The sequence below is a fragment of the Amycolatopsis acidicola genome (assembly GCF_007713735.2).
GTDB classification, from domain to species: Bacteria; Actinomycetota; Actinomycetes; order Mycobacteriales; family Pseudonocardiaceae; genus Amycolatopsis_E; species Amycolatopsis_E acidicola.
In genome coordinates this window covers 54670-109358 of record NZ_VMNW02000018.1, presented here as the reverse complement: position 1 = coordinate 109358, position 54689 = coordinate 54670, and the positions used below count along the sequence as shown (strand labels likewise).

Genomic DNA, 54689 nt, shown 5'->3' with positions numbered 1-54689 from the left:
AAGTTCGGGCCCGCGAGGTACATGAACAGCGCGGGGTTCGCACCGAGGATCAGCTCGGAAGCGGCCCACTGCACGGTGGGCGGCAGGCCGAGGCCGCCGAGGTCGTTGGTCAGCCCGAGCCGCCACCACTCGCCGTCCCAGAGCTGCTGGTAGCTCTTCTTGAACGACTCGGGCAGCTTCGCCGAGAACGTCTTCGGGTCGTAGACCGGCGGGTTGCGGTCCGCGTCGGCGAAGGACTCCGCGAGCGGGCCGACGGCCAGGTTGTTCAGTTCGGACAGCGCGCCGCGCGCGGTCTCCTCGTCGGAGTCCGCGAGTACGCCCTTGCCGAGGCGGTTCTGGACGCCGAGCACCTCGAAGAGGTTGAACTCCAGGTCTCGGACATTGCTCTTGTAGTGGCCCATTCGTCGCTCCGTTGGGTATCGAGTCTTCCGGCTGGGCGCATGCTGGTCCCCTACTGGCCGGTAACATCAGGATATTACCTGCCGGTAACCACGGCAAGCGAAACCATCCGGATGTGACTCAAAGATCGCCCTGTTCAGCGGGCGCGGTACTCCGCCATGCCACTCGAAGTAGGCGCCGCACCGGAGGTCGGGGTGTTGTTCTCGGGGGTGTCGTCAGGCTGTGCGATCAGGATCCCGTTGCGGAACGCGATGGTGACCGCGTGTGTGCGGTCCCGGGCGGAAAGCTTGCGCAGGATGCTCTTCACGTGCGTGCGCACGGTCTCCACGGAGAGGTAGAGCAGTTTCGCGATCGCCGCGTTCTCCAACCCTTCCGCGACCAGCTGCAGCACCTGGTATTCGCGGCGGGACAGCGGCATCCGCGGGCGGCGCGCGGCGACCATCGAGTCGCCCGGCCGCAGGCCCTGGCGCTGCGGCCCGGCCAGCGGCGCCAGCACCGGATCGAGGTAGCGGCGGTCGAGCTGGGTGCGGCGGATCGCCTCGATCAGCCGGCGCGGCTCGGCCGAGCGCGGGAGCGCGCCGTGCGCCCCGGCCAGGAGGATGCCCTGCAAGAACGCCGGGGTGCGGTGCGAATCGCGCACCAGCATGATCACCAGTGCCGCCGGATCGCCGGTGACCAGCAGTTTCGCCAGATGACCGTGGGGGTCGATGCCCGAGTCCACCAGTATCACGTCGGGGTGCACCTGCTCGGCCAGCTGCAGCGCCGCGTGCGGATTTCCGGCGTGCCCTGCCCAGTGCAGCCCGGTGGTCCGGGTGACCATCGACGACAATCCCTCGCGATAGAACGGCAGTGGATCGACGACTGCGACTCCCAGGCTGCGGATCGGGGGCGAGCCCTGTGGTGCCCGAATGGGCTCGTTACTGCGCGTCATCACGAACTCCGTATCCGCATGGTCAATGCCTGGCTGCGCACCGCGCCCGGCCGGACCGCCCCCTCGACGGCCCGACCCGGCACAGCCGATACGCAACCCGATCCCCCCTGCTGGGACCGGCCAGGCATGACTACTCGTCCATTGTGGGAGTCGGCCGAACGGCGGGTGTGACGCGGGTTCACCCAGCCGAGTTGAGGACTACTCTGAGTAGAACCGCTCACGCAGTTCGGCGAACTCCGCGGCGAGGGTCGTGGGTGTCCAATGGGCGTTGAGCCCACTGGGATTGGGTAACACCCATACCGCTGTTTCGCCAATCGAAACGATCTGCCGACCGATGGTGGCTTTCGGTGAGGAGAACGCGATCCGGTAAGCGGTGATGCCGACGATCGCCAGGCAGCGCGGGCGGTGTTTCCGGACCTTCGCGGTCAGCTGTTCGCCGCCCTCGCGGAGTTCCGCCGCGGTGAGTTCATCCGCTCGGGCGGTCGCCCGCGGGGCGATGTTCGTGATGCCGAGCCCGTACTCGAGCAACTGCTCTTGTTCACTCGGGTGCAGCAGGCGCGGGGTGAAGCCGCCGGCGTACAGCGCGGGCCAGAACCTGTTGCCGGGACGGGCGAAGTGGTGGCCGGTCGCAGCGGAATAGAGCCCGGGGTTGATGCCGCAGAACAGCACCCGCAGCCCGGGCGCCAGCACGTCCGGGATGTGCCGGCCCGCCGCGGCGGCGAGCTGGTCCTTCGTGGGCCGGAAAGAGGTCATGAGCAGCGCGATCGTAGCCGCGCTGTGCCGCGGTCCGGCCGAAGGTGGCAAAACGCACACCAGGGGCGTACTGTGTGTGATCTGCCACACAAGGACGACGCCAAGGGAGGCGCGCGTGGAATTCGCGATCGTCCTCGGCCTGGTACTGCTGATCCTGATCGCGGCCACGGCCACGGTCATCTGGGAGGACCGGCGAACAGCCCGGCGACAGGCCGTGCAGAGAGCCGCTCGCCTATCGCGTCTCGGTGAGGTCGATCCGCTCGCCGCGGCTCGCCTTCGCGCCGACAGCTGAAGCGGGCGCCTTCGAAGCCCGCAGCGCCAGGAACAGGGCGCCGGCGATCCAGCCGAGCGCCGCGCCCGTCGTGTTGGTGATCAGGTCGTCCACGTCGAAGATCCGGTACTGGAACGGCGCGGTGCCCCAGTTCGCGGTCAGCTGCGTCAGCTCGATGGCCAGCGCGCAGACGAACCCGAGCAGCGTCGTGCCGATGAGGCCGCGGCGCCACAACAGCCGCGCGAAGAGGCCCAGCGGCACGAACAGCAGCACGTTCAAGGCCATCTGCTCGAACGCCGTCGTCGTCAGCGCGCTGAGCAGGCCGGAGCCGGTCATGTCGGTGCGCACGTCGGTGATCCACTGGAACGGCACCAGCTGGATGGTCTGGGCCAGCTGCCTCGTGCCGGGGCCGGGCACCGGCAGGAACACCATCGACAGCGCCAGGCACGCGTAGCCGAGCACCGCCGCTGTCGAGACGATGCGTCGCGGCACGAGCCTGCCGAACCGTGCCCACTGCACGATGAGCTGGGGGAAGAGCAGGGTGCCCCAGATCGCGATGAAGGCGAGTAGTCCGGTCCGCAGTGCCGTGACCTGCGCTGTCGTCATACCCCGAAGCTACGGCCGGGGCCCGCGTGCGCGGATCGGTCGAAGAGCCGGAGCGCATCGGCCGTGTGGCCGATCATCCGAGGTTCACCCAGCTTCCACCTTTCGGCGCTGGTGGCCCCCTCGCGCCGACGGCAAGATCCGAGGGCGGAATGCGCCCTATCGGAGGAAAAATGACGTTCTCAAGACGCGCGCTCGCGGTCACCGCCGCGGTACTCGCGGCTGTCGCGGCCGGGACGGCCCCGGCGTCCGCGCAGCGCAGTGACCCGACCACCGACGTCCGCCTGATCGCCTTCAACGACCTGCACGGCAACCTCGAACCGCCGGCCGGCTCGTCCGGTCGCGTCACGCTTCCCGACGGCAGCACGGTGAACGCCGGCGGGGCCGCGTACCTCGCGACGCATGTGAAGCAGCTCGAGTCGCAGGTGCGCAACTCGATCGTCCTTTCCGCCGGGGACAACGTGGGCGCTTCGCCGCTCAGCTCCGCGTTGTTCCACGACGAGCCGACCATGGACGTCCTCAACGAGATCGGCGTGCAGGCGTCCGTCGTCGGCAACCACGAGCTCGACGAGGGCTACCAGGAACTGCGGCGCATGCAGTTCGGCGGCTGCCACCCGACCGACGGCTGCCAGTTCGAAGATTCCTACCGCGGCGCGAACTTCCCGATCCTCGGCAGCAACGTCTCCTTCGACAACGGACTGCCCGCGCTGCTGCCGTTCACGGTCAAGATCTCCGGCGGGGTGCCGATCGGGATCATCGGCGCGACGCTCAAGGACCTGCCCACTGTCGTCACCCCGAGCGCGATCGAGGGGCTGAAGTTCGGCGACGAGGTCGAGGCGATCAACCGCACCTCCGGCTGGCTGGACAAGCTCGGCATCAAATCGCAGGTCGTCTTGCTGCACCAGGGTGACAGCACCGAAGGCGGCGGGCCCGACGACTGCAAGGTCACGCCCGGCCCGGCGACCGAGATCGCGAAGAAGGTCTCCGCCAGCGTGGACCTGATCTTCAGCGGGCACAGCCACCAGCAGTACAACTGCACGGTCGCCGACCCCGCGGGCAACCCGCGCACGCTGATCCAGGGCGCGTCCTTCGGCAGGCTGCTCTCGGTCGCCGACCTGAAGATCGACACCAGGACGCGCGACGTGGTGCGGTCGGCCTCGACCGCGCACAACGTAGTGGTGACCCGGGACGTCACGCCCGATCCGGCGGTGGCGAAGCTGGTCGACAAGGCCGTCACGGAATCGGCGCCGATCGCCGGCAAACAGGTCGGCACCATCACCGCGGACCTCAAGGCGGCCGGGGCGGTCTCCGGCGAGTCCGCGCTGGGCGACGTGATCGCCGACGCGCAGCTGGAGTCCACGACGTCGAACAACGCGCAGATCGCGATCACCAACCCCGGCGGTATCCGCGCGGACCTCACGTACGCGTCTTCGCCCGCCGGTGAGGGCGACGGTGTGGTGACCTACGGCGAGGCGTTCACCGTCCAGCCGTTCTCGAACATCATGCAGACCATCACGCTCACCGGGGCGAACCTGAAGAACGTGCTGGAACAGCAGTGGAGCGCGAGCGGGACGAAGATCCTGCAGATCTCCTCGACGCTGCACTACACCTATTCGGCGTCCGCGCCTGCCGGTTCGAAGGTCTCGGGCATCACCGTCAACGGCACCGCCGTCGACCCGAACGCGAGCTACCGGGTTTCGGTGAACAACTTCCTCGCCGCGGGCGGGGACGGGTTCACCGAGTTCACCAAGGGCACCGATCTTTCCGGCGGGCCGGTGGACCTCGACGCGCTGGTCGCTTATCTCGGCGCGCACCCCGGTATCGCGCCGCCGCCGGCGGACCGCATCACCGTGGTCGCGTAGTTCCCATTTCACCAAGCGGTTCTGCATGCGGCCCGCCGACAATGGGCCGCATGCAGACCTGGGAAGACGTGGTGGCCATCGGCACCGAACTGCCCGAAGTCGAGGAATCGACCTGGTATCGCACTCCGGGGCTGAAGGTGGCAGGCAAGGGTTTCGCCCGGCTGCGCACCGAAGCCGAAGGCGGGCTGGTGCTGATGTGCGACCAGAGCGAAAAGGCGGCGTTGCTCGCATCGGGCGACCCGGCGTTCTTCACCACCCCGCATTACGACGGATATGGCGCCATTCTGGTTGACCTGGCGCACATCGACCGCACCCGGTTGGCCGAACTGGTCACCGAATCCTGGCGCCGTAAAGCTCCGGTCAAGTTACGCGCGGCATTCGATTCCGGCCTTTCTTGATTTCTGTTCAATTACTTTTGGCGGTGCCCGGCTGTAGTCGCACTCGCCCGGCAACTTCCTTTTAGGACAACGGTTTCACCTGCAGAACTCGGCCGCGGTCAGTCGCGGCGGTCAGACGTTCGGGTCAGTGAGTGACAGAAACCTGGCCCGCGGCACACGTTTTCGACCACGCAGAGCTATCTGTCGTCGTCCGGTTGAGCGATATTCGTATTTGGTCGTACTCATCGCTCAAGCCACACGTCTTAGTAGACGACAAGAACTGGGTGACGGAGGTGGAGACCGTGTCGGCGAAGCAGGTCGTGCCCGAAGACGCCGCCGTGCACGAGTCCATGGCCGACGTGCTCGCTTCGCGTGGCGACTGGCGTGGAGCGTACGAACACCTGCGCGCGGCGATCGAGTTGCAGCGGGCGCAGCCGCCGCCCGTCCCGGACCAGTTCCGCCGTGAGGTCGACAGGCTGCGCCGTGAGCGCGCGAAGGCGCTGGAGGAGAGCCTGCTCGACGCTGTCACCACCGTGTACAACCGCCGATACCTGGACAGGCGGCTCGACGACCTGTGCGGCGCGGAACGGGGGTCTCTCGCCGTCGCGCTCGTGGATATCGACCTCTTCAAGAACGTCAACGACACGTTCGGTCACCTGGCCGGCGATCAGGTGCTCCGGCGGGTCGCGATGCTGCTCCGGGAAGGCCTCCCGCAGCTCGGATTCTGCGCACGCTACGGTGGCGAGGAGTTCATGCTGGTGTTACCGGCGGTTCAGCAGGCGGACGCGGTCCGAGTGGCCGAGCGGGCCCGCGCCCGAATCGCGGAACACCCCTGGTCAACACTGTGGCCGGGGCTTTCGGTAACCATCAGCGCCGGGCTCGCGTACGAGGCGGAAAGCGCTTTCGGGGATAGGCGGCAGGTCCTGGAAGCGGACCACCTCCTATACGCCGCGAAACGTGCCGGACGCAATCGCGTTGCCTATCGCGGCTGGCCGGACAGCAGCGTTATTGAGTACTGTCCGTAGTTTTTTCGCGGCATTGGCGCTGAATAGCGCCGTTCGCTTCACCCGGTTTGTCGCGCCCATGTCGACTTCTCGCACTCTGCGTGAAAAAAGTGCCGGGAGGGTGTCGTCAGGAACTGGAAGTATCCGTACGATAACGATGCTCGCCGCCCTGGCGATCAACACTGTGGCGGCGGGAACCCGCGGCCCTAGCGACTGAGAGGAGACCGGGTGCCAGACGATCCCAACGCCGGCCCCGGTTCCCGTGGCAGTAGCGGTTCACCGCGTGCTCGCCGCCGTCGCTCCATCGACACCCACGGTGGGATCAGCGTCTCCGACGTGCTCGCGCAGCACACCGGGATCCGCCCGAACTTCGAGGCCGGGAACGGTGCGCCGGGGCCGTCGTCGCACGAGCGCGGCCCGAAGGATCCGCATCCCTCGCTGCCCCCGGCAGGGAACAGACAGGCCCCGCCGCCCCGGGTGAAACCGGACCCGCCGGCGCGGCGGACGCCTCCGCCGCAGCCACCCGCCGGACGCCCGCCCGCGCGCCCGGTCCCGCCGCCCGCGCGGCCCCCGGTCTTCGATCCGCCGGAAGTGCGCCGCGGGCAGGAGCCGCCGTCCGCGCTCGGCTCCCCCCGGCACTCGGAGCCGATGAAGCCGTCGCCGGCCGAGCCGCGGCACGCATCCGAGCCGCCCCCGCAACCTCCGATGCAGCCGCCGGCTGAGCCGCGCCGGGCGCCGGAACCGCCGATGCCCCCGGAAGCGCGCCGTGCCCCGGCGCCCCCACCGGCCGCGCCGCGCCGCGCTCCCGAGCCACCGATGCCCCCCGAGGCGCGCCGCCCGGCTGAGCCGCCGCTTCCGCCGGAAGCGCGTCGCGCGCCTGAGCCGCCGGTCGAGTCACGCCGGGCTGAGCCGCCGGTGCCGCCGGAAGCGCGTCGCCCGGCTGAGCCGCCGCTGCCTCCCGAAGCGCGTCGCGCTCCCGAGCCCCCGCCAGAGCCGCGCCGCGCGACGGAACCGCCAGCGCCGTCCGACGTGCGCCGCACGCTTGAACCGCCCATGCCGCCCGAGGCGCGTCGCCCAGCCGAGCCGCCCAAGCCACCGGAAGCGCGTCGTCCGGCCGAGGCGCCGATGCCTCCCGAGGCGAACCGCGCTTCCGAGCCGCCCGCGGCCGAAGCGCCGTCCGCTCCCGAAGCGCCGCGAGCCGCCGCTCCCGGCCGACCCAGGCCGCGGCCGCGCCGTCCCGTCACGCCGGAAGACCGGCTGACGATGACCGACGAGTTCGAGCCGATCGACGACAGCACCAAGGTGCGCCGCAAGATCGACCACACGCTCGCCCGTTTCTCCGCCGCGCACGACGAATTCGCCGCGGAGGAAGCGAAACGCAAGCAGAAGCTGGAAAAACTCGCCGCGCGGCCGGTGGCGTTGTTCGAGCAGACGCGCACCGCGTTCTACCGCGCGATCAAGAGCGAGGCCGCCGAGCCGACCCGCACGGTCACCTCGCCCGACGAGCCCGCACCGCAGACTCGCTTGCAGGAAAAGAAAGAACGCCGCACGAGGCGTTCCATCCTCAGCTGGCGGATCGCCGCCGCGGTGCTCGCCGGACTGGTCTTCCTGACCACCGGCGCGGCCTGGGGCACGAAGACCTGGTTCAACAGCAAGTTCACCGAAATCGCCGCGCTGGACGAAAACTCCTCCGACATCCAGGACGCCACCGCGCAGACTGGCGACGAGAACTTCCTCATCGCGGGCTCCGACACCCGGGCGGGCTCGACGGCCGAGGAGAACGTCGGCAGCGCGGACGACGTCGAGGGCGCCCGCTCGGACACCGTGATGCTGGCGCACATCCCGGCCGACCGGCAGCGCGCGGTCGTCATCTCGTTCCCGCGTGACCTCGAGATCACGCGGCCCGACTGCAACCGCTTCGACTCCGCGGCCAACGACTACAGCGACGAGGTCGTCCCCGGCGCCAGCAAGGTCAAGCTCAACACCGCCTACGCGATCGGCGGCCCGCGCTGCCTCACGAAATGGGTGCAGCAGCTGACCGGGATGCGGATCAACCACTTCGTCGGCATCGACTTCAGCGGCTTCAAGGACATGGTGGACGCCGTCGGCGGCGTAACCGTGCACGTCGACTCCCCGATCAAGGACACCGTCCTGGGCATGGTGATCTCGCAGACCGGCGACGTGACGATCTCCGGCGACCAGGCGCTCAGCTACGTGCGCGCGCGCCACGTCGTCGGCGACGTCACCTCCGACTACGGCCGGATCAAACGCCAGCAGGAGTTCATCAGCTCGCTCATGACGAAGGTGATGTCCCACGGCGTGCTGACCAACCCCGGTCAGCTCTCCGGTTTCGTCACCGCGTTCGCGAAGGCCACCTTCGGCGACAACATCGGCGTGGACCAGATGCTCACGCTCGCGCAGTCGATGAAGGGCCTGGACCCGAGCAAGGTCAACTTCATGACCGTGCCCACCACCGGCGAGTCCAACAGCCGCGGCAACGAGGTGCTGCTGGACTCGAAGGCGAAGGCGGTCTTCCAGGCGCTCATCGACAACACCGCGTTACCGGGCAGTACCCCGGAGTCGACCACTCCTACGAACAGCGCCGACGGCGCTACGCCCAGCTCGGCAGGCAAGTCCGAGCAGTAGCATTCGTTAGCCCGGGTTCACTCGGGGTTCACTCCGCGATGCCGTGTTCGCCTGGCCGGGACCGTAAAGTGTGGCCATGCGCGAGCAATACCACGTCGAACTCGAAGAGCTGGCCGGCAACCTGGCGAACATGTCGGTCCAGGTCGCCAACGCGATGGAGAAGGCCACCAAGGCCTTGCTCAACGCCGACCTGTCCCTCGCGGAGCAGGTGATCGGTGGCGACGCGGTGATCGACGACGCGCGCGCCGAGTGCGAAGAGCAGGCTTATGCGTTGCTGGCGCTGCAGGCACCCGTCGCCACCGACCTGCGCACCGTGCTCGCCGTCATCCACGCCGCGGAAAGCCTGGAGCGCATGGGCGACCTCGCCCTGCACGTGGCGAAAGCGGCTCGCCGCAGGCACCCGGACAACGCGCTGCCGGTGCCGGTCCGGCCGTACTTCGCGGAGATGGGCGAGGCGGTCGTGCGGCTGGCGCTGCGCACCGAAGAGGTCATCAAGTCCAAGGACGTCGAGGCCGCCCGTTCGCTCGAGGCGGAGGACGACCAGGTCGACGAGATCCACCGCCACCTGTTCAGCGTGATCATGGCCAAGGACTGGGAGTTCGGTGTCCCGGCCGCGGTCGACGTGACCCTGCTGGGCCGGTTCTACGAGCGCTACGCCGACCACGCCGTCTCGGTCGCGAAGCGGATGGTCTTCGTGTCCACCGGCAAGATGCCGGGCTACGGCGCGGACGAGGACATCTGACTCCGGCGGTGTAGCGCCGTCATCCGGGTGTCGAGGTCGGCCGCCGTCGCCGCGGCCGCCCTCAGCTCGGTACCGAAGTCCGCGGGGGCTTCGCCGTCGTACTTGTAGAACAGCTTGTGCTCCACGGCGGCCCAGAAATCCATCGCGATCGTGCGCATCTGGATCTCCACCTTGACCTTCTCCACCCGGTCGGACAGGAACACCGGGATCCGCACGATCAGGTGCAGGCTGCGGTAGCCGTTGGGCTTGGGCTCGTCGATGTAGTCCTTGGTCTTGACGATCTCGACGTCGTCCTGGCGGCCCAGCATCCCGGCCACCATGTACACGTCCGGCACGAACGGGCAGACCACGCGGATGCCCGCCACGTCCTCGATCTCCTCGCGGACCGCTTCGATACTCGGCTCGATGCCCTTGCGCCGCAGCTTCTGCATGATCGCCTTCGGCTGCTTCACACGGCTGGTGATGTGCTCGATCGGATCGTGCTGGTGCGCGAAGTCGAACTCCTCGGACAGGATTCGCAGCTTCGTCAGCAGCTCCTCGACCGCGAACTTGTAGACCATCAGTTCACGGCCGAGATCCTGCAGGAGCGCCTGGGGCTGGTCGTCGAGCACCGTCACCCTGCCAGCCTATCGAAGCTGGTCAGGACTCCGGCCGCGCCGAGCGGGTGGCGCCGATGGAGGCGGCCACGACGCAGCACAACGCCAGCCACTGCATCGGGTGCAGCGACTCGTGCAGCACCACGAGCCCGGCCAGCGCACCGACCGCGGGCTCGAGGCTCATCAGCACCCCGAACACGCGCGGCGGGATCTTGCGCAGCGCCTCCAGCTCCAGCGAGTACGGGATGACCGAGGAGAGCAACGCCACAGCCAGCCCGATGATCAGGATCCACGGCGAGAGCAGCTGGGTGCCCGACTCGACGACCCCCACCGGCATCGCGACCATCGCCGCGACCGCCATCGCGACGGCGAGACCGCTGCCCTCCGACGTCCTGTCCCCCAGCGCGGCACCGAGCAGGATGTAGAGCCCCCAGCAGATTCCGGCGCCCAGCGCGAACAACATGCCCGCCACGGACAGATCGCCGCGGCTTTCGGTGAGCAGCACGACCCCGCCCGCGGCGAGTACCGCCCACAACGCGTCGAGCAGACGGCGCGAGCCGGCGAGCGCCACCGTCAGCGGCCCGAGGAACTCGATGGTGACCGCGATGCCCTGCGGGATCCGCGCGAGTGCTTGGTAGAACAGGAGATTCATGCCGCCGAGCACGATCCCGTAGCCCAGCACCACCGGCCACGCCCGGCGCCCGAGGCGCAGCGTGGGGCGCCAGACGAGCAGCAACACCACCGCGGCGAAGAACAGGCGCAGCGAAACCGTGCCCGCCGCGCCGGCGACCGCGAAGAGCTGTTTGGCCAGCGAAGCGCCGACCTGCACGCTGACGATCCCCACCAGCACCTGCAGCGGCGGTGGGATCGCCCCCAGCACACGCCCCGCCAGTGCCAGCGCCCGCGGCCGCGGCAGCCGCCCTCCGAACTCGTCGACGTTCACCGAAACCACATCCCGAAGGTAACGGGTGGTGCCGACAAGTTCCGACCGGTTTTCCGCCCCTCGAGCCGGAAGGCCGGCCCCCACCAGGGAGACCGGCCTTCCGTGGAGAGGAACGTCTCAGCCGAAGCGGCCCGAGATGTAGTCCTCGGTGGCCTTTTCGTTGGGGTTGGAGAAGATCTTCTCCGTGTCGTTCAGCTCGACGAGCCTGCCGGGCTGGCCGACGCCGGCGAGGTTGAAGAACGCCGTCTGGTCCGAAACCCGCGCCGCCTGCTGCATGTTGTGGGTGACGATGACGATCGTGTAGTCCTTCTTCAGCTCACCGATCAGGTCCTCGATCGCCAGCGTGGAGATCGGGTCCAGAGCCGAACAGGGCTCGTCCATCAGCAGCACGTCCGGGCGCACCGCGATGGCGCGCGCGATGCACAGCCGCTGCTGCTGCCCGCCGGAGAGGCCGCCGCCCGGCTTGTTCAGCCGGTCCTTGACCTCCGTCCAGAGGTTCGCCCCGCGCAGCGCCCGCTCGGCGATCTCGTCGAGCTGCTTCTTGTTCTTGCTGCCTGCCAGTTTCAGCCCCGCGACCACGTTGTCCTTGATGGACATCGTGGGGAACGGGTTGGGGCGCTGGAACACCATGCCGATGGTCCGGCGCACCTGCACCGGGTCCACATTGGACGCGTAGATGTTCTCCCCGTCCAGCAGGACGTCGCCGTCCACGCGGGCGCCAGGGATGACTTCGTGCATCCGGTTGAGCGTGCGCAGCACCGTGGACTTGCCGCAGCCGGACGGCCCGATGAACGCCGTGACGTTCCGCGGCGGCACCGACAACGTGACGCTGTCCACGGCGTGGAACTTGCCGTAGTAGATGTCGAGGTCCTTGACGTCGATTCGCTTAGCCATGCCAGCTCACTTCTTCTTCGGTGCGACCACGCGGGCGACGAGCGTGGCGAGGAGGTTGATCACTGCGATGATGAGGACCAGGGTCAGCGCCGCACCCCAGATGCGGTCGAAACCGACGCTACCGGGCTCCATCGTGTTCGTGGCGCGTTCGTTGTTCATCAGCAACGGCAGCGAGGCCTGTTCATTGTGGAAGACGTCCCAGTTGACGTAGGCCGAGTAACCCACCAGCACGAGCAGCGGGGCGGTCTCGCCCATCACGCGGGCCAGCGCCATCGTGACGCCGGAGATGATGCCGGAAAGCGCGGTCGGCAGCACCACCCGCATGATCGTCTTCCACTTCGGCACACCCAGCGCGTACGAGGCTTCGCGCAGGTCGTCCGGGACGATCTGCAGCATCTCCTCCGCCGAGCGGACCACGACCGGGATCATCAGCAGCACCAAGGCCAGCGACACCGCGAAACCGCTGCGCGGCAGGCCGAGCGTGGTGATCCAGAGCGCGTAGATGAACAGCGCGGCCACGATCGAGGGGACACCGGAAAGGATGTCCACCATGAACGTGGTGATCCTCGCGAGCCTGGCGCCGCGGCCGTACTCGACGAGGTAGATGGCCGTCAGCAGGCCGATCGGCACCGCGATGATCGCGCAGATCAGGCCCTGCTCCAGTGTGCCGATGATGGCGTGCAGCACGCCGCCGCCGACCTCGTCGGACAGCACCGAACCGAAGTCCTCGGACCACCAGTTGGTGAACGGGACGCGCTTGATGCCGTTCGCGATCACCGTGTACAGCACCCAGACCAGCGGGACGAGCGCGATCAGGAACGACAGCCAGACCAGCCCGGTCGCGACGGCGTTCTTGAGCTTGCGCTTGGCGCTGACCTTCTGGAAGGCCGGGGTGAGCGCGGGGCGGTCGGTGTCGGAAAGAGTGCTCGTCATGGCTCAGTCACCCTTCTTCTTGCCGATGACCGCGCGCGCCGCGAAGTTCACCAGGAACGTGAGCACGAACAGCACCAGGCCCGCCGCGATGTAGGCGCCGGCCGACGTGGGGTTGTTGAACTCGGAGTAGTTCGCCGCGATCTGCGAGGCGAACGTGGCGCCACCGTCGAAGATGGTCCAGTCGAAATGCCCGCCGCGCGGGATGAACAGGATCACCGCGATCGCGATGGTCTCACCCAGCGCCCGGCCGAGACCGAGCATGGACGCGCCGATGTAGCCCGCCTTGCCGAAGGGCAGCACCGTGGTGCGGATGACCTCCCAGCGCGTGGCGCCCAGCGCGAGCGCGCCCTCGACGTGGGTGGTCGGCGTGCGCTCGAAGACCTCGCGCGAGAGCGACGTGATGATCGGCAGCACCATCACCGCGACCACCACGCCCGCGGTGAAGATCGTGCCCGAGTAGTTCGGGAACACGTTGCCCTTGCCGAAGATCGGGATGAAGCCGAGCGTCTCGTTGATCCACTGCGCGACCGGCGCGAGCTGCGGCGCGAGCACGAGGATGCCCCACAGGCCGAAGATGATCGACGGCACGGCGGCGAGCAGATCGATGACGTAGGCGAACGGGCGGGCCAGCCGCCGCGGCGCGTACTGCGTCAGGAACAGCGCGATACCCAGGGAAATCGGCATCGCGATGATCAGCGCCACCAGGGAGATGTAGACCGTGACCAGGAAGAGGTCACGGATGCCGAACTTGAGGTTGTTCGGGTCGGACGTGTCCCAGGTGTTGGAGAACAGGAAGTTCACCTGGTCGGCTTTCAGCGCCGGGATCGCCTGGATCAGCAGGAACAAGCCGATCAGGCCGATCAGCGCGACCACGAACACACCCGCGCCCGTGGTCAGGTTCTTGAAGATGCGGTCTCCCGGCCGCACCTTCGTTCGGCTCGTGGTCACTGGTTGCGCCGAAATCGTGGCCTCCGGGGGTATAGAGACGACAACGGACGCCCACCGGGGTGTCCGGCGGGCGTCCGCGTCGAGGTTGGCTCGCTCATCGGGTTTTTCTTTGGTCCAACCCTTTGTTCTGCTTACTGCGGTGTTACGAGATGGCGCTGATCGCCGTGAGCACCTTGTCCTGCAGGCTCTGCGGCAGCGGCACGAAGCCCTTGTCCGCGATCGGCTGCTGGGCGGTGGTGGCCGAGGAGGTCATGAACGCCTTGATCGCCTTGGTGGTGTCGGCGTCGTAACCCTTCGAGCAGACGATCTCGTACGTCGTCAGCAGCAGCGGGTACGCACCCGGGGTGTTGGCGGCGTAGATCTTGTCCAGGTCCATCGCCAGGTCGTTGCTGCCGGGGGTCTTGAAGACCGCGGCGTCGAGCGCCTTGGCCACGTTCGTCGGGTTCAGCTCGACCGCGCCGGAGCCGCTGTCGATCTTGGCCGCGGTGATGCCGTCCTTGACGTACGAGGACTCGAGGTAACCGATCGCGCCGTCGGCCGCGCGGACCGCCGAAGCGACACCGTTCGAGCCGGAGGCACCGTTGCCGACGCCGCCCTTGAAGGCCTTGCCGGTGCCCTGGGTCCACGCGCCCTTGCCGGCGGCGGCCAGGTAGTGCTGGAAGTTGTCGGTCGTGCCCGACTCGTCGGAGCGCGAGAACACCTGGATCGGCTTGGCCGGCAGGTTCACGCCCGGGTTCACCGCGGCGATCGCCGGGTCGTTCCAGGTCTTGATCTGACCGTTGAAGATCTTCGCCGCGACCTCGCCGGTGAGCGTGAGCGAGGAGACGCCGTCGAGCTTGTAGCCGATCGCGACCGGGCCGACGACCATCGGCAGGTTCCACGCCGGGTTGCCGCCGCAGCGGGCCTTGGCGGCGTCCGCGTCGCTCCCGCTGATCGGCGAGTCCGAACCGCCGAAGTCGACCTGCTTGGCGTTGAACTGCTTGACGCCGGCGCCGGAGCCCGTCGCGTTGTAGTTGACGACCTGGCCCGAGCAGGTCTTGGCGTACTGCTGGGCGAAGATGTCCATCGCGGTCTTCTGTGCGGTGGAACCCTCACCCGAGAGCGGGGTCTTGCCGCCGCAGTCCACCTTGGCCGTGCCGGTCGCCGCAGCAGCCGCACCCGAGGTGGGGGTGTTGTTGTTGGACGAGGCCGGGTCCGAGCCACAGGCGGCGAGCACGAGTGCGGCACTCGCCACGATGCCGACTGCACCCATCGGCCGCATGATCTTCACTGTCATGTCCTCCAGCTAACTGAGCTTGTCGGATCCGGACATTAGGCAGACAGGGTGGCCGGGCGACCGTGTCCAGATGAACGCGAGTTGAACACCACCGCCGGACAGGCGTGGGATAGTTCACCCGAAAGCTCGTCGTGTCCTAGCTGTGACCTGCGAGTTTGCGATCCGTGACAGGACGCGCGCCGTGGGTTAACAGACCGGAACAGTGATCACTGTGCGTATTGGACGTCCACGGCATAACGGGTGAAACCGAGCTTCGTGTACACCGCGATGGCGGGCGCGTTGTCACCCTCGACGTACAGGATGACCTGCCCGAGACCCTGGTCGCGCAGATAGCGCAAGCCGGCGAGCGTGAGTGCTTTGCCGAGGCCACCGCCCTGCGCGGCCGGATCGACCCCCACGACGTAGACCTCGCCGACGGGCTCGCCGCGGAACTGGCCGGGATCGGCAGGATGGATCTTGGTCCAGTGGAAGCCGAGCAGCCGCCCGTCGCGTTCGGCCAGGAAGAAGCCCGCGGCGTCGAACCAGTCCGCAGGCTCCGTGTCGGCGAGCTCCGCGACCGTGAGCTGTCCCTGCTCGGGGTGCCAGTCGAAGGCGCGGGCGTTGACGTCGACCACCGCCTGCTCGTCCTGCCCGGGAACGAAAGTGCGCAGGGAGACGCCTTCGGGGAGCACCGGCTCCGGCCAGTCCGCGTCCGCCGCTTCGACGTGCAGTACGAGCAGTTCGCGGGCGCGCGCGAAGCCCTGATGCTCGGCGATGCGGGCCGCGGCCGGGTGGTCGCCGTGCGCCCAGACACGCAACTTTCCTTGCGCGCCAACCTTTTCGAGCAATTCCGCGACCAGGCGCGTGCCGACGCCCCGGCGTCGGTGGCCCGGGTGCACGATCAGCTCGGCGACCTGGTTTCCGAACGCGTCACCACCGGTGTCGAGATGCGCGTACCCCGCGAGCTCACCGTCCGCGTGGGCCAGCAGATGCAGACCGCCGGAGAACTCCCCCGGCAATGGCCCGTCCTGGCCGACCTCGGGCCGTCCGTCCACCTCGCGGGCGGCGAGCAGCAGCCCGCGCACCTCGCCGGTGGTCGGTTCGTCCAGTTCCCGCACCCACGCCACGTTCAGCATGGGTCCGAAGTTACTGCGCGGGGATCTCGGTCGGCAGCTCGCCGGGCTCGAAGTTCAGCGACGTCACCCCGGGCTTGGGGGCGTTTTTGACCGGCCGCTCGAACTTGTAGCCCACGTTGCGCACGGTGCCGATCATCTGCTCGTGCTCGGGGCCGAGCTTGGCGCGCAGCCGCCGGACGTGCACGTCCACGGTGCGGGTGCCGCCGAAGAAGTCGTAGCCCCAGACCTCCTGCAGCAGCTGGGCGCGGGTGAACACCCGGCCGGCGTGCTGGGCGAGGTACTTGAGCAGCTCGAACTCCTTGTACGTGAGCTCGAGGGTGCGGCGGCGCAGCCGCGCGGTGTAGGTGGCCTCGTCGATCACCAGGTCGCCGACGCGCAACTCGGCGTCGACCTGGCCGGCGCCGCCGTCGCGAGTGGTGGCGAGCCGCAGCCGCGCGTCCACTTCGGCGGGCCCGGCGGTGGGAAGCAGGATGTCGTCCGTGCGCCACTCGGCGCTCAGCGCGACCAGACCGCCCTCGCCGACCACGGCGATGACAGGGGTGCTCGCCTCGTCCTCACCGGCGCCCTTGAGCAGGCGGCAGAGGCTCTTCGCGGAGGCCAGATCGGTCCTCGCGTCGAGGAGGATGACGTCGCGGTGCCCGGCGTCGAGCAACGCGGTGACTTCCGGTGCCCGCACGCGTACGGTGTGCGGAAGGAGATCGAGTGCCGGCAGAACCGCAGTGGCCTCCGGCTCGGGAGTGAGTACCAGCAGGTCCAGGCTCATCGCCACACCGCCTTCATTAGTTCGTGCGCTCCCTGGCCGATCTATGCAGAGTAATGGGTTCACACGGCAGATACCTCCCCTCTGCCGTGCTCGTCACACTGTCGTCACACTGGTGACCCGTATCGTGCGTTCGCGCGCGCAGGAAATTTCAGGCAGATCGGATACGAAGAGTGAGCAGACCTGTGACCCAGGATCGCCCCGCCTCGTCCGGGCAAGGCAAACGCCGCGGCCGGCGCGCCCGCCGCATCATCGTCAGCCTCGTCGTACTGGTCGGCGTGCTGGTGGCGGCCGATTTCGGCCTGGCGGCCTACGCCGAGCACACGGTGTCACAGAAGGCGCGGGAGCAGCTGAAGCTGACCGACGACCCGTCGGTCACGATCCACGGGTTCCCGTTCACCACGCAGGCCGTCAGCGGTGACTACAGCCACATCTCGCTGTCCGCGTCCGGGGTGCCGATCCAGGACCTCAAGGACGTGGCCGTCAACGCCGAGCTCAACGACGTGACCGCCCCACTGTCGGATCTGCTCAACGGCAACACCGACGCGATCAAGATCGGCAAGCTGCAGGCGCAGGTCACCATCAAGGCCAGCGACATCGCGAGGATCGACCCGCTCACCAAGATCGAGGACCTGCGGATCGAGCCCTCCAGCGTCGAGTACGTGCAGACCGGCCAGGAGGCCGCGGACTCCGACTCGACCGCCACGAACAGCGAGGACCAGGACAAGTCCAAGGCGGGCATCCGGGTTTCGGGCAACGTCCAGATCGCCGGCCAGAAGATCGAGATCTTCTGCTTCGCGATGATCGAGCTGCACGGCACCTCGATCGACATCGTCCCGCAGCGGCTGCAGTACGGGAATGACAAGGAGACCACCGTCGTTCCACAAGCTGTGCAGAAGGCCCTGCTGCCGAACTTCAAGGCGTCCATCGACACCGGCAGCCTGCCCTTCGAGGTGACCCCGACCGCGGTACAGGTGAACAGCGGCTCGGTCACCATCAAGGGCGAGGCGCAGGACGTGGCGTTCAGCGGGGCCTCGTCGGGAAGGTGAGGACATGATCGGCGTCTGGGTAGTGCTGGGCGTGCTGGTGGCCGGGACGGCCGCCGGGCTGCTGCTGCGCGCCCGCAACGGGCGGATCAGCGCGGCGAGGAAACCGGAGCGGGAACTGCCCGAGCCGGTCGCGCGCGCGCTCGAACCCGGGACGCCGGTCACCCTGGTGCAGATCTCCACCACGTTCTGCGCCCCGTGCCGGCACACCCGCGCCGTGCTCGAACCGCTCGCGGAGCGGACCGAAGGGCTCCGGCACGTCGAACTGGACGTGACGGATCAGCCCGAGGTCGCGCAGGCGCTGGGTGTGCTGCGCACCCCGACCACCCTCGCTTTCTCACCATCTGGGACAGAGCTGCTCCGGATCAGCGGGGTGCCGAAGGGCGCGGCGGTGCTGGAAGCCCTGGACGAGCACCTTCACCCGGTTCCGGAGCAGTCCAAGTGATGGACGAGGTTCCCAGGAAGAGGGAATGCCAAGTACCCTTGGCCTCGTGAACGGGCTGCCAACCACCCTGCTGACGCAACGCCGCGCGGTCGATCTCTGCCGCGTGCGCAGCAGCCTGTGTCTGGTGTGACGAGCCGTCTCGCGCTCGTGAACCCCCGGTAGATCCCTCAAGTCCTTCGCGCGCACAGGCGCGCTTGCCCGGGAGGCACCATGTCAGCAGGCCCAGCGGTCGACCCACGCGGTCCGCGGTTCTCGGCCGTCATCACCACGATCGTGCTCGCGGTCGTGCTGATCACGAGCTGGTGGCCGCTGCTCGCGCTGCAGGCGGTCGTCTTCGCGATCGGCGCCTTCGTCGGACTGAAGCCGGCGCCGTACTCGATCCTCTACCGCACGCTGGTCGCGCCGAGGCTCGGCCCGACGAGCGAGCGAGAGGACGCCGCCCCGCTGCGGTTCGCGCAGGCCGTCGGGTTCGTTTTCGCGGTCGTCGGCACGCTGGGCTACGCGCTCGGCAGCACCCCGGTCGGGATCGTGGCCACCGCGTTCGCGCTGCTGGCCGCCTTCCTCAACGCGGCGTTCAACTTCTGCCTCGGCTGCGAGATGTACCTGCTGATCCGCCGCTTCACCCCGCAAACTCCCTGAACAGTCCACCCAGAAGAAGAAAGAAAGGCAGCAATGAGCCGAGACGACGTCCTGGTCACAGCGCAGTGGGCCGAGGAGAACCTGGACACCCCCGGCGTGGTCTTCGCCGAGGTGGACGAGGACACCAGCGCCTACGACGGTGGCCACATCCGCGGTGCCGTCAAGATCGACTGGAAGACGGAGCTGCAGGACCCGGTCCGCCGCGACTTCGTCGACAAGGCCGGCTTCGAGGCGCTTCTGTCGCAGAAGGGCATCGGCAACGACGACCTCGTGATCCTCTACGGCGGCAACAACAACTGGTTCGCGGCCTACGCGTACTGGTACTTCAAGCTCTACGGCCACGACAAGGTCAAGCTGCTCGACGGCGGCCGTAAGAAGTGGGAGCTCGACGGTCGCGAGCTGAACTCCGACGAGGTCAAGCGCGAGGCCACCAACTACACCGCGAAGGAGCCGGACACCAGCATCCGCGCCTTCCGCGACGAGGTCGTCGACGCGATCGGCGCCAAGAACCTGGTCGACGTGCGCTCGCCCGACGAGTTCTCCGGCAAGCTGCTGGCCCCGGCGCACCTGCCGCAGGAGTCGGCGCAGCGCGGCGGCCACATCCCGACGGCGCTGAACGTGCCGTGGGCCAAGACCGCCAACGAGGACGGCACGTTCAAGACCGCCGAGGAGCTCACCGAGCTCTACAACGAGGCGGGCCTGGACACCGGCAAGGCGACCATCGCCTACTGCCGCATCGGCGAGCGCTCGAGCCACACCTGGTTCGCGCTGCACGAGCTGATCGGCCTGCAGGACGTCAAGAACTACGACGGTTCTTGGACGGAGTACGGCTCGCTGGTCGGCGTGCCGATCGAGACAGGAGCCAAGTGATGAGTGCTGACGGTTGCGGCGCCCCCGCCCAGACGGCGACACCCGCGGACATCGACACCCAGGGCCAGGTCGTGGTGGCCGGCAAGGTGAGCGGTAACGACGGCCCGCTCGGCGGCGCGTACGTGCGCCTGCTCAACGGCGAGGGCGACTTCGCCGGCGAGGTGCAGGCGTCCTCGGAGGGTGACTTCCGGTTCTACGCGGCGCCCGGCGCCTGGACGGTGCGCGCGCTGCACCGCACGGGCAACGGCGAGGCCTCGGTCACGGCCGAGGGCCCCGGCCTGCACCAGGTGGCCATCTCGGTCGCCTGACCACCCGGATCGCCAGCGGGGTCACCGGCAGCTGCCGGTGACCCCGTTTTCGGTTGTGCCCGAGCGTGTTGTTCGCCACCACGGGCGACGGGGCTGACCAGGGGCAGGGGCGTTATCCTGCTTGGCGTGGAAGCACTCTTTACGACCCTGCTGGTGATCGCAGCCATCGCCATCGTCTGGTTCACGGTCTACGTCGTCTACCGGCTCTACGCCGACCAGCGCTGAGGCCATGACGAGCGGCGACGAAGCCATCCAGGCCGCGGAGGAGCGGGCCGCGTCGACGAGGGAGCGCAATCTCCCCCAGTTCGACGACCTGCCGATCCCCGTCGACACCGCCAACCTGCGCGAAGGCCCCAACCTCAACGACGCCTGCCTGGCGTTGCTGCCGCTGGTCGGGGTCTGGCGTGGCGAAGGCGAGATCAACTACCCGACGGTCGATGGGCCGGTGAAATGCGTGCAGCAGCTCACCATCGCACACGACGGCAGACCGTTCCTCTACCACGAGGCGCGCTCCTGGCTGGTCGACGAAGACGGCAACGTCATCCGTCCCGCCGCGCGCGAGACGGGTTGGTGGCGTCCGCAGGAGGACGACACCATCGAGCTGCTGCTGGCCCACTCCAGCGGCATCGTGGAGATCTTCTACGGCAAGCCGCGCAGCCAGACCTCCTGGGAGCTGGGCACCGACGCGGTGGTCCGCACGGCCACGGCCAAGGAGGTCACCGGAGCCCAGCGGCTCTACGGCCTCGTCAACAACGGCGACCTCGGCTACGTCGAGGAGCGCGCGATGGTGGGCGAGCCGATGCAGCCGCACGTTTCCCTCTACCTGCGTCGCGTCGTCGGCTGAAAAGTGCGCTGGCTGCCGTACGGCACGGACGCGGTGCTCGTCGAATGCGATTCGCTGGGTGAGATGAGCGCGGTCCGCGCCACGGTGGCGGCGGCCGACGTGCCCGGGGTCGTCGAGGTCATCCCCGGCGCGCGCACGGTGCTCGTGGTCGCGCGCCCGGATTCGAAGGCGTTGCCCGAGGTCCGGTCCCTCGTGGAGGCCGCCGATCTGGCCAATCCGCCGAGCGCCGACCCACGTGAGATCGTGCTCGACGTGCGCTACGACGGCGCGGATCTGGAGCTGGTCGCCGAGACCGCGGGCATCGGCGTGGACGAGGTGGTCTCGTTGCACACCGGCGCCGAGTACACCGTCGCCTTCACCGGGTTCGCCCCCGGTTTCGCCTATCTCACCGGACTCCCGGAACCGCTGCGACAGTCCAGATTGGACACTCCGCGGACGAGGGTCCCGGTCGGCTCGGTCGGCCTGGCCGGGGAGTTCACCGGCGTCTATCCGCGATCCTCGCCGGGGGGCTGGCGGCTGCTCGGGCACACCGACGCCGTCCTGTTCGACCCTCGCGCGGATCGGCCCGCGCTGCTCGCTCCCGGGGACAGGGTTCGGTTCCGGAGCCTGCGGTGAGGTCGCTGGAGGTGCTCGCGCCCGGGCCTTCGGCGCTGGTGCAGGACCTCGGCAGGCCGGGGCTGGGGCAGCTCGGCGTGCCTCCGTCCGGAGCGCTCGACGTGCCCGCGCTGAGGCTGGCCAACAGGCTAGTCGGCAACGCCTCGCACGAAGCGGGTCTCGAACTGCTGTTGGGTGGCTTTTCCTGTCGTGCCCAAGCTTCCTGCACGATCGCCGTGACCGGGCCGGCGGTCTCGGTCACCGTCGACGGGCGGCAGGCGGGCTCGCACGTCCCCGTGTTCGTCACGGCCGGTCAGACGCTGGAGATCGGGACCCCCGCCGCGGGATTGCGGTGCTATCTGGCGGTTTCCGGCGGAATCGCGGTGGACGCGGAACTGGGCAGCCGGTCCAGGGACGTGCTCTCCGAGATCGGCCCGCCCCCGCTCGCGCCAGGAGACGTCGTCCCACTCGGTGCGGCGCAAGGCATTCCGGGAGGTGCCGACGAACTCGCCGCCGCCTGCCCGCCGCCGGAACTACTCGTGCCGGTGCTGCTCGGCCCGCGCGACGACTGGTTCGACGACGCCGCGCACCGCCTCGCCGCGCGCTGGACAGTGACGGCCGAGTCGAACCGGGTGGGCCTGCGCCTCGACGGAACTCCCTTGCAACGTAAGGAAGAACGCGAGCTGCCCAGCGAAGGGCTGATCACCGGCGCGATCCAGGTACCGCCGAGCGGCCTGCCCGTGGTGTTCCTCGCCGACCACCCGACCACCGGCGGTTATCCGGTGATCGGGGTGGTGGCGCGGGAAGCGCTGCCCGCGCTGGCGCAGGCGCGCCCCGGGACCGCCGTCCGCTTCCGTTACTTGCCGGTGTAGACGCTCTCGTACGCCGCGGCCAGCTCGGCGTGGATCGCGCTGGAATCACGCAGCCGCTCGCCGTCGAGGGTGTGCACCCTGGTCAGCTTCCGCACCGACGACGCGAGGAAGACCCCGTCCGCCTCGCGCAGGTCCGAAGCCCGCAGCGGCTCGATCTTGGTGTTCCAGCCCGCGCGCTCGGCGCCGCGGAACACCGCCGCCTGCGTGGTGCCCGGCAGGATGCCGATGGTGGCGGGCGGCGTGTACAGCGTCTTGTCGCGCGCCACGATGACGTTCGACGTGGGGCCTTCGAACACCGAGCCGTCGGTGGTCGTGAAGATCACGTCCTGCGCCCCGCGCCGCGCGGCCTCCCGGCTCGCCGCCATGTTGACCGCGTAGGACAGCGACTTCGCGCCCAGCAGGAGCCACGGTGCGCGTTCCGCCAGCCCCGGGTCGATGCCCCTGTCCAGAGTCACCGCCGCGACGCCTTCGCGGCGGGCGCGGATGATCTTCTCGTCGATCGGGATGCCCATCGCGAACGCGGTCGGCTTCGCCTCCGGATCACCGTCGACACCGCGCGTGTACACCAGTTTCAGCGCGAACTCCGGCCCGGCGGCCCACTTCTCGATCACCTGCGCGGTGGCGCGCTGCCAGGCCTCGTCGTCCGGCTCCGGCAGGTCGAGCATCGACGCCGACCGGGCCAGCCTGTCCAGGTGCGGCCGCAGCTCACGCGGCTGCCCGTCGGCGATCAGGACCGTTTCGAAGATGCCGTCGCCGCGCATGAGCCCGAGGTCGTCGACCCGGATGTGCGGGGAGTCGGGGTCCGCGACGGTGCCGTCGAGGAAAACGAGTACGCGCATGGACCCACCGTACTCACCTACCATCGAAGGTATGACTTGTCAGTCACCCCTGCTGGAAGCTCCTGGATCGATCGCGCCACCGGACGGCCATCCGGAACAAGGCGTGCCCTGGCACTGGGGTGACCCGTTCGCCGAGCAGCGCACGGCCACGCGCGGTGTCGCGGTGGTCGACCGCTCGCACCGCGAGGTGCTGAAGGTGACCGGGCCGGAGCGGTTGTCCTGGTTGCACCTGGTCATCTCCCAGCACGTCACCGAACTGGCCGAGGGCACGGGCACCGAGGCGCTCGTGCTGGACAGCCAGGGCCACATCGACACGCACATGGTGCTCGCGCACATCGGCGAAACCGTGTACCTGGACAGCGACCCGGGCGCGAAGGCCACCGGCGCGCTGCCGAAGGGCGGCCCGCAGACGCTGCGCGAGTACTTCGAGGCCATGAAGTTCTGGTCCAAGGTGGAGATCGAGGACGTCACCGGCGAGCTGGCGTTGCTCACGCTGCTCGGCCCCGACGCGGACCGGATTATGTCCACTTTGGACATCACGCTCGGCGCGGAACCGTACTCGGTGAGCGCGTTCGATGGCGGCTTCGCCCGGCGGATGCCGTGGCCGGGGCGCAGCAGTGTCGATCTGGTGGTCCCGCGCGCGGAGCTGACGACGTGGTGGCGGCGGATCACCGACGCCGGCGCGCGCCCGGCGGGCACCTGGGCGTTCGACGCGTTGCGCGTGGAATCCCTGCGGCCGCGGCTCGGGGTGGACACCGACGAGCGCACCATCCCCCACGAGGTGAACTGGATCGGCAGCGCGGCGCACGTCGCGAAGGGCTGCTACCGCGGGCAGGAGACGGTGTCGAAGGTGTTCAACGTCGGCCGCCCGCCGCGGCGGATGGTGTTGCTGCACCTGGACGGCTCGCCCGAGATCTACCCCGAGACGGGTGATCCGGTGAGGCTCGGCGAACGAGTGGTCGGCCGGATCGGCAGCGTGGCACAGCACCACGAGCTGGGCCCTGTCGCGCTGGCGTTGCTCAAGCGTTCCGCGCCGGTGGACGCCGAACTCCTCGCAGGTGACGAGGACAGGGTGGTCCAGGCGGCGGTCGACCCGGACTCGGTGCCGGCGGAAGGCGCCGCGCCGGGCCGGGCCGCGGCGGCGAGGCTCCGTGGCTGACTGGGCGAACCCGACCTGGCGTACTCCCGGCGCATGGAGCAGGATGTCGGCGTGATCGAAGTCCGGCCGGGAGGACGCCGCCGCATCGACCGCGTCCTGGCCCCCGGTTACGTGGAGGGCCTGGCGCAGCTGTCGCTGGGGCAGCTCCGCGAGCGCCGTGACGAGGCCGCGCAGGAGGAGACAGACCTCTCCTACCTGCGCAGGCTCCTGCACGCCCGGATCGACATCGTGCGTGCGGAACAGCAGCGGCGAAGCAGCGGCGGCAGTGAGAGCAGCATCGTCGACCAGCTGGCCACGATCCTGTCCGACAACGCGCTCCGCCCGGCTCGTGGCTCGGGGCGGCACCAGGTGCTGGAGCCTTCGCGCGCGGGTGACCATCGCAGGCAGGCCGAGGCGCTGGTCGGCAATTCGGATCTGTCCGACGTGGTCTCACTCTCCGACGAGAAGCTCGTCGGGACCCTGCGCGACTACACCGAGGAAGAGTCCTCGGTGTCCGCCCGGCGCCGCGAGGTGCAGGCGGTGGTCGACCTGTTCAACTCCGAAATCGCCGCCCGCTACGCCAAAGGCGCCGCCTCGGTCGACGACCTGCTGGCCGCCGAACGCGCCCGCGACGACGTCTAGTTGAAGTGCTCGCGGGCGGCCAGCTCGCTCCAGTACTCGCGGAGATCGTTGAAGAGTTCGGCCAGCTGCTCGACGGCCCCGGTGCGCAGGGCTTCCAGGATCGCGTGCACCTCCTCGGCCGAGGTGTCGGACTCCAGGATCGGGTCGCCGATCAGCTGCACGAGCCCGCCGTAGTCCAGTTCCACGACCGAATCCGGGTCGAAGTTGCCCAGCCAGTGTTCGGTCTCGACGAGGATCCGCGTCGGCCCCGAATCGCCGAGGGTGGACTCCACCAGCTCGCGGGCCTCGGCCGCGCGGCGCAGCGCGTCGGCCATCGAAACGCGCCAGGACAGTTCACGCTCCGGGTCGGTCAGTCCCGTGCCGAGGTTCAACCGCCGCTGGTCGGGATCCACCAGCGCGAACCACGGCAGCGGCACCGTCCACGTGGTGGATAGGACGTGCACGGCCGCCTTGTTCAACTCACCGAGCGCGGCGCTCGTGCGGGAGCGCACCGAGTCTGCCGTGACGCCGCCCGCTTCCAGCACCGTCGCCTTCAGCGCGGGCGACGCGTCGCCGAGGAAACTCACCAGCGCGGCGGCGGAACGGGCCCGGAGTTCGAGCGGACAGACCAGGGGCGCGGACCCCTTCGCGCCGGGCACCTCGGCCGGATCCAGCACGAGAACGTCGGTGTTCGTGCTCGGCGCCGCGCGGCCGTCGGCAAGCTCCGCCGGGAGAAGCCGGACCGGCGCCGCGGCCTGTGATTTGAGCCACATGCGCTGCTCTCGCTCGCCTGCCGACGCTCTCGTCAGCGTGGCGGCCTCGACGGCCTTCCGTAGCTGGTCAGAGGGTGGTTCGCCGAAAGCGGACAGGGGTTCGTAGACCCGGAGATAGGCAACGAACGGTCGGAGCACCGTTGAATCGTGGCACGTCGCCACCCGTCGGCGCGCACCGAGTCGGGGAAGCCGGAGAGACTCTCGCCACGGGAGGAGAAGCCACGTCGCATTCTCCCCCCGCGACAAGGTACGGTATGGACAGGAAATAGTTGTCGAGACATGCGGGGCCGCCGTTTCCCCCGGCCGCCCCGTCCCTGTGCGAGGGGGTCGAGCCATGGGGCGCGGCCGGGCTAAGGCCAAGCAGACGAAGGTGGCGCGAGAGCTCAAATACAGCACTCACGACACGGACTTCGATGCTTTGCAGCGCGAGCTGTCAGGTAAATCCTCTCAGAACTCTCACGACGAGGACGACGGGTACGAGGATCCGTACGCGGATCAGTACGACGACGACTACCGTCGTTGACGACAGTCGAGAAGCGAGGGTGGGCTCCGGGGTTCCCGGAGCCTGCCCTCGTTCCTCGTGCTGTCCGAGTTCGCATCGAGCTAGGAGGCTGGCGTGGCGGACATTGAGCGGGTAGGCGTCATCGGTGCCGGGCTGATGGGCTCGGGGATCGCGGAGGTGCACGCGCGAGCGGGCGCCCACGTGGTGGTCACCGAAGTCAGCCAGCCCGCGTTGGACGCGGGTAGGGCGAGGATCGAGAAGTCGCTGCAACGCGGTGTCCGCAGCGGCAAGCTCTCCGAGGAGGACGCGGCGGCGGCGTTGGACCGCCTCGTGTTCACCACGGACCTCGCGGCCTTCGCGGACCGCGATCTCGTGGTGGAGGCGGTCATCGAACAGGAGGCCGCCAAGCTGGAGGTCTTCCGCTCGCTGGACAAGATCGTCGAGCGCGAGGACGCGATCTTCGCGTCCAACACCTCCTCGATCCCGATCATGAAGCTGGGCATGGCCACCGGCCGCCCCGCCCAGGTGGTCGGCATCCACTTCTTCAACCCGGTCCCGGTGCTGCCACTGGTGGAACTGGTGCCCTCGCTGCTGACCGGCGAAGAGACGGTCAAGCGCGCCGAGGAGCACGCCACCGGGTTGCTGGGCAAGACGGTCATCCGGTCGCAGGACCGTGCGGGCTTCATCGTGAACTCGCTGCTGGTGCCCTACCTGCTCTCGGCCGTCCGCATGATCGAGTCCGGGTTCGCCTCGGCGCAGGACATCGACCGCGGGATGGAGCTGGGCACCGCGCACCCGATGGGGCCGTTGCGGCTGTCCGACCTGATCGGCCTGGACACGATCAAGGCCATCGCGGAGTCGATGTACGACGAGTTCAAGGAGCCGTTGTACTCGCCGCCGCCGCTGTTGCTGCGCATGGTCGACGCGGGCCTGCTCGGTAAGAAGAGCGGCCGCGGCTTCTACTCCTACGAATGACTTCCGGCGATCCGCTCCGCGTCGGCCTCGTCGGCGCGGGCCCGTGGGCGAAGTCGGTGCACGCGCCGGGGCTGGCCAACCATCCCGGTGTCACGTTGACGGCGGTTTGGGCTCGTCGCGCGGAAGCGGCTCGTGAGCTGGCGGACGTGCACTGCGCCGCCGTCGCCGATTCCTTCGAGGAGCTGCTCGGCCAGGTCGACGCGGTCGCGTTCGCGGTGCCGCCCGTCGTGCAGGCGGAGCTGGCGGTGCGCGCGGCCGAGGCCGGCAAGCACGTGATCCTCGAAAAGCCGATCGCGCCCGACGTTCCCGCCGCCGAGCGGCTCGTCGAGGCGGTCACCGGCGCGGGCGTCGCGAGCCTGGTCGTGCTGACTTTGCGCTATGCCACGGAAACCAGGGAATGGCTGGCCGCGCTCGCCGCGGACGGCGGCTGGACGGGCGGCACAGCGCGCTGGCTTTCGGGCGCTCTGCTCGCGGGCCCGTACAGCGCTTCGCCGTGGCGGCACGAAGATGGCGCGCTGGCCGACGTCGGCCCGCACATCATCGATCTCCTCGACGCCGCGCTCGGCCCGATCGTCGAGGTCGTGGCCGCGCATCGCACTCCGCGGGACCTGTGGCAACTGGTCTTCGCGCACGAGGGCGGCGCGACGAGCACGGCCACGCTGTCGATCAACCTGCCGGTGCAGCCGACGGTGGCCGATCTCGCGGTGTTCGGCGAGCACGGTTTCCGCAGCCTCGCCAGGCAGCCGGTTCCCGGCGTCGAGCGGTACACGTCGCTGCTCGACGATTTCGCCGCGATGATCGCCACCGGCACCACGGAGCATCCGTGCGATGTGCGCCGGGGCCTGCATCTGCAACGCATTCTGGATAGCGCGCTGTCCTTGGCGATGCGTTAGCAGCAAAGCGGTTAACGTCCCGGAAACGACACGCGGACCCGACAGGATTTCACCTCAAAGAGCACTCGATTGGCTCTGCCGTTCCCCGATTCCGCTGCGAAGATCGTTTTTGTACGTCGGGGAAGGGGTGCGCGTGGGAGTTCTGTCGGTCAGTTTCGGGGTTCTGGTTCCGGTCACGATCATCGCGTTACCGTTCGCACTGTTCGGCTGGCGGCTGCTCACCAACTGGCGCGCACGCACCCGGCCGGCGTGGGTCGCGGCGGGCACGGCCGGGCTGGACATCGGCATTCTGTTGGTATCACTGGAAATCCTCGCGTTGACGATGATCCCCATCGGATCCGCGCGGAGCAGCTCGCTGCACCTGATGCCCGGTTCGGACATCCTCACCGAGTTCACCGGCGACGGTTCGCTGTGGCAGATCGCGGGGAATCTGCTGCTGCTCGCCCCGCTCGGGCTTCTGGTGCCGTTGCGGGTGGGCGCTTTGCGCTCGATCCCGAGGATCACATTCCTCGCGTTCGTGGTGTCGGTGTGCATCGAGCTCGTGCAGCATTTCCTGCATTCGGGCCGGGTCACTTCGACCGACGACGTCCTGCTGAACACGCTCGGCGTCGCCGCCAGCGCGACGCTCACCTGTGGCTGGGCCGACCGGAACGAGCCGTTGGTCATTCCGGTGCAGAGGTCCCGGACAACAGCGGTGCGGGAGCCCGTCGGCTAGTCGTCGAAACGGCCGCGGCGCCCGCGTTTCACGTCGCTGCGGCGCTTTTTCTGCGCCAGACGGCGTTCCTTCGAACCACGGCTCGGTTTGGTGGGACGCCGTTTCGGCGGGGGTGGCGCGGCCGCGTCACGCAACGCCGAGACAAGGCGGAGCCGGGCGGCTTCCCGGTTCGCCAGCTGGGCGCGGTGCTCGCTCGCCGCGATGGTCAGCACGCCGTCGGACAGCCGATTCGCCAGCCGTGCCAACAGCCTCGGGCGCAGATCGTCCGGAATGGACGGTGAGCGGGCGACATCGAACGACAGCTCCACCCTGGAATCGGTGGTGTTCACACCCTGGCCGCCGGGGCCGGAGGACCGGGAGAAGCGCTCGTGCAACTCGCCGGCCGGGATCACCAGGCGGCGGGTGACAGCGAGATCCGTGACCATGTCCCGATCATCCCCGGCGAGCCCGGCTGCCGACCACTGGTTTTAGAACCGCGGGTGGTCACCGGAAAGCACCGCGCGCGGGCCTTCGGCGTTGTCCGACGTGCGGATCTCGCCGAGCACCCACGCCGGGACGTGCCGCGCCGTCAGCACGGCCAGCGCCCTGTCCACGTCCTCGGCGCCGACCACGGCGACCATGCCGACGCCCATGTTGAACGTCTTCTCCATCTCGGCGCGCTGGACCTTGCCGCGCTGCCCGATCAGGGCGAACACCGGCGCCGGCGTCCACGTGCCGCGCTCCAGCCTCGCCTCGAGGCCGTGCGGGATGACGCGGGCGAGGTTCGCCTCCAGGCCGCCGCCGGTGATGTGCGCGAACGTGCGCACCTCGGCCTCGGCGGCCAGCGCCAGGCAGTCCTTGGCGTAGATCCGGGTGGGCTCGAGCAGCTCTTCGCCCAGCGTGCGGCCGAACTCCTCGACGTGGCCCTCCAGCGGCATCCTGGCGATCTCGAGCAGCACGTGGCGCGCGAGCGAGTAGCCGTTGGAGTGCAGCCCGGACGAGCCCATCGCGATGGCCACGTCACCAGGGCGGACCCTGTCCGGCCCCAGCACGTCCGCGGCCTCGACCACCCCGATCCCGGTGGCCGACAGGTCGTAGTCGTGCTCGCCCATCAGCCCGGGGTGCTCGGCCGTCTCCCCGCCGAGCAGCGCCGCGCCCGCCTGGACGCAGCCCTCGGCGATACCGGACACGAGCGCCTCGATCCGCTGCGGGCGGACCTTGCCGACCGCGATGTAGTCCTGCAGGAACAGCGGCTCGGCACCGGTGACCACCAGGTCGTCGACGACCATCGCGACCAGGTCGATGCCCACCGTGTCGTGCTTGTCCAGCGCCTGCGCGACCGCGATCTTGGTGCCGACTCCGTCCGTGGAGGACGCGAGCACCGGCTCCTTCCACCTGTCGAGCTTCAGCGAGAACAACCCGGCGAACCCGCCGACCCCGCCGAGCACCTCGGGCCTGCTCGTCCGCTCGGCATGCGGTTTCAGCAGTTCGACCGCCTCGTCCCCGGCGTCGATGTCGACCCCGGCGGCGGCATAGGTGGCGTTGACGGACTCGCTCACGGCCAGCGGACTCCAGACTCGTTCAAGGCTCACGGACGCCGGACGGCATCCTCAGCACCGTACCCGGCGGGGGTCACCGACAGGGCGGGCCCGCCGTCCATGCCCTCCAGGAGGTGCTTGCCGATGAGCGCGTCGTCCGGCAGCTCGATCGGGTACTGACCGCTGAAACAGGCCGTGCACAGCCGGGACTTCGGCTGCTCGGAGGCCGCGACGAGGCCGTCGAGCGAGACGTAGCCCAGTGAGTCGGCGCCGATGAGCCTGCGGATGCCGTCGAGGTCGGCGCCATTGGCCACCAGCTCCGCGCGCGAGGCGAAGTCGATGCCGTAGAAGCACGGCCAGCGCACCGGCGGCGACGCGATCCGGACGTGCACCTCCAGCGCGCCCGCCTCCCGCAGCATCCGGACCAGCGCGCGCTGGGTGTTGCCGCGGACGATCGAGTCGTCCACCACCACCAGCCGCTTGCCGCGGATGACGTCGCGCAGCGGGTTCAGCTTGAGCCGGATGCCCAGCTGGCGGATGGTCTGCGACGGCTGGATGAACGTGCGCCCGACGTAGGCGTTCTTGACCAGGCCCGAGCCGTACGGGATGCCCGACGCCTGCGCGTACCCGATCGCCGCCGGCGTGCCGGACTCCGGCACCGGGATCACCAGATCCGCCTCGACGGGGTTCTCCTGCGCCAGCCGCTTGCCGATGTCCACGCGGGTGGCGTGCACGCTGCGGCCCGCGATCGAGGTGTCCGGCCTGGCCAGGTAGACGTACTCGAAGATGCAGCCCTTGGGGTCGGGGTTGGCGAACCGCGACGAGCGCAGCCCGTCCGCGTCGATCGCGATCAGCTCGCCCGGCTCGACCTCGCGGACGAAGGAGGCGCCGATGATGTCCAGCGCCGCCGTCTCGCTCGCGACCACCCAGCCGCGCTCGAGCCTGCCGAGCACCAGCGGGTGCACGCCGTGCGGGTCACGAGCGGCGTAGAGCGTGGATTCGTCGGAGAAGACCAGGCAGAACGCGCCGCGCAGGGTGGGCAGCAGCTCCAGCGCGGCGGCTTCGAGGCCCTTGTCCGCGGCTTCGGCCGCGAGCAGTCCGGCCACCAGGTCCGAGTCGCTGGAAGAGCCGGTCAGCCCGGCGTGGGGTTTGATCCCGGCGGCCAGCGTGCGGTCCCGCAGCTCGGCGGTGTTGACGAGGTTTCCGTTGTGGGCGAAGGAAAGCCCACTGCCGGTGGCGGTGGTGCGGAAGGTCGGCTGGGCGTTCTCCCAGGTGGAGGAGCCGGTGGTGGAGTACCGGCAGTGCCCGACGGCGACGTGGCCCTGCAGCGAGGACAGCACCTGCTCGTCGAAGACCTGGCTGACCAGGCCCAGATCCTTGAAAACGACGACCTGCTTGCCGTCCGCCACCGAGATCCCGGCGGCCTCCTGGCCGCGGTGCTGCAGGGCGTACAGCCCGTAGTAGGCCATCTTCGCGACTTCTTCGCCCGGTGCCCAGGCACCGAAGACGCCGCATTCTTCCTTGGGTTCGGATTCCGGCTGGTCAAGCGAGTTGTGGTCGGCAACCACGAAGATGCTCCCTGGAGACGAGGGCACGGCCTCTTCAGTGTAAGTCGCCCCGGGGTCCGGGAGGCGACAACACAACGTGACCTTCGGCTCGCTTTCGTCGCCGGACCGGGTGAGGGGTCAGCGGGCCGGAGCGAGCCATTTCGCCCGTCCGCCTTCACCGGGTACCCAGCAGCCCTTGACCGGAGTGCCGTCGGCGTTGAGGTAGTCGTCGGCCAGCGAGAGCAGCTCGTCCAGCACCTCGTGCGCCTCGCCGCGGCAGCGCCACAGCATCTTGCGCGGCTCGAGGACGTTCGACTCGTCGCCCGGTACCCGGAACGCGACCACGTCGTCCTCGGCGTCGAGCCGGAGGACGTCGATCACCGATCCGTGCGCCCTGATCCCGACGACGGCCACCACCCGGCCCTCGCCGTCCCGGGGGTGCAGGAACTTGTAGCCCCGGTCCATCAGGTCCATCAGGCGGGCGTCGACGGACGCGCCACCTTCCTCAGCTGAGGACATCGTCGAACTCGCCGTCCTTCGCGCCGAGGACGAACGCGGCGATTTCCGCACGCGTGTAAACCAGCGCCGGGCCCGAGGGGAAGCGCGAGTTGCGCACCGCGATCTCGCCGGAGGCCAGTTCGGCCACCTCGACGCAGTTCCCCAGCGCGCCACTGCGTTTGCTCTTGCGCCAGGACGCGTCGGTCAACAGATCTGCCGCCATCCCGTTGAAGATGCGTTCGACCATCGCCGTCACCTTTCCCCGATCGACTGATTCGGCCAGTGCAGATGCACGTGCATTTGCACTGTAGGGAGGAAGTTACCACTGGGCGGTGCACACGTAAATGCACGAGTAAATGCACGTGCAGGCACGCGGTGGGGTGATTACCGCCGGGTCAAGCAGGGTGTCCGCAGCTTTCACTCATCAGGTGAAAATTCGGCGAATTACGCCGCGAGAAAAATGACCCTCCGTGACGAAAAAACGGAGCTAGATCTCGGCAAGCCGCTTGATCAGCTTCTGCCTGCTTCGATCGGGTGTTTCCGCGTCCACCGTCAGGCGGTCGAATGCACGGCCGTAGAGCTCGAGCTCGTCCGGCTTCTCCAGGTACGACGCGCCGTTGAGGTGCTCGAGGTAGGCGATGTTCGGCAGTTCCGGCTCGGCGAACTGCAGGAGCGAGAAAGCGCTTTCAGCGGCGTAGCCCGAGTTCTCGAACGGGACGATCTGCAGTGAGATGTTGGGCAGCTTGATGGCTTCGAGCAAGTGCTCGATCTGTTCCTTCAGCACGGCGAAGCTGCCGACCGGGCGGTGCAGCACGGCTTCGTCGAGCACTGCCCACAGCCGCGGCGGCCTGGGGCCGACCAGCAGTTTCTGGCGCCGCATCCGGATTTCGACGCGGTTCTGCACCTTTGGGTCGTCGCTGTCGGGGTCGCCGTGGCTGGTGACGGCCCTGGCGTAGGACTCGGTCTGCAGCAGGCCGGGCACGAACATCAGCTCGTACGTGCGGATGCGGGTGGCTGCTTCCTCGAGGCCGATGTAGTTGTCGAACCAGCTGGGCAGGCTGTCGTTGAAGCTGCGCCACCAGCCGGCCTGGTTGGCCATCTTGACCATGTCCACGGCCCAGTCGCGAATGGACTGCTCGTGCACGCCGTACATGGTCAGCAGGTCGACTACGTCGCGCTCCTTGCAGCCGACGCGGCCGAGCTCCATCCGGCTGATCTTGGACTCCGAAGCGCGGATCTCCCACGCGGCCTGTGCTCGCGAGATGCCGGCCGATTCGCGGAAGCGACGCAGCTGCGTCCCCAGGATCATCCGCCGCGCCGTCGGTCCGGTTCCCTGCTCTGGATCGGGAGGGTCGACCAAGGACATCGGATGAGCCTTCCTGGTGCCGGGTTCATCAGGGCGCAAATAGCCCGACTACCGAAGGTACACCGCGCTGGGCCGCGGTCAAGAGTGGACGTCCATTTACCCGGACGATGGACGCCACTACGCTAGGTGTGCCCTACAACACACCGCCGATCATCCCAATCGGGGAGAATTTGATGACCGATACCGCAGCCTCCTACCCGACCGCGGTCCCAGTGGGCGTCGATCCGACCAGGGCGAGCATCGCCCGAGTCTATGACGCGTTCCTGAACGGCAAGGACAACTACGAGATCGACCGGGAGGTGCTGCGGGGGGTGCAGAAGGCCGCCCCGGAAGCGCAGGAGCTGGCCACCGAGAACCGCGGGTTCCTGATCAGGGCGTGCCGGTTCCTCGCGTCGCAGACCGACCTCCGGCAGTATCTGGACCTCGGCTCGGGGCTGCCGACGGCGGAGAACACGCACCAGGTCGTGCAGCGACTCAACCCCGACACGCGCGTCCTCTACGTGGACAACGACCCGGTGGTGCTGGCGCACGGCCGCGCGCTGCTGGAGGAGAACGAGCTCACGCACTTCATCGCCGAGGACATCTTCCAGCCCGAAACGCTGATGGAGAACCACTACCTGCACGACTTCCTCGACCTGGAGCAGCCGCTGGCGCTGCTGCAGGTCGGCACGCTGCACCACTACGAGGGCGAGCGGGACGACCCGGCCAGGATCATGCGCAAGTACATCGAGCGCATCCCGTCGGGCTCGTACGTGGTGATCAGCCACTTCCTCGATCCGGAGAACGAGCACAGCACCGTGGCCCGCAGGATGGAAGAAGCCTTCCGCCACAGCATGATGGGCTCCGGCACGTTCCGGACCCTGCCCGAGATCGAGGCGCTGTTCGACGGGCTGGAGATGGTGACGCCCGGCGTGGTCCGCTGCGTCGACTGGTGGCCGGACGGCCCGCAGCTCCGGGAGCTCAACCAGGTCCAGCACTGCATCGCGGGCGGCATCGGCCGCAAGCCCTGAGCTAAAGCCGCACGACAGGCAGCCAGTGCGAGAGGTCGGCCCGGGTTCCGGATGCGGAAACCCGGCCGGCCTCGACCGCGTCTGTCCACTTTAGACGGCCGGTGGCCAGTTCCAGCCAGGTCCGCGGATCGGTCTCGATCACGTTCGGCGGGGTACCCCTGGTGTGCCGCGGCCCTTCGACGCACTGCACGGCGGCGAACGGCGGAACCCGGACCTCGACGCTTCGTCCGGGCGCGTCGGCGGCCAGTGCGCGTAGGCTGAGCCGCACGGCCGCGGCCAGCGTCGGACGCGCCGGCTTCTCCTCTTCTCCGCTCAACCAAGCCGAGATCGCTTGTACCGCGGCGCGTAACTCTGCGGGGTCGACCGAACGCGAGGTGGGCATGGGAGGAACAGTAGAGTGAACCTCGGCAGCAAAGCACGCGAGACGTGGGGTTGAACATGGCGCAGCGGGACGAAGCAGACCGGCTCGTACCGAATCCCCAGCCTGCCGGCAGGCTCGGCAAGCCCAAGATCACCGAAGAGATGCGCGCCAACGCCAGGGCCAACCCCAACAGCTGGCTGTACGTGATCGACGAAGCCTTCGACCCCGGCGGCCCGGTCCCGTCGTGGGCCGTCGTCGGCGCCTACCCGGTGAACGCCTCGGGCGGCATCGTGGAGGACTTCCACCCCAACGACCGCTACCGTCCCTCGCCGAAGGCACTCGGATTTCCCGAACCCCGCAACGAGCTCGAGCGACTGCTACAGCTGGTCCGGACCAATCACCGGCCAGCCGAGGACCTGCCGCCGGTGATCCTCCACGCCACGCTGTTCGTCTACGCGCTCTCCCCGCTGCAGCGCACCGTGATCGGTTTCCACAACACCGACGGCCAGGTGCTGGTGCCCGCGTACACGTCGAAGTCGCTCGTGCCGCGCGAATGGCCGCATGCACGCGCGGTGCTCGGCCGGGACATGGTTCCGTTGCTGGCCGGTCACCCGGTCGCGATCAATCCCCACGACGTGGTGACAGCGGTGGTGCCCGCCGAACATCTCACCCAGGCGCTGCACGAAGAGGGTCGCTGAAGAATTTCTCGGTGTTGATCACTCTGCAGGGTGACAACCGATTCGCTAAGTGTGCTCTATAGAGGCATTGTGACTCCGGGAGGATGGGAGTCACCGTGTGTCGTTGGAGTCTCAGGCGGTCGTGGTGTATTGCCGCCGCATTGTGCGTTTCGGGCGGGCTGACGTTCGGCGTCGGCCAGTCCGCAGCCACCACCGCGGACTACAGCCGCGCGGACGCCACATCCGCCGGAACGGAGATCGCCCGCGTCGAGGGTGTCGGCCCGCCCCCGCGGTACGCGGATTCGAACGGGCTTCTCGGGCACGACGTGAGCGGGCACCAGGGCACCGTCGACTGGGGCGCGGCCTGGGGTAACGGCGGCAGGTTCGTGTACGTCAAGGCCACCGAGGGCACCGGGTACACCAATCCCAGTTTCGGCCAGCAGTACGACGGCGCGTACGACGTGGGAATGGTGCGCGGCGCCTATCACTTCGCGCGGTTCGACGTTTCCAGCGGGGCCGCGCAGGCCGATTACTTTCTCGCGCACGGCGGCGGCTGGTCGGACGACGGCCGCACGCTGCCGGGCGCGATCGACGCCGAGTACAACCCGTACGGCGACGCCTGTTACGGGATGACTCCGCAGGCGATCAGCCAGTGGCTCGCCGATTTCTCGAACACCTACCGCGCGCGCACCGGCCGGTTACCGGCGATTTACACCTCGACGAGCTGGTGGACGAAATGCACCGGCAACAATGCGGGATTCGGCGCGAATCCACTGTGGCTCGCCAGGTACAACACCGAAATCGGCGTGCTGCCCGCGGGCTGGAAGCGGCAGACGATCTGGCAGTACGCGGATTCCGGCGCGCTCCCCGGCGACCAGAACCTGTTCGCCGGAACGCAGTCGGGCGTGCTCGCCTTCGCCACCGACCGGTGATGGTCTAGTCCACAAGGGCGACTACGAAAGTCGGATTCCGGTCGCGGACACGCGTAAATCACTCACCTGACAGCCGAAGTTCACGGAACTTGATGACAAGTCGGCTTGTCGTCATAAAGAATCACGCGCGGACGGCTCCCTGCACTTGCCGTCCGGACCGCGAGGGCAACTTGAGAAGGGTCAGCTCATGTCCGAGTCACGAAGAAGACGGCGCTCGTTCGCCGCGGCCGTCGTGTTCGCCTCCGCCAGTGTGCTGCTGCTCGGCACATTGAGCCCGGCAGGCGCCGACGAGCAGGTCACTGGGGTCCCGGCCGGGATGACGGCAGACGAGTACGTCGCGCAGCACGACCATCCGATGGGTTCGCAGATCCGCCGCGTGGAGGGCGATCAGTCGAACGCCCAGACCAGGTCCGCGGCCGCCAAACCGCAGGGGCTCGACCTCGACGGCGTCACGGCCACCGCGACCGTGCCGGGCATCGATGTAAGCGGTTACCAGGGCAACGTCGACTGGGCGAGCCACTGGAGCAACGGCATCAAGTTCGCCTACGTCAAGGCGACCGAAAGCACCACGTACACCAACCCGTACTTCGCGCAGCAGTACAACGGCTCCTACAACGTCGGCATGATCCGCGGCGCCTACCACTTCGCCACCCCGGACACCTCCAGCGGCGCCGCGCAGGCCCAGTACTTCGTCGCGCACGGCGGTGGCTGGTCGGGCGACGGCAAGACGCTGCCCGGCGCGCTCGACATGGAGTACAACCCCTACGGCGCGACCTGTTACGGCCTTTCCGCGAGCGCGATGACGGCGTGGGTCAAGGATTTCAGTGACACCTATCACGCACTGACGAACAAGTATCCGACGATCTACACGAGCGCGAGCTGGTGGAACCAGTGCGCGGGCGGCGACTTCAGCGCGACCAACCCGCTGTGGGTCGCCCGCTACGCCTCCAGCGTCGGCACCCTGCCCACCGGCTGGGGGGTCTACACCTTCTGGCAGTACAGCTCCAGCCCTATTGACCAGGACACCTTCAATGGTGCTTATGACCGTCTGGTGGTCCTCGCGACCAACCACGACTGAGTTTTGATCACAATCAGGGCTCCCGGTCTGCAGGCCGGGAGCCCTGTTCGCGTAGTTTTTCTGTTCTGGGCCGGGGGGAACCGGGCAGAGCGGCGATACGTCCGACGGGCGTAGTGACTGTTGAAAGGCGACGTCGATGACTTATCCACCGCAGCCGGGACAGCCGGATTACGGCCAGCAGCCCGATCCCTACGGGCAGCAGCCAGGCGGGTACGGCCAGCAGCAGCCGGGGGGCTACCCGACTTCCGGTGGCTTCCCTCAGCAGGGCAACCCGCAGTACGGCCAGCAGCCGGGTTACGGGCAGCAGCCCGGCTATGGCCAGCAACCGGGGTACACCCAGCCCCAGCCCTACCCGGGCTACGACCAGTCCGGCGGCGGTGGCTACCCGCCCACCGGCCAGTTCGGTGCGCCCGGCGGCTACGGCGGCCAGCCGCCCGGTGGCGGCGGCAGCAAGAAGGGCCTGTGGATCGGGCTCACCGTCGGCATCGTGGTGATCCTCGCGGCGCTGGGTATCACCGGTTTCTGGGTGCCGGGGTTCTTCGTCGGCGACAAGAAGGAGTCCGGGGACAACGGCGCGCAGACGCTGGCGCAATCGATCGTTGCGAACATCAACAGCCACAACAAGGCCGCGTTGACCGGTCTGACCTGTGCGAACGCGACCGGTGACGTCAAGAGCGCGATCGACGACATCTCGGCCGTCGACAAGGCGACGCTGTCCGGGGTGCAGGTCAACGGGACCAGCGCGACGGCCACCGTCGGCGTCACCGTGGACGGTGACCAGGGCACGGCCACCGGCACCCTGCAGAACCAGAACAACAAGTGGTGCTGGCAGGACATCAAGATCAGCGAGAACGGCTCGAGCTCCTCGTCGAGCACCCGCACCAGCCGGAGCAGCAGCACGCCCACCTCGTCGAGCTCCAGCTCGTCGGGCAGCGGCGACTCCTACAACGTGGTGGCGCAGGACTTCCTGAGCAAGGTCAACAGCGGGGACAGCGCGGGCGCGATGGCGCTGGTCTGCCAGGCCGACGTCTCCGACATCCAGACGAGTGTCCAGGACGCCACCTCCAAGGGGGCGCAGCTGAGCGCGGAGATGTCCGGGATCGACGGCATCGGGCTCGGTGACCTGAAGGGCTCCGTCGGCGGGGAGACGATCAGCGGTGGCTTCATCAGCACCGACGAGATCTCCGACAACCAGGCCTGCATCGACAACTTCGACTTCTACTGATCGACAGTCCTGAAGGGGCCGCAGCACGCTTCGGCGTGGTGCGGCCCTTCTTCATTCCGCGGCCCGGACGCCGAGGCCCGGACGGCGCGGGCGCATGATCAGCGCGGCGACGTAGTACGTGCACGGGTGGCCGGAACGGTTGGCGTAGCTCAAGGTCACGTCCGCGGCGAGGTAGAGCGAGTCGCCGGCGCCCAGCACGATCGTTTCGCCGTCGACGGTGAGCGTCAGTTCGCCCGAGTGCACGGCGATGAACTCGTGCGAGCCCGCCGCGTAGGGCGCGTAGGTGCCGGCTTCGCAGTGCGGGGGTAGCTCGGAGCGGATCCATTCGAAGTTCACGCCCGGCACCACCGGCGTGAGGATCGTCCGCTGCCAGCCGCCGGGCTCGCGCACCGTGTCCTGGTCCGCGGCGCGCCGGATGACCACTCGTTCCGGCTGGGTGAGCAGCTCCGCCAGCGGGATGCCGAGCCCGTTCGCGATGCGGTCGAGCACCACGACGGTCGGCGCCTTCGCCCCGCGTTCCACCGACGAGAGCATGCTGACGCTGACGGCCGAGCGTTCGGCGAGCGCTTGCAGGGTGAGACCGCGTTCACCGCGTGCCGCCTGAATTCTCTCGCCCAGTGCCCCGAGGTCCATGTATTCTATAGTAGTGACTGATTCTCCTATAGTGAAACCGGCCCGGCCCGAACATCTGGCCGCCATCGCGGAGATCTACGCGTACTACGTGGAAAACAGCCTGGTGACGTTCGAGCTGACGTCGCCGAACGAGGCCGAGTGGGCTCGCCGGTTCGCCAACGTCGGGGAGGCCGGCCTGCCGTTCCTCGTCGCCGAATCCGACGGCAAGGTCGCGGGCTACGCCTACTGCACGCCGTGGAAGACCCGCCCGGCGTACCGGCAGACGGTCGAGAACTCGATCTACCTCGCGCCGGGCGCCACCGGGCAGGGCATCGGCGGGCTGCTCCTCGACGCGTTGCTCGAAGCCTGTGCGGCAGCGGGAATCCGCGAGGTGATCGCCGTGATCGCGGACACCGGCACGAACGGCGCCTCCCCCGCGCTGCACCGCCGCCGCGGTTTCGTCGACTCCGGCAGGCTCGTCAACGTCGGTTTCAAACACGGCCGCTGGATCGACACGATGTTGCTGCAGCGCACCCTCTAGGGTTCGCTCATGACTGGGCGGCCATCGTGGAAATCCCCGCTGCTGGGCACCTTCGTGCTTTCGGTCCTCCTGCTGGTGGGTGTCAGCGGCTGGCTGCTCACCGACCCCGCCACCACCCGGGCCGACGCGTTGCGCACCGGCGGCCTGGCGGCAGGCGCGGTGGTCGCGCTGTATGCGTTGTGGCTCAACGACAGGCGCCGCAAGGTCGAGGAGGGCAGGCAGCGGACCGAACGCGAGCGGTACGAGCTGGAGGCGCTGCGTGCCGAGCGCGACCGCAGCCGGGTGGTCGACGAACGGTTCGCGAAGGCCATCGAACTCCTTGGCAGTGAAGCGGATCAGGTCCGCGTCGGCGCCATGCACGCGCTCGCCGGTGTCGCCCGGAGCGAGCCGGAGTACACCCAGACCGTGCTCGACGTGCTCTGCTCGTACCTGCGCCGGCCGTTCGAAAATCCCCACCTGCACGAGGAATCCGATCCCGAAGCCGAGCGGGAGCTGACGGTCCGGCTCACCGCGCAACGGCTGATCGGTGACCTGCTGACCACAGTGGACAGTCCGGGACCGGGCTACGACCTCGATCTGACCGGTGCTTCGCTGGAGTACTTCGAACTGACGGACCGCAAGATCGGCACCCTGATCATGCGGTACGCGACGTTGTTGAGCAGTGCCAATCTCAGTCGCAGCCGGTTCACCGGGCCGGCGTGGTTCACCAAGGCCGTCGTGGGAACGGGCCGCAAACGCGGCCGGTTTCGTTGCCAGGGAACGGTTTTCGAGGAGCGGGCCTGGTTCAGCGGTACGGAGTTCGGCTCACTGGCCGATTTCACCGGTACCGAGTTCCGCGGCGAGGTCAGTTTCGGCAAGGCCGTGTTCGCCGGATATGTGGATCTGCGGGCCGATTTCGGTGCCACACTGGATTTCGCCAAGGCCACCTTCGGCGAGCACGCGGATCTCCGCGTCACCCGGATGCCGAAGAGCGTCGCCTTCTACAACACGTTCGTCGACCCGAAAAGGGAGTACCAGCTCCCACCGGAATGGGAGCTGGCCACCGTCGACGGCCGCGTCCGGCTCAACGCCGCCGAGGGTTAGCGCCGCCCAAGCGATGGGCGCCCGTCACGACGGTTCAGCTGAACAGCTTCGGTAGCGTGCCCTCCCAGGCTTCGCGCAGCTCGTCGAGGCCGAAGTCGGTGATGCCCTGGATCTCCAGCGAGCCGGACTCCGGGTCCACCACACCGGTCTTGCGCCACGGCAGGCCGCGCGCGCCGCACATCTCGGTGAACCGCAGCTCCTCGGTGCGCGGCACGGCGACGAGTACCCGGCCCGAGGACTCGGAGAACAGCTGGACGAACGGGTCCTGGTCCTCGTCGAGGATCGCCCGCGCGCCGCACTGGCCGACCAGCACCGTCTCCACCAGCGCCTGCGCCAGCCCGCCGTCGGACAGGTCGTGCGCGGCGGAGATCATCCCGTCCCGCGAGCCCGCCACGAGGATCTCGGCCAGCAGCCGCTCACGCTCCAGGTCCACCTTCGGCGGCCGCCCGCCGAGGTGATCGTGGATGGTCTGCGCCCACGCCGAACCGTCGAGCTCGTCGTGCGTTTCGCCGAGCAGCAGCAGGGTTTCCCCGGCCTCGGCGCCGATGCCGGTGGGAATCCGGCGGCGCACGTCGTCGATCACGCCGAGCACGCCGACCACCGGGGTCGGCAGGATCGCGGTGGTCCCGGTCTGGTTGAAGAAGCTGACGTTGCCGCCGGTGACCGGGATGCCGAGCTGCGCGCAGCCGTCCGCGAGCCCGTGCACGGCCTGCTCGAACTGCCACATCACGCCGGGGTCGGTCGGGGCGCCGAAGTTCAGGCAGTTGGTGACCGCGAGCGGCTGCGCGCCGCTGGTGGCCACGTTGCGGTACGACTCCGCCAGCGCCAGCTGCGTGCCCTGGTACGGGTCGAGGTAGACGAACCGGCTGTTGCAGTCGGTCGACACGGCGACACCGCGGCCGGTGCGCTCGTCGATCCGGATCAGGCCGGAGTCCGAAGGCTGCGCCAGCACGGTGTTGCCGCGGACGTAGCGGTCGTACTGCTCGGTGACCCATTCCTTCGACGCCTGGTTCGGCGCGGAGATGACCTTGAGCAGCGTCTCGCGCAGCTCGTCGTTCGTCTTCGGGCGGGCAAGGCCGGCGGTGCCCTCGGACTGGATCTTGTCCTGCTCGGCCGGGCGGACTACCGGGCGGTCGTAGACCGGGCCCTGGTGGGCGACGGTGCGCGGCGGCACGTCCACCACGGTCTCGCCGTGCCAGGTGATCACGAGGTGCTCGCCGTCGGTGACCTCGCCGATCTCGGTGGCGATCACGTCCCATTTGCGGCAGATCGCCATGAACTCGTCCACCTGTGACGGTTCGACGACCGCGCACATCCGCTCCTGCGATTCGCTGGAGAGGATCTCGGCCGGGGTCATTCCCTTGGCGCGCAAGGGAACCCGGTCCAGCTCGATGTGCATCCCGCCGTCGCCGGCCGCGGCGAGCTCGGACGTGGCGCAGGACAGCCCGGCACCGCCGAGGTCCTGGATGCCGACCACGAGTTTCTTGGCGAACAGCTCGAGACAGCACTCGATGAGCACCTTCTCGGTGAACGGGTCGCCGACCTGGACGCTCGGCAGCTTCTTGCGGCCCGCCGCGGACTCGTCACCGGAGAACGTGTCACTGGCCAGCACCGAAACGCCGCCGATGCCGTCGAGGCCGGTGCGCGCGCCGAACAGGATGATCTTGTTGCCCTTGCCGGAGGCGAAGGCGAGGTGCAGGTCCTCGGTGCGCATCGCGCCGACACACATGGCGTTCACCAGCGGGTTGCCCGCGTAGCTCGGGTCGAACACGACCTCGCCGCCGACGTTGGGCAGGCCGAGGCAGTTGCCGTACCCGGCGACGCCGGCGACCACGCCGGGCAGCACGCGGCGGGTGTCCGGGGCGTCGGCGGGCCCGAAGCGCAGCGCGTCGGCGACCGCCAGCGGGCGCGCGCCCATCGCGAGGATGTCGCGGACGATCCCGCCGACCCCGGTGGCGGCGCCCTGGTAAGGCTCCACATAGGACGGATGGTTGTGGCTCTCGACCTTGAAGGTGACGGCCCAGCCGTCGCCGATGTCGACCACACCGGCGTTCTCGCCGATCCCGGCCAGCATCTTGGCCTGCATCTCGGGCGTGGTGGTCCTGCCGAAGTAGCTCAGGTGCTTCTTCGACGACTTGTACGAGCAGTGCTCGCTCCACATCACCGAGTACATGGCGAGTTCGGCGTCGGTCGGGCGGCGGCCGAGGATCTCGCGGATGCGGGCGTACTCGTCCTCGGCCAGTCCCAGTTCGAGGTAGGGCTGGATGGTGTCCGGGGTTTCGGCGGCGCGGGCGGTCGTGTCGATGACCAGGGTTTCCGTCACCGTTCCAGACTAGGTGAGGGCTCACCGGGGCGGAAAATCGGTCGACTCGGACGAAGCGGGTTCCTACCGTTTTCAGCATGCGCCTGCCGTCCCGGCTGACCCCGGTGCGCTATCTCAGCACCCTGTTCTGGGCCCGGCCTCAACTGGCCGTGGCCTCCTGTGTGCTGGGCGCGATCTGGCTGCTGCCCGGCGCGTTCCTGCCGGTGGTGATCGGAAACACGGTCGCCGCGATCGGGGCGCACGAAAACGTCGCGGCCGAGGTGGCGTTGGTCGCGGTGCTCGGGCTGGCGCACGCGGGATTGGGTACCTGCCTGCTGTACGCGGCGCACGGCGCGTGGGTCTACGGCGCGTCCGCCACGCAGCGGATCGTCGCCGAACACACCGCGCGACTCGGCGCTTCGCTGCGTGCGCAGGCCGCGACCGGTGACGTGATGGCCATTTCCTCCAGCGACATCGCGCGGATCGGGAACGCGTTCGAGATCGTCGGGCGGCTGGCGGGGTCCGTCGTGTCCTTCCTCACGGTGAGCGTGGTCCTGCTGTTCTTCTCACCGCTGCTGGGCGCGGTCGCGATGGTCGGCGTGCCGCTCGCGGTGCTGGGTATGGGAAAGCTGATCGAGCCGCTGCAGCGCCGCAAGGCCGAGCAGCGTGAGGAGCTGTCCGAAGTGAACGCGATCGGCGCGGACATCGTGTCCGGGCTGCGGATCCTGCGTGGCATCGGCGGGGAAAGGCATTTCCTGCGCCGGTTTCGCGACGCGAGCCAGCGGGTGCGGCGCGCGGGTGTGGAGGTCGCGCGCAGTGAGTCGTGGCTGAGCGGGGCTGAGGTGCTGTTGCCGGGCCTGGTCACGGTGTTGATCACCTGGCTCGGCGCGCGGCTGGTGGTGGCGGGCTCGATCGGGGTCGGTGAGCTGGTCACGTTCTATGCGGCGGCGGCGTTCCTGGTGATCCCCGTGAGCACGGCGACGGAAGCCACCGACGCGTTCACGTCGGCGATCGTGTCGGCGCGCAAGGTCTGTGGCGTGCTGTCGCTGCGGCCCTCGCTGGCCGAACCGGCCGAACCGGTGGCGTTGCCGGAAGGCCCGCTGGAACTGCACGACACCGAGACCGGGTTCACCGCGGTGGCGGGCAAGCTGACCGTGATCGACGCCGGGTCCGGTGCCGAGGCGCTGGCGGAGCGGATGGCGAGGTTCGCCGACGCGAAGCCCGGCCAGCGGGTGCTGGTGTCCGGCGTGCCGGCGGAGCACGTGGCGCTGCCCGAGCTGCGGTCGCGGGTGGTCTACGCGCACAACCAGGACCTGTGGTTCTCCGGCGCGTTGCGGGATCAGCTGGTTCCGTCACAGCGGGCGGAAGAAGCATTGTGGGCGGCCGATGCCGGGGACATCGTGGCGGGTTTCCCGGACGGGCTGGACGAACTGATCGGTGAGCGTGGTCGCGAGGTGTCCGGCGGACAGCGTCAGCGGCTGAGCCTGGCCCGTGCGCTGGCGCTGGACGCGGACACGTTGTTGCTCGACGAGCCGACCTCGGCGGTGGACACGCACACCGAGGCGCGGATCACCGAGCGCATCGCGGAGCTGCGGCGCGGGCGCACCACCGTGGTGTTCACGGAGAGTCCATTGTGGACCTTGGCGGCGGATGAGGTGATCACATGCCGGTGAAGCTGCCGCTGGCCACGCCGAAGCGGGCGCGTGGCTGGGCGCGGGAAACGTGGCGCACCCATCGGCGTTCGTGCGTGCTCGTGCTGGTTCTGTACGGGCTGGCCGCGATCGCCGGGCTGGCCGGGCCGCAGATCCTGGGCGAGCTGGTCGACTCGGTGGCCGCGGGCCACGCGAACATCGAGCTGCTGGCTGCCTTGTTCGTCCTGCTGCTCGTGGCGCAGGCGGCGCTCAAGCGGACAGCGCGGGTGCGCTCCGGGATGCTGGGCGAGCAGGTGCTGGCCGAGACCAGGGAGGGGTTCGTCGGGCAGGCGCTGCGGTTGCCGCTGGGCACCGTCGAGGCCGCGGGCACCGGCGACCTGCTCAGCCGCGCGACCACGGACGCGGACAGGATCGACCACGCGGTGCGCAATGCCGCGCCGGAGATCCTGGTCGCGGCCGTGACGGTGCTGCTGACGCTGGTCGCGATGGTGCTGACCTCGCCGTTGCTGTCGCTGGGCCTGCTGCCCGGGTTGCCGATGGTCGTGCTGTCGTTCCGCTGGTACTGGCGGCGCGTTCCGTCCACTGTGGAGCCGATGCTCGACGCGTGGGCGGACGTGCAGACCGGGATCCACGAAACGGCCGACGGCGCGCGCACGGCGGAGGCGCTCGGCCTGGTCGAAACCCGGATCGCACGGGGAAATCGCACGGTCGACAGGGCGGTGGCCTGGGAGTTCAGGCTGCGGACGCTGACCATGCGGTGGCTGCCGTGCGTGCAGCTGGCACAGGTGCTGCCGATAGCGGTGATCCTCCTGATCGGCGCGTGGGCGTACCCGCACGGACTGGTCGGGCTGGGCACGCTCACCACGATGGTCGTGTACATGCAGGCGCTCGGCGGGCCGCTGGAGGAAGTGCTGTGGTGGATGGAGGACGTGCAGGTTTCCGGCACGGCGCTGCGGCGCGTGCTGGGCGTGCGCGGCGCGCCACCGGCTTCGGGCTCGGGTACGCCACGCGGCAGGGAGATCGTGGTGCGCGGCGTGCGGTACGGCTACTCGGCGGAGCGCGAGGTGTTGCACGGCATCGACCTCCGCGTGCCTCCCGGTGAGCGGCTGGCGATCGTCGGCCCGTCCGGTGCGGGCAAGTCCACGCTGGGCAGGCTGATCGCGGGCGTCGCCACGCCGGGCGCGGGTTCGGTCACCATCGGCGGCGCGGAGGTGTCGCGGCTGGCGGAGGACGTCCTGCGCGGCGAGGTGCTGTTACTGACGCAGGAGCACCACGTGTTCGCGGGCACCCTGCGGGCGAACCTGACGTTGCCCGCAGGCGAGTGGACCGACCGGGAATTGGTGGCAGCGCTGCAATCCGTGGGGCTGCGGGACTGGTTCGCCGCGCTGCCGGACGGCCTGGAAACCCGGCTCGGCGCCGGAGCGCGGGCCGTTCCGGCCGCCATCGCGCAACAGCTCGCGCTGGCCCGCGTGGTGCTGGCCGACCCGCACACGGTCGTGCTCGACGAGGCGACCTCGCTGTTGGACACGTCGTCGGCGCGGGCGCTGGAGCGTTCGTTGAACGGGGTGCTCGCGGGCCGGACGGTGATCGCGATCGCGCACCGGCTGCACACGGCGGCGGCCGCGGACCGCGTCGCCGTGCTGGAGGACGGGCGCGTCACCGAACTCGGCGGGCACGAAGAACTGTTGCGGCGCGGCGGTTCCTACGCCTCGCTGGTGGCGGCGGGAGCGGCGGCGGTGTGAGCCGCCGCCGTTCGCTTCAGGCGCTGGCGACCAGCGCGTCGACGGCCGAGAAGAACATGCCGAGCCCGTCGTCGGAAGGGCCCGTGAGCGCGTCGATCGCGTGCTCCGGGTGCGGCATCAGGCCGACGACGCGGCCGTCGGCGCTGGTGATGCCCGCGATGTCGTTGCGCGAGCCGTTCGGGTTCCCGCCAACGTAGCGGAAGACCACGCGGCCTTCGCCCTCCAGCTCGTCCAAAGTGGACTGATCGGCCATGTAGCCGCCCTCGCCGGACTTCAGCGGGATGAGCACCTCGGCGCCCTTCTCGTACCGCGTGGTCCACGCCGTGGTGTTGTTCTCCACGCGCAGCCACTGGTCACGGCAGACGAAGTGCAGCTTTTCGTTGCGCACCAAGGCGCCGGGCAGCAGGCCGGCCTCGCAGAGGATCTGGAAGCCGTTGCAGATGCCGAGCACCGGCATGCCCTTGCCCGCGGCCTCGATCACCGAGTTCATCACCGGGGCGAACCGGGCGATCGCGCCGCAACGCAGGTAGTCCCCGTAGGAGAACCCGCCGGGCACGATCACGGCGTCGACTCCGTGCAGGTCCTCGTCCGCGTGCCAGAGGGACACGGCCTCGGCGTCGGCGTACTCGGCGGCGCGGGCGGCGTCGGCGTCGTCCAGCGTGCCGGGGAAGGTGATGACCCCGATCTTCACGAGACCCTCCGCACGGTCCACTCCTCGATCACCGGGTTCGCGAGGAAGCCCTCGGCGATCTTGGCGAGTGTCTCGTCGTCGACCGAGTCGTCGACCTCCAACTCGAAATGCTTGCCCTGCCGGACCTGGGAAACGCCGGTGAAACCGAGGCGCGGCAGCGCGCCTGCCACAGCTTGGCCTTGCGGGTCCAGGATCTCGGGCTTGGGCATGACGTCGACCACGACTCGGGCCACGGTGGGCGCTCCCATGTCTTCGCAGGTAGGCGGTACCTCCGGAGTTTATCAACGCTGTCGGGCCGCGCCTTGACCGCCGCCGTGAGCCTCCTTACTCTCGTCTGAGATCACGAATATCGTCCGAAATATCGAACGAGGCGGTGTGCCGGTGCAACGGACACGAGACTTCCTGCGCTCTCTCGGACTGCCGGGCGGTGACCCGGCCGAGGCACCCACCAGCACGAAGCGCTTCCCCGACGGCGCCCAGTACCGGGTGGAAATCCCGAGCGTGGAGGGGCCCGAGGCGCTCGAAGCCGTCTACACCGAGGCCGACGCGCGCGGGGTCGTCGTGCACCGCGTCTCGCAGGGCAGCGGTGGGATGTTGCTCACCCGGCGGGAGCTGGCCACGATCGGCCGGTTCGCCAGGGCGCGGTCGGTGGAGGTGAGCCTGTTCGCCCGGCCCGTCGCGGCCTGGGACACCGGGGCCGCTTCGGTCGCGAGCGCGGGCGGCTTCTTCGCGGCGCAGGCGCGCGGGACGGAGCAGCTCGTGCACGTCCTCGAGGACATCCGCCGCACCGCCGACGCCGGGATCCGCAGCGTGCTGATCACCGACCTCGGCGTGCTCACGGTGGCGGCCAGGATGCGCGAGGCCGGTGAGCTGCCGCCGGACCTGCGGTTCAAGATCAGCGTGCAGATGGGGCTGGCGAACCCGGCGTCCGTGCGGATCGCGGAACAGACCGGGGCCGACACCTACAACGTGCCCACCGACCTGAGCCTCGCCCAGCTCGCCGCCATCCGCGCGGCGATCGACATCCCGCTGGACGTCTACCTCGAAGCCCCGGACGACCTCGGCGGGTTCGTGCGGCATTTCGAGATCGCCGAGATCGTGCGGGTCGCGGCGCCGGTGTACCTCAAGTTCGGGCTGCGGAACGCGCCGAACATCTACCCCAGCGGCACGCATCTGACCCCGACAGCGGTCGCGTTGTCGCGGGAGCGCGTGCGCCGCGCGGAGATCGGACTGGAGCTGTTGCACCGCTACGCGCCGGACGCGGTCGGTTCCACGCTGCCCGCCGCGGACCTCGCGGTGCCGGCCGCCGTCGAGGAGCTGGTGTGAAGATCAGCAGGGTCGAGACGTTCGTGCTCGGCACCCCGTGGCGGGACCTGACCTTCGTCCGCGTGCACACCGACGAGGGTCTGACCGGCGTCGGCGAGACGCGGATGCTCGGACACACCGAAGCCCTGCGCGGATATCTCGCCGAAGCCGTCCCGCGGCACGTCGTCGGCTCGGATCCGTTCGACATCGAGTCCTTGGTACAGCGCATGAAGCGCGGGGATTACGGGCGCGCGGGCGAGATCGTCATGTCCGGCATCGGTTGTGTCGAGATGGCGTGCTGGGACATCGTCGGCAAGGCGCTGGGGCAGCCGGTCTGGCGGCTGCTCGGCGGCAAGGTGCGGGAGAAGATCAAGGCCTACGCCAACGGCTGGTACACCGTCGAACGCGAGCCCGGCGAGTTCCACGCGGCCGCCCGCCGGGTCGTTGAACGCGGGTACCGGGCGCTGAAGTTCGACCCGTTCGGGCCAGGGCAGTGGGAGCTTTCGCGGGAGGAACTCCGCCGCTCGGCCGACCTGGTGGCCGCGGTGCGCGACGCGGTGGGCCCCGATGTGGAGATCCTGGTCGAGATGCACGGCCGGTTCGCCCCGGCGGAGGCGGTGCGCGTCGCCCGCTCGCTCGCGGAGTTCGACCCCGGCTGGCTCGAAGAACCCGTGCCGCCGGAGAACCTCAAGGCACTGAACAAGGTCGCGGACCACGTGGACATCCCGATCGCCACCGGCGAGCGGATCCACGACCGCGCCGAGTTCCGCGAACTGTTCGAACTGCAGGCGGCGGACGTGATCCAGCCCGACATCGGGCACCTCGGCGGCATCGCCGAAACACGCAAGCTCGCGGCGACCGCGGAGACCCACTTCGTGCTCGTCGCGCCGCACAACGTGGGCGGCCCGGTGCTGACCGCGGCGAACCTGCACCTGGCCGCGACCACGCCGAACTTCAAGATCCAGGAGCACTTCAACGATTTCGCCGATGAGCACGTGAAGCGGGCGGCGCCAGGCCTGCCCGCTGTGGTGGACGGGTACTTCCCGCTGCCGGAAGGCCCGGGCCTCGGCGTGGAACTGGACACCGACTTCATCGCCGAACACCCGTTCCAAGCCGCGCGGTTCGACCTCTTCGCGGAAGACTGGCAGTTCAGAGGGACAAAGAGCTAGGCGGGTTCCGGGGCAGCCGTAATGCTCGGACGGTGAAGGAAATCGCGTGGTACCAGCCGCAGACTAGGAGCACGTCGAGCGTGGCGTCCTCGCCGATGGCGGTCACGAGGTTCGCCCAGGTCTCGTCGGCGAGGTCGTAAGTCGCGTGGAGTTCGTCGACCGCTTGAAGCACCGCGCGGTCGGCCGTGTCCCAGCAGTCGTCCGCCGGGCCGCCGGTCGCGAGTGAGCTGATCTGCGCGGCGCTGAGCTGCGCCTTTTCGGCGAAGGTGGCGATGTGCACGCTCCACTCGTAGTCGGCGCCGCACAACGCCGTGGTCCGGTCGATGACCAGTTCCCGCTGCCGGAGCGTGAGCGTGGCACGGCGGGAGAAGTAATACTGCCCCCAACTCGCGACGCCGCGGGCGAGTTCGGGCCGCCGGGCCCACACGCGGAACAGCTGGATCGGCGGCCCGAGCAGGTCGAGCGCGGCGCCGGTCTCCTCGTCGTACGGTGGCTCGAGCGGCTGGATCCGAGGCTGCTTCGATTTCAGAGGCATGCCGGGTACGGTAGCCTTGCTGCTTCGGAAAGGAAAGCAATGGCGAAGCACTCCACCCCGTTGCCCGGCAGGCGGGTCCGCGGCTCGGAAACCGGCCGCCCGATCATGGCCCTGCTCGATCTCCTCGGCAGGCGCTGGGCGTTGCGCGTGCTGTGGGAGTTACGTGACGGCGCGGCTCCGACCTTCCGCGAGCTCCAGCAGCAGTGCGGCGGCATCTCGTCCAGCGTGCTCGCGGACAGGCTGCGTGAACTCGGCGAAGCGGACCTCGTCGAACACGCCGACGCGGGCTATGGCCTTACCGCACAAGGAAAGTCCTTGCTCAAAACGCTCACCCGGCTCGACGCCTGGGCGTCGGGCTGGCGCCCGAAAGGCTAGAGCTTTCCGCCCAGCCGGGCCGAAAGCTCCGCAGCCCCTTCGCGCACGAGCTTCTCCCAGCGGGCCCAGGATTCGTCGGAATGCCGGGACGTCGGGATCGAAATACTCATCGCCGCGACCCAGGAGCCGCTCGCGTCCACCACGGGCGCTGCCACGCAACCGGCGTCCACATTGGACTCGCTGCGTTCGCTCGCTTTCCCGTTCGCGCGCACTTCTTTCAGCTGTGCCAGCAAAACCGAGCGCGAGGTGATACTGCGCTCGGTGAGGGCCGCGAGCTTGTGTCCTTTCAGCGCCGCGGTCAGCTCTGCCTCCGGCAGCCCCGCGAGCAGCACCTTGCCCACCGCCGTGCAGTGCGCCGGGAGCCGGACGCCGACCTCGGAGATCAGCCGCACCGAATGTGTCGAGTCTATTTTGGACACATAGACCACGTCGAGCCCGTCGAGCACACCCACGTGCACGGTTTCCCCGCACTGTGCCGCGACCGAGCGCGCGACGGTGTCGGCTTCGGCGGCGAACTCCAGCCGCTGCTGGTAACGCGAGCCCAGTTCGAGCAGCACCGGGCCCAGCCGGTACATGGTCTCCTCGCCTGCCTGCTTGTCCAGGTACCGGCGCGCGACGAGCGTGGTCAGCAACTCGTGCACAGTGGAGCGCGGGAGGTCGAGCCGCGCCGTGATCTGCGCGGCGGACAGGCTGGGCTCGGTGCCGAGGAACAGCTCGAGGACGTCAGCCGCGCGCAGCACGGCGGGCACGAGGCGGGGCATGGGGAAAACATACCCCGCCTCGTCCGAAATATCGGACGACTCAGCCCTTGCCGCGCCCGTGCAGTGTCTTGATCAGGCGGCTGACCAGCTGATCCGTCTTCTCCGTGCGGGAGAACGACGTCAGCTGGATCGGCACGGTGAACCGCTGCCGCGCCACCGCCTTCGTCCTGGCGAACTCGCGCAGCCCCTCCGGACCGTGGATCCGGCCGAAGCCCGAATCCCCGACCCCGCCGAACGGCAGCGTGGCCACCCCGGCGAACGAGAACGGCGCGTTGATCGAGGTCATCCCCGAGCGCAGCCGCTCGGCGATGCGCTGCCCGTTGTGCTTGGAGAACACCGTCGAGCCCAAGCCGTAGCTGGTCGCGTTCGCCTTCTCCACGGCCTCGTCCATGTCCTTGACCTTGGCGACCGTCATGGTCGGGCCGAAGGTCTCCTCGCGCACCGCCTCGGAGTCCTCCGGGACGTCGACCAGCACCGTCGGCTCCACGAACCGGTCGCCGACCGCGTCCTTGCCGCCGGTCAGCGCCCGGCCGCCCTTGGCGAGCGCGTCGGCGATGTGCCGCCGCACGACGTCCAGCTGCGAAGGCATGGTCATCGGGCCGTACTCGGTGCCCGGCTTGACCTTCTCGGTCAACGCCACCACCTTGCCGAGGAACGAGTCGTACACCCGCTCGTGCACGTAGACCCGCTCGACGCCGATGCAGGTCTGGCCCGAGTTGGAGAACGCGCCCCAGACCGCGGCGTCGGCCGCCGCGTCCACGTCCGCGTCGTCGTCGACCAGCAGCGCGTCCTTGCCCCCGGCCTCGATCACCACCGGGGTCAGGGTTTCCGCCGCCGCGGCCATGATCTTCTTGCCGGTGGCCGTCGAACCGGTGAAGGCGATCTTGTCGACCCCGGCGGAAACGAGCGCCGCGCCCGTCGCGCCGAAACCGGTGATCAGCTGGAACACCGGCTGCTCCGGGACCACCTCGGCGAAGGTGTCGACGAGCCACTTCCCGACGCCGGGCGTGTACTCGCTGGGCTTGAACACCACGGAGTTGCCCGCCGCGAGCGCGTAGGTGAGGGAACCCATCGGCGTGAACACCGGGTAGTTCCACGGCCCGATCACGCCGACCACGCCGAGCGGGAGATACTCCACGCTGGCGGTGTGGTTGCTGAGCAGCAGCCCGGCGGACCGGCGCTTGCGGCCGAGGACCTTGCGCGCGTGCTTGCCAGCCCACGCGACGTGTTCGATCGCCAGGACGATTTCCAGCTGCGCGTCGCCGCGCGGTTTGCCGGTCTCGCGGCAGACGACGTCGATCAACTCGGGCATCCGGCGGGACAGCACCGCGTTCCACCGGCGAAGGCGCTCCGCCCGCCCGTCGAAGCCGAGCGAAGCCCACCACTGCCCGGCCTTCTTCGCCCGGTCGACGGCTTCCCGGACCTGCTCCCCGGTGTGCACGGGATAGCTGCCGACGACCTCATCCGTTGCCGGGTTCAGCGAGTCGAAGGTCTCCTGGTGCACTGCCGGCTTGGGCTCCACCGCGGTCATGCTGCGCCTCCCTACTGGTCAGTACGGACAGCATGACACAAGCCGTGGCCGAGCTCACCACCCCGAGCAAAGGAGCAGCCCACAGCGGCAGCAGGCCGAGGCTCAGCGAGCCGAGCGCGAACCCCGTGCCCTGGACGGCGAACGAAAGCGAGAAGCCTTCCGCGCGACGGCCTTCCGGCAGCAAGCGCTGCAACTGCACCGAAGCGACGGTGACCAGCGGCCCGGTGCAGCAGCCGAGCAATGCCGCGCCGATGAGCAGCCCCGCCCAGCCGAGGTTCGCGGCGACTAGGCATCCGCTGACGACGAACCCGCAGAGCAGAAGAGTCGCCTGGCGGATGGGCGCCCAGCGCGGCGCGCGCCAGGCGTAGAGCGCGCTGCCCACGATGCTGGCGCCGCTGAGCACGGCGATGACGAGCCCGGCGGTTCCCGGCGCGGCGCCGAGCCGCTGCACCAGCGGCAGCGGTGCGACCTCGATCGTCGAGAGCAGGTGGCCGATCGCGAACTGGCAGGCGAGCCAGCGGGCCGCGGGCCCGATCGGCAGCCGGGCACCGGCGCGTTCGAGCTCGACTTCCTTGTGTGGCACCAAGATCGCCGACCCGAGATAGGCCGCCGCCATCACGCCGAGCGGGAGCAGCGCGCTCGCGAGCCCGCACACCGACACCAGCAGCGGCCCGGCGATCAGCACACCCTCCATGAGCATCGCGTCCACGGACACCGCGCGCGGCAACGCGTCCGCCGGAATCGTGCCGGGCAGCAGGGAACGGAATCCGCCGGAAAGGCCGCCGGTGATCGCGCCCGGCAGGACGACGAGCGCGAGCAGCACCGGTCCCGCCAACCCGGCCCACGCCGCGGCGGCGATGGCCGCGAGCGTGCCGCCCGCGCAGGTCAGCAGGAGCACGAGGCCGCGCGCCCGGCCGAGCCGGTCGAGCAACCGGCCGGACGGGACCGCGCCGAGCAGTTCGGCGGCCACGAACACGGCCATCATCACCCCGCCCAGCCGGTAGGACCCGGTGATCGCGGTGGTCAGCAGCGTGAAGGCGAGCGGTGCCATC

60 protein-coding genes (2 of these 60 only partly in view) are annotated in these 54689 nt (G+C 69.1%); 31 read left to right on the top strand and 29 right to left on the bottom strand.

The window, feature by feature from the left end; genetic code table 11:
* From FPZ12_RS15395 to FPZ12_RS15375, 4 genes are all read right to left on the bottom strand, one after another.
* Nucleotides 1–401 carry the 5' portion of an acyl-CoA dehydrogenase gene (locus FPZ12_RS15395; RefSeq protein WP_144755254.1) on the bottom strand. It extends 1429 nt beyond the left edge of the window, so the window shows 401 of its 1830 coding nt (coding positions 1–401); its start codon is at nucleotides 399–401; its stop codon lies off the left edge, out of view.
* Between the two features lie 134 nt (nucleotides 402–535).
* Complete coding sequence (locus FPZ12_RS15390) at nucleotides 536–1330, bottom strand: response regulator transcription factor (RefSeq protein WP_144755251.1); 795 nt, start codon at nucleotides 1328–1330, stop codon at nucleotides 536–538.
* A gap of 198 nt (nucleotides 1331–1528) precedes the next feature.
* Nucleotides 1529–2083 (bottom strand): G/U mismatch-specific DNA glycosylase, encoded by a 555-nt coding sequence (gene mug / locus FPZ12_RS15385; protein WP_144755249.1) that lies wholly within the window; start codon nucleotides 2081–2083, stop codon nucleotides 1529–1531.
* A gap of 232 nt (nucleotides 2084–2315) precedes the next feature.
* Nucleotides 2316–2960, bottom strand: a complete 645-nt coding sequence (locus FPZ12_RS15375) for a VanZ family protein (RefSeq protein ID WP_144755243.1) — start codon at nucleotides 2958–2960, stop codon at nucleotides 2316–2318.
* Between the two features lie 170 nt (nucleotides 2961–3130).
* Here FPZ12_RS15375 and FPZ12_RS15370 point away from each other — a divergent pair, with 170 nt between their 5' ends.
* The 5 genes from FPZ12_RS15370 (at nucleotide 3131) to phoU (ending at nucleotide 9588) form a co-directional block, all read left to right on the top strand.
* Nucleotides 3131–4819 (top strand): bifunctional metallophosphatase/5'-nucleotidase, encoded by a 1689-nt coding sequence (locus tag FPZ12_RS15370; protein WP_144755240.1) that lies wholly within the window; start codon nucleotides 3131–3133, stop codon nucleotides 4817–4819.
* Between the two features lie 50 nt (nucleotides 4820–4869).
* The gene (locus FPZ12_RS15365) at nucleotides 4870–5217 is read left to right on the top strand and encodes an MmcQ/YjbR family DNA-binding protein (protein ID WP_144755237.1); all 348 of its coding nucleotides are present in this window, start codon (nucleotides 4870–4872) and stop codon (nucleotides 5215–5217) included.
* 131 nt (nucleotides 5218–5348) lie between these two features.
* Nucleotides 5349–6221, top strand: coding sequence for a GGDEF domain-containing protein (locus FPZ12_RS15360; RefSeq protein WP_341771222.1), 873 nt, complete (start codon nucleotides 5349–5351; stop codon nucleotides 6219–6221).
* A 1242-nt stretch (nucleotides 6222–7463) separates the two neighbouring features.
* Nucleotides 7464–8846, top strand: a complete 1383-nt coding sequence (locus FPZ12_RS15355; RefSeq protein WP_243769858.1) for an LCP family protein — start codon at nucleotides 7464–7466, stop codon at nucleotides 8844–8846.
* 76 nt (nucleotides 8847–8922) lie between these two features.
* Entirely contained in the window at nucleotides 8923–9588 is a 666-nt protein-coding gene (phoU, locus tag FPZ12_RS15350; RefSeq protein WP_144759483.1) for a phosphate signaling complex protein PhoU, read from the top strand.
* Here phoU and FPZ12_RS15345 read toward each other — a convergent pair.
* The 8 genes from FPZ12_RS15345 to FPZ12_RS15310 all read right to left on the bottom strand — a co-directional run bounded on the left by FPZ12_RS15345 (nucleotide 9564) and on the right by FPZ12_RS15310 (nucleotide 17056).
* A complete protein-coding gene (locus FPZ12_RS15345; protein WP_144759480.1) occupies nucleotides 9564–10205 on the bottom strand; it encodes a GTP pyrophosphokinase in 642 nt (213 codons plus the stop codon). The genes phoU and FPZ12_RS15345 overlap by 25 nt on opposite strands.
* A 22-nt stretch (nucleotides 10206–10227) precedes the next feature.
* Nucleotides 10228–11136: an EamA family transporter gene (locus tag FPZ12_RS15340; RefSeq protein ID WP_144759477.1), complete on the bottom strand. Its 909-nt coding sequence runs from the start codon at nucleotides 11134–11136 to the stop codon at nucleotides 10228–10230.
* Nucleotides 11137–11244: 108 nt separating this feature from the next.
* Complete coding sequence (gene pstB, locus FPZ12_RS15335; RefSeq protein ID WP_144759474.1) at nucleotides 11245–12021, bottom strand: phosphate ABC transporter ATP-binding protein PstB; 777 nt, start codon at nucleotides 12019–12021, stop codon at nucleotides 11245–11247.
* Nucleotides 12022–12027: 6 nt separating this feature from the next.
* Entirely contained in the window at nucleotides 12028–12954 is a 927-nt protein-coding gene (gene pstA, locus FPZ12_RS15330) for a phosphate ABC transporter permease PstA (protein ID WP_144759471.1), read from the bottom strand.
* Between the two features lie 3 nt (nucleotides 12955–12957).
* A complete protein-coding gene (pstC, locus tag FPZ12_RS15325) occupies nucleotides 12958–13881 on the bottom strand; it encodes a phosphate ABC transporter permease subunit PstC (protein ID WP_144759495.1) in 924 nt (307 codons plus the stop codon).
* A gap of 163 nt (nucleotides 13882–14044) precedes the next feature.
* Nucleotides 14045–15172, bottom strand: coding sequence for a phosphate ABC transporter substrate-binding protein PstS (gene pstS, locus FPZ12_RS15320; protein WP_144759492.1), 1128 nt, complete (start codon nucleotides 15170–15172; stop codon nucleotides 14045–14047).
* Between the two features lie 212 nt (nucleotides 15173–15384).
* Nucleotides 15385–16293, bottom strand: a complete 909-nt coding sequence (mshD, locus tag FPZ12_RS15315; protein WP_144759469.1) for a mycothiol synthase — start codon at nucleotides 16291–16293, stop codon at nucleotides 15385–15387.
* Between the two features lie 10 nt (nucleotides 16294–16303).
* Complete coding sequence (locus tag FPZ12_RS15310) at nucleotides 16304–17056, bottom strand: winged helix-turn-helix transcriptional regulator (RefSeq protein ID WP_144759466.1); 753 nt, start codon at nucleotides 17054–17056, stop codon at nucleotides 16304–16306.
* Between the two features lie 182 nt (nucleotides 17057–17238).
* Between FPZ12_RS15310 and FPZ12_RS15305 the strand changes: the two genes are divergently transcribed.
* The 8 genes from FPZ12_RS15305 (at nucleotide 17239) to FPZ12_RS15270 (ending at nucleotide 22671) form a co-directional block, all read left to right on the top strand.
* On the top strand, nucleotides 17239–18102 hold the full coding sequence (locus FPZ12_RS15305; protein ID WP_243769857.1) for an LmeA family phospholipid-binding protein: 864 nt from the start codon (nucleotides 17239–17241) through the stop codon (nucleotides 18100–18102).
* Nucleotides 18103–18106: 4 nt separating this feature from the next.
* Nucleotides 18107–18544: a thioredoxin family protein gene (locus FPZ12_RS15300; protein WP_144759461.1), complete on the top strand. Its 438-nt coding sequence runs from the start codon at nucleotides 18107–18109 to the stop codon at nucleotides 18542–18544.
* Between the two features lie 210 nt (nucleotides 18545–18754).
* Nucleotides 18755–19183: a DUF4395 domain-containing protein gene (locus tag FPZ12_RS15295; protein ID WP_144759458.1), complete on the top strand. Its 429-nt coding sequence runs from the start codon at nucleotides 18755–18757 to the stop codon at nucleotides 19181–19183.
* Between the two features lie 33 nt (nucleotides 19184–19216).
* A complete protein-coding gene (locus FPZ12_RS15290; protein ID WP_144759455.1) occupies nucleotides 19217–20053 on the top strand; it encodes a sulfurtransferase in 837 nt (278 codons plus the stop codon).
* Entirely contained in the window at nucleotides 20053–20361 is a 309-nt protein-coding gene (locus tag FPZ12_RS15285; RefSeq protein ID WP_150980338.1) for a DUF1416 domain-containing protein, read from the top strand. Before FPZ12_RS15290 ends, FPZ12_RS15285 begins: the two co-directional genes overlap by 1 nt.
* A gap of 229 nt (nucleotides 20362–20590) precedes the next feature.
* The gene (locus tag FPZ12_RS15280) at nucleotides 20591–21205 is read left to right on the top strand and encodes a heme-binding beta-barrel domain-containing protein (RefSeq protein ID WP_144747096.1); all 615 of its coding nucleotides are present in this window, start codon (nucleotides 20591–20593) and stop codon (nucleotides 21203–21205) included.
* A 3-nt stretch (nucleotides 21206–21208) separates the two neighbouring features.
* Nucleotides 21209–21820: a 5-oxoprolinase subunit PxpB gene (gene pxpB, locus FPZ12_RS15275; RefSeq protein WP_144747097.1), complete on the top strand. Its 612-nt coding sequence runs from the start codon at nucleotides 21209–21211 to the stop codon at nucleotides 21818–21820.
* Nucleotides 21817–22671: a 5-oxoprolinase subunit C family protein gene (locus FPZ12_RS15270; protein ID WP_243769856.1), complete on the top strand. Its 855-nt coding sequence runs from the start codon at nucleotides 21817–21819 to the stop codon at nucleotides 22669–22671. The genes pxpB and FPZ12_RS15270 overlap by 4 nt, the downstream gene beginning before the upstream one ends.
* Here the strand turns inward: FPZ12_RS15270 and FPZ12_RS15265 are convergent.
* Nucleotides 22656–23510 (bottom strand): aminodeoxychorismate lyase, encoded by an 855-nt coding sequence (locus tag FPZ12_RS15265; protein WP_144747098.1) that lies wholly within the window; start codon nucleotides 23508–23510, stop codon nucleotides 22656–22658. The two genes, FPZ12_RS15270 and FPZ12_RS15265, sit on opposite strands and share 16 nt — an antisense overlap.
* A 31-nt stretch (nucleotides 23511–23541) precedes the next feature.
* On the opposite strand from FPZ12_RS15265, the gene ygfZ reads away from it, so the two are divergent.
* Both ygfZ and FPZ12_RS15255 read left to right on the top strand, forming a co-directional pair.
* Nucleotides 23542–24669 (top strand): CAF17-like 4Fe-4S cluster assembly/insertion protein YgfZ, encoded by a 1128-nt coding sequence (ygfZ, locus tag FPZ12_RS15260; RefSeq protein ID WP_144747099.1) that lies wholly within the window; start codon nucleotides 23542–23544, stop codon nucleotides 24667–24669.
* A 51-nt stretch (nucleotides 24670–24720) separates the two neighbouring features.
* Nucleotides 24721–25290, top strand: a complete 570-nt coding sequence (locus tag FPZ12_RS15255) for an RsiG family protein (protein WP_144747180.1) — start codon at nucleotides 24721–24723, stop codon at nucleotides 25288–25290.
* On the opposite strand, the gene FPZ12_RS15250 is transcribed toward FPZ12_RS15255, so the two are convergent.
* Nucleotides 25287–26180 carry a DUF8083 family protein gene (locus tag FPZ12_RS15250; RefSeq protein ID WP_144747100.1) on the bottom strand — a complete coding sequence of 298 codons (894 nt, stop codon included), beginning with the start codon at nucleotides 26178–26180 and terminating at the stop codon, nucleotides 25287–25289. The genes FPZ12_RS15255 and FPZ12_RS15250 overlap by 4 nt on opposite strands.
* Before the next feature lie 196 nt (nucleotides 26181–26376).
* On the opposite strand from FPZ12_RS15250, the gene FPZ12_RS15245 reads away from it, so the two are divergent.
* From FPZ12_RS15245 to FPZ12_RS15230, 4 genes are all read left to right on the top strand, one after another.
* Nucleotides 26377–26565, top strand: a complete 189-nt coding sequence (locus FPZ12_RS15245) for a DUF3073 domain-containing protein (RefSeq protein ID WP_144747101.1) — start codon at nucleotides 26377–26379, stop codon at nucleotides 26563–26565.
* Between the two features lie 93 nt (nucleotides 26566–26658).
* Nucleotides 26659–27519, top strand: coding sequence for a 3-hydroxybutyryl-CoA dehydrogenase (locus FPZ12_RS15240; RefSeq protein WP_144747102.1), 861 nt, complete (start codon nucleotides 26659–26661; stop codon nucleotides 27517–27519).
* Nucleotides 27516–28412 carry a Gfo/Idh/MocA family protein gene (locus FPZ12_RS15235; RefSeq protein WP_144747103.1) on the top strand — a complete coding sequence of 299 codons (897 nt, stop codon included), beginning with the start codon at nucleotides 27516–27518 and terminating at the stop codon, nucleotides 28410–28412. Before FPZ12_RS15240 ends, FPZ12_RS15235 begins: the two co-directional genes overlap by 4 nt.
* A gap of 133 nt (nucleotides 28413–28545) precedes the next feature.
* Nucleotides 28546–29127 (top strand): VanZ family protein, encoded by a 582-nt coding sequence (locus tag FPZ12_RS15230; protein ID WP_166462748.1) that lies wholly within the window; start codon nucleotides 28546–28548, stop codon nucleotides 29125–29127.
* On the opposite strand, the gene arfB is transcribed toward FPZ12_RS15230, so the two are convergent.
* The 6 genes from arfB to FPZ12_RS15200 form a co-directional block, all read right to left on the bottom strand.
* On the bottom strand, nucleotides 29124–29552 hold the full coding sequence (arfB, locus tag FPZ12_RS15225; protein WP_144747105.1) for an alternative ribosome rescue aminoacyl-tRNA hydrolase ArfB: 429 nt from the start codon (nucleotides 29550–29552) through the stop codon (nucleotides 29124–29126). The genes FPZ12_RS15230 and arfB overlap by 4 nt on opposite strands.
* A 42-nt stretch (nucleotides 29553–29594) precedes the next feature.
* Nucleotides 29595–30665, bottom strand: coding sequence for a phosphoribosylformylglycinamidine cyclo-ligase (gene purM, locus FPZ12_RS15220; RefSeq protein ID WP_144747106.1), 1071 nt, complete (start codon nucleotides 30663–30665; stop codon nucleotides 29595–29597).
* Nucleotides 30666–30694: 29 nt separating this feature from the next.
* Nucleotides 30695–32212, bottom strand: coding sequence for an amidophosphoribosyltransferase (purF, locus tag FPZ12_RS15215; protein ID WP_144747107.1), 1518 nt, complete (start codon nucleotides 32210–32212; stop codon nucleotides 30695–30697).
* A gap of 117 nt (nucleotides 32213–32329) precedes the next feature.
* Nucleotides 32330–32710 carry a hypothetical protein gene (locus tag FPZ12_RS15210; protein WP_144747108.1) on the bottom strand — a complete coding sequence of 127 codons (381 nt, stop codon included), beginning with the start codon at nucleotides 32708–32710 and terminating at the stop codon, nucleotides 32330–32332.
* A complete protein-coding gene (locus tag FPZ12_RS15205; protein WP_144747109.1) occupies nucleotides 32697–32936 on the bottom strand; it encodes a DUF397 domain-containing protein in 240 nt (79 codons plus the stop codon). The genes FPZ12_RS15210 and FPZ12_RS15205 overlap by 14 nt, the downstream gene beginning before the upstream one ends.
* Before the next feature lie 240 nt (nucleotides 32937–33176).
* Nucleotides 33177–34055: a helix-turn-helix domain-containing protein gene (locus tag FPZ12_RS15200; RefSeq protein WP_144747110.1), complete on the bottom strand. Its 879-nt coding sequence runs from the start codon at nucleotides 34053–34055 to the stop codon at nucleotides 33177–33179.
* A 212-nt stretch (nucleotides 34056–34267) separates the two neighbouring features.
* On the opposite strand from FPZ12_RS15200, the gene FPZ12_RS15195 reads away from it, so the two are divergent.
* Nucleotides 34268–35065: an SAM-dependent methyltransferase gene (locus FPZ12_RS15195; RefSeq protein ID WP_166462752.1), complete on the top strand. Its 798-nt coding sequence runs from the start codon at nucleotides 34268–34270 to the stop codon at nucleotides 35063–35065.
* Between the two features lies 1 nt (nucleotide 35066).
* Here FPZ12_RS15195 and FPZ12_RS15190 read toward each other — a convergent pair whose 3' ends face one another.
* Nucleotides 35067–35447, bottom strand: a complete 381-nt coding sequence (locus tag FPZ12_RS15190) for a sterol carrier family protein (RefSeq protein WP_166462747.1) — start codon at nucleotides 35445–35447, stop codon at nucleotides 35067–35069.
* A gap of 56 nt (nucleotides 35448–35503) precedes the next feature.
* Between FPZ12_RS15190 and FPZ12_RS15185 the strand changes: the two genes are divergently transcribed.
* From FPZ12_RS15185 to FPZ12_RS15170, 4 genes are all read left to right on the top strand, one after another.
* Nucleotides 35504–36124: a type VII secretion system-associated protein gene (locus FPZ12_RS15185; RefSeq protein ID WP_208025853.1), complete on the top strand. Its 621-nt coding sequence runs from the start codon at nucleotides 35504–35506 to the stop codon at nucleotides 36122–36124.
* Nucleotides 36125–36207: 83 nt separating this feature from the next.
* Nucleotides 36208–37035: a lysozyme gene (locus FPZ12_RS15180; RefSeq protein WP_144747112.1), complete on the top strand. Its 828-nt coding sequence runs from the start codon at nucleotides 36208–36210 to the stop codon at nucleotides 37033–37035.
* Nucleotides 37036–37222: 187 nt separating this feature from the next.
* Nucleotides 37223–38113, top strand: coding sequence for a lysozyme (locus FPZ12_RS15175; RefSeq protein WP_144747113.1), 891 nt, complete (start codon nucleotides 37223–37225; stop codon nucleotides 38111–38113).
* Between the two features lie 136 nt (nucleotides 38114–38249).
* The gene (locus FPZ12_RS15170) at nucleotides 38250–39338 is read left to right on the top strand and encodes a hypothetical protein (protein ID WP_144747114.1); all 1089 of its coding nucleotides are present in this window, start codon (nucleotides 38250–38252) and stop codon (nucleotides 39336–39338) included.
* Nucleotides 39339–39389: 51 nt separating this feature from the next.
* Here FPZ12_RS15170 and FPZ12_RS15165 read toward each other — a convergent pair whose 3' ends face one another.
* Nucleotides 39390–39971, bottom strand: coding sequence for a helix-turn-helix domain-containing protein (locus FPZ12_RS15165; RefSeq protein ID WP_144747115.1), 582 nt, complete (start codon nucleotides 39969–39971; stop codon nucleotides 39390–39392).
* Nucleotides 39972–39984: 13 nt separating this feature from the next.
* Here FPZ12_RS15165 and FPZ12_RS15160 point away from each other — a divergent pair, with 13 nt between their 5' ends.
* On the top strand, nucleotides 39985–40491 hold the full coding sequence (locus FPZ12_RS15160) for a GNAT family N-acetyltransferase (RefSeq protein ID WP_424923608.1): 507 nt from the start codon (nucleotides 39985–39987) through the stop codon (nucleotides 40489–40491).
* A 9-nt stretch (nucleotides 40492–40500) separates the two neighbouring features.
* Complete coding sequence (locus tag FPZ12_RS15155; RefSeq protein WP_144747117.1) at nucleotides 40501–41574, top strand: pentapeptide repeat-containing protein; 1074 nt, start codon at nucleotides 40501–40503, stop codon at nucleotides 41572–41574.
* A gap of 34 nt (nucleotides 41575–41608) precedes the next feature.
* Here the strand turns inward: FPZ12_RS15155 and purL are convergent, their stop codons facing one another.
* Nucleotides 41609–43897: a phosphoribosylformylglycinamidine synthase subunit PurL gene (purL, locus tag FPZ12_RS15150; RefSeq protein ID WP_144747118.1), complete on the bottom strand. Its 2289-nt coding sequence runs from the start codon at nucleotides 43895–43897 to the stop codon at nucleotides 41609–41611.
* 77 nt (nucleotides 43898–43974) lie between these two features.
* On the opposite strand from purL, the gene FPZ12_RS15145 reads away from it, so the two are divergent.
* Both FPZ12_RS15145 and FPZ12_RS15140 read left to right on the top strand, forming a co-directional pair.
* Complete coding sequence (locus FPZ12_RS15145) at nucleotides 43975–45549, top strand: ABC transporter transmembrane domain-containing protein (protein ID WP_144747119.1); 1575 nt, start codon at nucleotides 43975–43977, stop codon at nucleotides 45547–45549.
* Complete coding sequence (locus FPZ12_RS15140) at nucleotides 45540–47270, top strand: ABC transporter ATP-binding protein (protein ID WP_144747120.1); 1731 nt, start codon at nucleotides 45540–45542, stop codon at nucleotides 47268–47270. The genes FPZ12_RS15145 and FPZ12_RS15140 overlap by 10 nt, the downstream gene beginning before the upstream one ends.
* Before the next feature lie 16 nt (nucleotides 47271–47286).
* On the opposite strand, the gene purQ is transcribed toward FPZ12_RS15140, so the two are convergent.
* Nucleotides 47287–47961, bottom strand: coding sequence for a phosphoribosylformylglycinamidine synthase subunit PurQ (purQ, locus tag FPZ12_RS15135; protein WP_144747121.1), 675 nt, complete (start codon nucleotides 47959–47961; stop codon nucleotides 47287–47289).
* Entirely contained in the window at nucleotides 47958–48194 is a 237-nt protein-coding gene (gene purS, locus FPZ12_RS15130) for a phosphoribosylformylglycinamidine synthase subunit PurS (RefSeq protein ID WP_144747183.1), read from the bottom strand. The genes purQ and purS overlap by 4 nt, the downstream gene beginning before the upstream one ends.
* Nucleotides 48195–48342: 148 nt before the next feature.
* On the opposite strand from purS, the gene FPZ12_RS15125 reads away from it, so the two are divergent.
* Together FPZ12_RS15125 and FPZ12_RS15120 are read left to right on the top strand one after the other, a co-directional pair.
* The gene (locus FPZ12_RS15125) at nucleotides 48343–49287 is read left to right on the top strand and encodes a U32 family peptidase (protein WP_144747122.1); all 945 of its coding nucleotides are present in this window, start codon (nucleotides 48343–48345) and stop codon (nucleotides 49285–49287) included.
* Nucleotides 49284–50435, top strand: coding sequence for a mandelate racemase/muconate lactonizing enzyme family protein (locus tag FPZ12_RS15120; RefSeq protein ID WP_144747123.1), 1152 nt, complete (start codon nucleotides 49284–49286; stop codon nucleotides 50433–50435). The genes FPZ12_RS15125 and FPZ12_RS15120 overlap by 4 nt, the downstream gene beginning before the upstream one ends.
* Here the strand turns inward: FPZ12_RS15120 and FPZ12_RS15115 are convergent.
* Nucleotides 50416–50970, bottom strand: coding sequence for a carboxymuconolactone decarboxylase family protein (locus FPZ12_RS15115; RefSeq protein ID WP_144747124.1), 555 nt, complete (start codon nucleotides 50968–50970; stop codon nucleotides 50416–50418). The two genes, FPZ12_RS15120 and FPZ12_RS15115, sit on opposite strands and share 20 nt — an antisense overlap.
* Before the next feature lie 39 nt (nucleotides 50971–51009).
* Between FPZ12_RS15115 and FPZ12_RS15110 the strand changes: the two genes are divergently transcribed.
* On the top strand, nucleotides 51010–51345 hold the full coding sequence (locus tag FPZ12_RS15110) for a winged helix-turn-helix transcriptional regulator (RefSeq protein WP_243769854.1): 336 nt from the start codon (nucleotides 51010–51012) through the stop codon (nucleotides 51343–51345).
* Here FPZ12_RS15110 and FPZ12_RS15105 read toward each other — a convergent pair.
* The 3 genes in view from FPZ12_RS15105 to FPZ12_RS15095 are tightly spaced (at most 40 nt apart) and all read right to left on the bottom strand, a layout consistent with a single transcriptional unit that may run on beyond the window.
* Nucleotides 51342–52106 carry an IclR family transcriptional regulator gene (locus FPZ12_RS15105; RefSeq protein ID WP_144747125.1) on the bottom strand — a complete coding sequence of 255 codons (765 nt, stop codon included), beginning with the start codon at nucleotides 52104–52106 and terminating at the stop codon, nucleotides 51342–51344. The two genes, FPZ12_RS15110 and FPZ12_RS15105, sit on opposite strands and share 4 nt — an antisense overlap.
* Nucleotides 52107–52146: 40 nt before the next feature.
* Complete coding sequence (locus tag FPZ12_RS15100) at nucleotides 52147–53637, bottom strand: aldehyde dehydrogenase family protein (RefSeq protein ID WP_144747126.1); 1491 nt, start codon at nucleotides 53635–53637, stop codon at nucleotides 52147–52149.
* Nucleotides 53567–54689, bottom strand: partial view of an MFS transporter gene (locus tag FPZ12_RS15095; protein WP_243769853.1) — the 3' portion only. It continues 65 nt past the right edge of the window; only the last 1123 of its 1188 coding nucleotides appear in the window; the start codon falls outside the window, past its right edge; its stop codon occupies nucleotides 53567–53569. Before FPZ12_RS15095 ends, FPZ12_RS15100 begins: the two co-directional genes overlap by 71 nt.

Coding starts and splice junctions, on each gene's coding strand:
- pstB (WP_144759474.1), bottom strand. CDS start 12,021: ATGGCTAAGCGAATCGACGTCAAGGACCTCGACATCTACTACGGCAAG.
- FPZ12_RS15100 (WP_144747126.1), bottom strand. CDS start 53,637: ATGACCGCGGTGGAGCCCAAGCCGGCAGTGCACCAGGAGACCTTCGAC.
- FPZ12_RS15185 (WP_208025853.1), top strand. CDS start 35,504: ATGGCGCAGCGGGACGAAGCAGACCGGCTCGTACCGAATCCCCAGCCT.
- FPZ12_RS15145 (WP_144747119.1), top strand. CDS start 43,975: ATGCGCCTGCCGTCCCGGCTGACCCCGGTGCGCTATCTCAGCACCCTG.
- FPZ12_RS15155 (WP_144747117.1), top strand. CDS start 40,501: ATGACTGGGCGGCCATCGTGGAAATCCCCGCTGCTGGGCACCTTCGTG.
- phoU (WP_144759483.1), top strand. CDS start 8,923: ATGCGCGAGCAATACCACGTCGAACTCGAAGAGCTGGCCGGCAACCTG.
- FPZ12_RS15200 (WP_144747110.1), bottom strand. CDS start 34,055: ATGTCCTTGGTCGACCCTCCCGATCCAGAGCAGGGAACCGGACCGACG.
- FPZ12_RS15140 (WP_144747120.1), top strand. CDS start 45,540: ATGCCGGTGAAGCTGCCGCTGGCCACGCCGAAGCGGGCGCGTGGCTGG.
- FPZ12_RS15115 (WP_144747124.1), bottom strand. CDS start 50,970: ATGCCTCTGAAATCGAAGCAGCCTCGGATCCAGCCGCTCGAGCCACCG.
- FPZ12_RS15295 (WP_144759458.1), top strand. CDS start 18,755: ATGTCAGCAGGCCCAGCGGTCGACCCACGCGGTCCGCGGTTCTCGGCC.
- FPZ12_RS15110 (WP_243769854.1), top strand. CDS start 51,010: ATGGCGAAGCACTCCACCCCGTTGCCCGGCAGGCGGGTCCGCGGCTCG.
- ygfZ (WP_144747099.1), top strand. CDS start 23,542: ATGACTTGTCAGTCACCCCTGCTGGAAGCTCCTGGATCGATCGCGCCA.
- FPZ12_RS15370 (WP_144755240.1), top strand. CDS start 3,131: ATGACGTTCTCAAGACGCGCGCTCGCGGTCACCGCCGCGGTACTCGCG.
- FPZ12_RS15365 (WP_144755237.1), top strand. CDS start 4,870: ATGCAGACCTGGGAAGACGTGGTGGCCATCGGCACCGAACTGCCCGAA.
- FPZ12_RS15190 (WP_166462747.1), bottom strand. CDS start 35,447: ATGCCCACCTCGCGTTCGGTCGACCCCGCAGAGTTACGCGCCGCGGTA.
- FPZ12_RS15390 (WP_144755251.1), bottom strand. CDS start 1,330: ATGACGCGCAGTAACGAGCCCATTCGGGCACCACAGGGCTCGCCCCCG.
- FPZ12_RS15280 (WP_144747096.1), top strand. CDS start 20,591: ATGACGAGCGGCGACGAAGCCATCCAGGCCGCGGAGGAGCGGGCCGCG.
- FPZ12_RS15355 (WP_243769858.1), top strand. CDS start 7,464: ATGACCGACGAGTTCGAGCCGATCGACGACAGCACCAAGGTGCGCCGC.
- mug (WP_144755249.1), bottom strand. CDS start 2,083: ATGACCTCTTTCCGGCCCACGAAGGACCAGCTCGCCGCCGCGGCGGGC.
- FPZ12_RS15265 (WP_144747098.1), bottom strand. CDS start 23,510: ATGCGCGTACTCGTTTTCCTCGACGGCACCGTCGCGGACCCCGACTCC.
- FPZ12_RS15165 (WP_144747115.1), bottom strand. CDS start 39,971: ATGGACCTCGGGGCACTGGGCGAGAGAATTCAGGCGGCACGCGGTGAA.
- FPZ12_RS15175 (WP_144747113.1), top strand. CDS start 37,223: ATGTCCGAGTCACGAAGAAGACGGCGCTCGTTCGCCGCGGCCGTCGTG.
- FPZ12_RS15310 (WP_144759466.1), bottom strand. CDS start 17,056: ATGAGCCTGGACCTGCTGGTACTCACTCCCGAGCCGGAGGCCACTGCG.
- FPZ12_RS15375 (WP_144755243.1), bottom strand. CDS start 2,960: ATGACGACAGCGCAGGTCACGGCACTGCGGACCGGACTACTCGCCTTC.
- FPZ12_RS15285 (WP_150980338.1), top strand. CDS start 20,053: ATGAGTGCTGACGGTTGCGGCGCCCCCGCCCAGACGGCGACACCCGCG.
- FPZ12_RS15105 (WP_144747125.1), bottom strand. CDS start 52,106: ATGCCCCGCCTCGTGCCCGCCGTGCTGCGCGCGGCTGACGTCCTCGAG.
- FPZ12_RS15235 (WP_144747103.1), top strand. CDS start 27,516: ATGACTTCCGGCGATCCGCTCCGCGTCGGCCTCGTCGGCGCGGGCCCG.
- FPZ12_RS15180 (WP_144747112.1), top strand. CDS start 36,208: ATGGGAGTCACCGTGTGTCGTTGGAGTCTCAGGCGGTCGTGGTGTATT.
- mshD (WP_144759469.1), bottom strand. CDS start 16,293: ATGCTGAACGTGGCGTGGGTGCGGGAACTGGACGAACCGACCACCGGC.
- FPZ12_RS15290 (WP_144759455.1), top strand. CDS start 19,217: ATGAGCCGAGACGACGTCCTGGTCACAGCGCAGTGGGCCGAGGAGAAC.
- pstA (WP_144759471.1), bottom strand. CDS start 12,954: ATGACGAGCACTCTTTCCGACACCGACCGCCCCGCGCTCACCCCGGCC.
- FPZ12_RS15300 (WP_144759461.1), top strand. CDS start 18,107: ATGATCGGCGTCTGGGTAGTGCTGGGCGTGCTGGTGGCCGGGACGGCC.
- FPZ12_RS15205 (WP_144747109.1), bottom strand. CDS start 32,936: ATGGTCGAACGCATCTTCAACGGGATGGCGGCAGATCTGTTGACCGAC.
- FPZ12_RS15170 (WP_144747114.1), top strand. CDS start 38,250: ATGACTTATCCACCGCAGCCGGGACAGCCGGATTACGGCCAGCAGCCC.
- FPZ12_RS15210 (WP_144747108.1), bottom strand. CDS start 32,710: ATGTCCTCAGCTGAGGAAGGTGGCGCGTCCGTCGACGCCCGCCTGATG.
- FPZ12_RS15245 (WP_144747101.1), top strand. CDS start 26,377: ATGGGGCGCGGCCGGGCTAAGGCCAAGCAGACGAAGGTGGCGCGAGAG.
- arfB (WP_144747105.1), bottom strand. CDS start 29,552: ATGGTCACGGATCTCGCTGTCACCCGCCGCCTGGTGATCCCGGCCGGC.